The 56643-nt window shown below is 71.5% G+C and carries 55 protein-coding genes (2 of these 55 only partly in view); 23 read left to right on the plus strand and 32 right to left on the minus strand.

Annotation, left to right across the window (positions count from 1 at the left end):
• The 3 genes from OG322_RS11285 to OG322_RS11295 all read left to right on the plus strand — a co-directional run.
• Nucleotides 1–2655, plus strand: the 3' portion of a protein-coding gene (locus OG322_RS11285; RefSeq protein WP_123461509.1) for a lysylphosphatidylglycerol synthase domain-containing protein. The gene continues 75 nt to the left of window position 1, outside the view; the window shows 2655 of its 2730 coding nt (coding positions 76–2730); the start codon falls outside the window, past its left edge; it ends in the stop codon at nt 2653–2655.
• A gap of 90 nt (nt 2656–2745) precedes the next feature.
• Nucleotides 2746–4350: an alpha/beta hydrolase gene (locus OG322_RS11290; protein ID WP_329306374.1), complete on the plus strand. Its 1605-nt coding sequence runs from the start codon at nt 2746–2748 to the stop codon at nt 4348–4350.
• Nucleotides 4351–4677: 327 nt separating this feature from the next.
• A complete protein-coding gene (locus OG322_RS11295; RefSeq protein WP_124284983.1) occupies nt 4678–6261 on the plus strand; it encodes an alpha/beta hydrolase in 1584 nt (527 codons plus the stop codon).
• Nucleotides 6262–6336: 75 nt separating this feature from the next.
• On the opposite strand, the gene moeZ is transcribed toward OG322_RS11295, so the two are convergent.
• The 12 genes from moeZ to OG322_RS11355 form a co-directional block, all read right to left on the minus strand.
• Nucleotides 6337–7515, minus strand: a complete 1179-nt coding sequence (gene moeZ / locus OG322_RS11300; protein ID WP_123461506.1) for an adenylyltransferase/sulfurtransferase MoeZ — start codon at nt 7513–7515, stop codon at nt 6337–6339.
• An 85-nt stretch (nt 7516–7600) separates the two neighbouring features.
• The gene (locus tag OG322_RS11305) at nt 7601–8443 is read right to left on the minus strand and encodes a spherulation-specific family 4 protein (RefSeq protein WP_123461505.1); all 843 of its coding nucleotides are present in this window, start codon (nt 8441–8443) and stop codon (nt 7601–7603) included.
• The gene (locus OG322_RS11310) at nt 8431–9396 is read right to left on the minus strand and encodes an NAD-dependent epimerase/dehydratase family protein (RefSeq protein WP_123461504.1); all 966 of its coding nucleotides are present in this window, start codon (nt 9394–9396) and stop codon (nt 8431–8433) included. Before OG322_RS11310 ends, OG322_RS11305 begins: the two co-directional genes overlap by 13 nt.
• Before the next feature lie 136 nt (nt 9397–9532).
• A complete protein-coding gene (locus OG322_RS11315) occupies nt 9533–10894 on the minus strand; it encodes a hypothetical protein (RefSeq protein ID WP_260146795.1) in 1362 nt (453 codons plus the stop codon).
• Between the two features lie 82 nt (nt 10895–10976).
• Nucleotides 10977–12824, minus strand: a complete 1848-nt coding sequence (locus OG322_RS11320) for a glycosyltransferase (RefSeq protein WP_329306375.1) — start codon at nt 12822–12824, stop codon at nt 10977–10979.
• 190 nt (nt 12825–13014) lie between these two features.
• Entirely contained in the window at nt 13015–14607 is a 1593-nt protein-coding gene (locus OG322_RS11325; RefSeq protein ID WP_329306376.1) for an ABC transporter ATP-binding protein, read from the minus strand.
• Nucleotides 14604–15593, minus strand: a complete 990-nt coding sequence (locus tag OG322_RS11330; RefSeq protein ID WP_124284980.1) for an ABC transporter permease — start codon at nt 15591–15593, stop codon at nt 14604–14606. Before OG322_RS11330 ends, OG322_RS11325 begins: the two co-directional genes overlap by 4 nt.
• The gene (locus OG322_RS11335; RefSeq protein WP_123461500.1) at nt 15590–16573 is read right to left on the minus strand and encodes an ABC transporter permease; all 984 of its coding nucleotides are present in this window, start codon (nt 16571–16573) and stop codon (nt 15590–15592) included. Before OG322_RS11335 ends, OG322_RS11330 begins: the two co-directional genes overlap by 4 nt.
• Before the next feature lie 2 nt (nt 16574–16575).
• On the minus strand, nt 16576–18303 hold the full coding sequence (locus OG322_RS11340) for an ABC transporter substrate-binding protein (RefSeq protein ID WP_123461499.1): 1728 nt from the start codon (nt 18301–18303) through the stop codon (nt 16576–16578).
• Between the two features lie 222 nt (nt 18304–18525).
• Nucleotides 18526–18621, minus strand: a complete 96-nt coding sequence (locus OG322_RS11345; RefSeq protein WP_311316959.1) for an Ms4533A family Cys-rich leader peptide — start codon at nt 18619–18621, stop codon at nt 18526–18528.
• Between the two features lie 157 nt (nt 18622–18778).
• A complete protein-coding gene (locus OG322_RS11350) occupies nt 18779–20113 on the minus strand; it encodes a DUF3152 domain-containing protein (RefSeq protein WP_266411005.1) in 1335 nt (444 codons plus the stop codon).
• 8 nt (nt 20114–20121) lie between these two features.
• A complete protein-coding gene (locus OG322_RS11355; RefSeq protein ID WP_123461497.1) occupies nt 20122–21087 on the minus strand; it encodes an alpha/beta fold hydrolase in 966 nt (321 codons plus the stop codon).
• Between the two features lie 109 nt (nt 21088–21196).
• Here OG322_RS11355 and OG322_RS11360 point away from each other — a divergent pair, with 109 nt between their 5' ends.
• The 4 genes from OG322_RS11360 to OG322_RS11375 all read left to right on the plus strand — a co-directional run bounded on the left by OG322_RS11360 (nt 21197) and on the right by OG322_RS11375 (nt 23112).
• Complete coding sequence (locus tag OG322_RS11360; RefSeq protein WP_123461496.1) at nt 21197–21412, plus strand: hypothetical protein; 216 nt, start codon at nt 21197–21199, stop codon at nt 21410–21412.
• A gap of 168 nt (nt 21413–21580) precedes the next feature.
• Nucleotides 21581–22222 (plus strand): TetR/AcrR family transcriptional regulator, encoded by a 642-nt coding sequence (locus tag OG322_RS11365; RefSeq protein WP_123461495.1) that lies wholly within the window; start codon nt 21581–21583, stop codon nt 22220–22222.
• Between the two features lie 132 nt (nt 22223–22354).
• Nucleotides 22355–22582, plus strand: coding sequence for a DUF3107 domain-containing protein (locus tag OG322_RS11370; protein WP_024490505.1), 228 nt, complete (start codon nt 22355–22357; stop codon nt 22580–22582).
• Between the two features lie 260 nt (nt 22583–22842).
• On the plus strand, nt 22843–23112 hold the full coding sequence (locus OG322_RS11375; protein WP_123461494.1) for a hypothetical protein: 270 nt from the start codon (nt 22843–22845) through the stop codon (nt 23110–23112).
• A 30-nt stretch (nt 23113–23142) separates the two neighbouring features.
• Here the strand turns inward: OG322_RS11375 and OG322_RS11380 are convergent, their stop codons facing one another.
• Nucleotides 23143–23877: a ferritin-like fold-containing protein gene (locus OG322_RS11380; RefSeq protein ID WP_123461493.1), complete on the minus strand. Its 735-nt coding sequence runs from the start codon at nt 23875–23877 to the stop codon at nt 23143–23145.
• A gap of 475 nt (nt 23878–24352) precedes the next feature.
• On the opposite strand from OG322_RS11380, the gene OG322_RS11385 reads away from it, so the two are divergent.
• Both OG322_RS11385 and OG322_RS11390 read left to right on the plus strand, forming a co-directional pair.
• Complete coding sequence (locus tag OG322_RS11385; RefSeq protein WP_185095391.1) at nt 24353–26260, plus strand: DEAD/DEAH box helicase; 1908 nt, start codon at nt 24353–24355, stop codon at nt 26258–26260.
• Nucleotides 26261–26419: 159 nt separating this feature from the next.
• On the plus strand, nt 26420–27265 hold the full coding sequence (locus tag OG322_RS11390; RefSeq protein WP_123461491.1) for an alpha/beta fold hydrolase: 846 nt from the start codon (nt 26420–26422) through the stop codon (nt 27263–27265).
• A gap of 43 nt (nt 27266–27308) precedes the next feature.
• On the opposite strand, the gene OG322_RS11395 is transcribed toward OG322_RS11390, so the two are convergent.
• On the minus strand, nt 27309–28196 hold the full coding sequence (locus OG322_RS11395) for an NYN domain-containing protein (protein WP_123461490.1): 888 nt from the start codon (nt 28194–28196) through the stop codon (nt 27309–27311).
• A 222-nt stretch (nt 28197–28418) separates the two neighbouring features.
• On the opposite strand from OG322_RS11395, the gene OG322_RS11400 reads away from it, so the two are divergent.
• Entirely contained in the window at nt 28419–28571 is a 153-nt protein-coding gene (locus OG322_RS11400) for a hypothetical protein (protein WP_164494399.1), read from the plus strand.
• 75 nt (nt 28572–28646) lie between these two features.
• Here OG322_RS11400 and OG322_RS11405 read toward each other — a convergent pair whose 3' ends face one another.
• The 3 genes from OG322_RS11405 to OG322_RS11415 all read right to left on the minus strand — a co-directional run bounded on the left by OG322_RS11405 (nt 28647) and on the right by OG322_RS11415 (nt 31014).
• The gene (locus tag OG322_RS11405; RefSeq protein WP_123461489.1) at nt 28647–29252 is read right to left on the minus strand and encodes a MarC family protein; all 606 of its coding nucleotides are present in this window, start codon (nt 29250–29252) and stop codon (nt 28647–28649) included.
• 173 nt (nt 29253–29425) lie between these two features.
• On the minus strand, nt 29426–30292 hold the full coding sequence (locus tag OG322_RS11410; RefSeq protein WP_124284975.1) for a PHP domain-containing protein: 867 nt from the start codon (nt 30290–30292) through the stop codon (nt 29426–29428).
• Nucleotides 30293–30369: 77 nt separating this feature from the next.
• Nucleotides 30370–31014, minus strand: coding sequence for a DUF6758 family protein (locus OG322_RS11415; RefSeq protein ID WP_123461487.1), 645 nt, complete (start codon nt 31012–31014; stop codon nt 30370–30372).
• Nucleotides 31015–31171: 157 nt separating this feature from the next.
• On the opposite strand from OG322_RS11415, the gene OG322_RS11420 reads away from it, so the two are divergent.
• Nucleotides 31172–32404, plus strand: a complete 1233-nt coding sequence (locus OG322_RS11420) for an MFS transporter (RefSeq protein ID WP_123461486.1) — start codon at nt 31172–31174, stop codon at nt 32402–32404.
• A gap of 171 nt (nt 32405–32575) precedes the next feature.
• On the opposite strand, the gene OG322_RS11425 is transcribed toward OG322_RS11420, so the two are convergent.
• Nucleotides 32576–33160 (minus strand): suppressor of fused domain protein, encoded by a 585-nt coding sequence (locus OG322_RS11425; RefSeq protein WP_123461485.1) that lies wholly within the window; start codon nt 33158–33160, stop codon nt 32576–32578.
• 410 nt (nt 33161–33570) lie between these two features.
• Here OG322_RS11425 and OG322_RS11430 point away from each other — a divergent pair, with 410 nt between their 5' ends.
• Both OG322_RS11430 and OG322_RS11435 read left to right on the plus strand, forming a co-directional pair.
• On the plus strand, nt 33571–34692 hold the full coding sequence (locus tag OG322_RS11430) for a magnesium and cobalt transport protein CorA (protein WP_123461484.1): 1122 nt from the start codon (nt 33571–33573) through the stop codon (nt 34690–34692).
• 35 nt (nt 34693–34727) lie between these two features.
• Entirely contained in the window at nt 34728–35246 is a 519-nt protein-coding gene (locus tag OG322_RS11435; RefSeq protein WP_123461483.1) for a hypothetical protein, read from the plus strand.
• A 36-nt stretch (nt 35247–35282) separates the two neighbouring features.
• Here OG322_RS11435 and OG322_RS11440 read toward each other — a convergent pair whose 3' ends face one another.
• Complete coding sequence (locus OG322_RS11440; RefSeq protein WP_123461482.1) at nt 35283–36053, minus strand: hypothetical protein; 771 nt, start codon at nt 36051–36053, stop codon at nt 35283–35285.
• A gap of 204 nt (nt 36054–36257) precedes the next feature.
• Between OG322_RS11440 and OG322_RS11445 the strand changes: the two genes are divergently transcribed.
• Genes OG322_RS11445 through OG322_RS11455 form a run of 3 tightly spaced genes read left to right on the plus strand, consistent with a single transcriptional unit; the run spans nt 36258 to nt 39254 of the window.
• Nucleotides 36258–37532, plus strand: a complete 1275-nt coding sequence (locus OG322_RS11445; protein WP_123461481.1) for a magnesium transporter MgtE N-terminal domain-containing protein — start codon at nt 36258–36260, stop codon at nt 37530–37532.
• Nucleotides 37522–38076 carry a DUF1003 domain-containing protein gene (locus OG322_RS11450; RefSeq protein ID WP_123461480.1) on the plus strand — a complete coding sequence of 185 codons (555 nt, stop codon included), beginning with the start codon at nt 37522–37524 and terminating at the stop codon, nt 38074–38076. The genes OG322_RS11445 and OG322_RS11450 overlap by 11 nt, the downstream gene beginning before the upstream one ends.
• 44 nt (nt 38077–38120) lie before the next feature.
• A complete protein-coding gene (locus OG322_RS11455) occupies nt 38121–39254 on the plus strand; it encodes an Mrp/NBP35 family ATP-binding protein (RefSeq protein ID WP_123461479.1) in 1134 nt (377 codons plus the stop codon).
• An 86-nt stretch (nt 39255–39340) separates the two neighbouring features.
• Here OG322_RS11455 and OG322_RS11460 read toward each other — a convergent pair whose 3' ends face one another.
• The 5 genes from OG322_RS11460 to sigE all read right to left on the minus strand — a co-directional run bounded on the left by OG322_RS11460 (nt 39341) and on the right by sigE (nt 44253).
• Nucleotides 39341–40000 (minus strand): hypothetical protein, encoded by a 660-nt coding sequence (locus OG322_RS11460; RefSeq protein ID WP_123461478.1) that lies wholly within the window; start codon nt 39998–40000, stop codon nt 39341–39343.
• 118 nt (nt 40001–40118) lie between these two features.
• Nucleotides 40119–40595: a sec-independent translocase gene (locus tag OG322_RS11465; protein ID WP_123462452.1), complete on the minus strand. Its 477-nt coding sequence runs from the start codon at nt 40593–40595 to the stop codon at nt 40119–40121.
• Nucleotides 40596–40694: 99 nt separating this feature from the next.
• On the minus strand, nt 40695–42413 hold the full coding sequence (locus tag OG322_RS11470; protein WP_329306377.1) for a S1C family serine protease: 1719 nt from the start codon (nt 42411–42413) through the stop codon (nt 40695–40697).
• A 110-nt stretch (nt 42414–42523) separates the two neighbouring features.
• A complete protein-coding gene (locus tag OG322_RS11475; protein ID WP_329306378.1) occupies nt 42524–43495 on the minus strand; it encodes a zf-HC2 domain-containing protein in 972 nt (323 codons plus the stop codon).
• The gene (sigE, locus tag OG322_RS11480; protein ID WP_185095390.1) at nt 43492–44253 is read right to left on the minus strand and encodes an RNA polymerase sigma factor SigE; all 762 of its coding nucleotides are present in this window, start codon (nt 44251–44253) and stop codon (nt 43492–43494) included. The genes OG322_RS11475 and sigE overlap by 4 nt, the downstream gene beginning before the upstream one ends.
• A gap of 182 nt (nt 44254–44435) precedes the next feature.
• Here sigE and OG322_RS11485 point away from each other — a divergent pair, with 182 nt between their 5' ends.
• Entirely contained in the window at nt 44436–45101 is a 666-nt protein-coding gene (locus OG322_RS11485) for an O-methyltransferase (protein WP_123461474.1), read from the plus strand.
• A 107-nt stretch (nt 45102–45208) separates the two neighbouring features.
• On the opposite strand, the gene OG322_RS11490 is transcribed toward OG322_RS11485, so the two are convergent.
• The gene (locus OG322_RS11490; protein WP_003966491.1) at nt 45209–45376 is read right to left on the minus strand and encodes a DUF3117 domain-containing protein; all 168 of its coding nucleotides are present in this window, start codon (nt 45374–45376) and stop codon (nt 45209–45211) included.
• A gap of 313 nt (nt 45377–45689) precedes the next feature.
• On the opposite strand from OG322_RS11490, the gene OG322_RS11495 reads away from it, so the two are divergent.
• Nucleotides 45690–46493, plus strand: coding sequence for an enoyl-CoA hydratase/isomerase family protein (locus OG322_RS11495; protein WP_123461473.1), 804 nt, complete (start codon nt 45690–45692; stop codon nt 46491–46493).
• A gap of 29 nt (nt 46494–46522) precedes the next feature.
• On the opposite strand, the gene OG322_RS11500 is transcribed toward OG322_RS11495, so the two are convergent.
• Together OG322_RS11500 and OG322_RS11505 are read right to left on the minus strand one after the other, a co-directional pair.
• The gene (locus tag OG322_RS11500) at nt 46523–47110 is read right to left on the minus strand and encodes a DNA-3-methyladenine glycosylase I (protein WP_123461472.1); all 588 of its coding nucleotides are present in this window, start codon (nt 47108–47110) and stop codon (nt 46523–46525) included.
• Nucleotides 47107–47565 (minus strand): hypothetical protein, encoded by a 459-nt coding sequence (locus OG322_RS11505; RefSeq protein WP_241200127.1) that lies wholly within the window; start codon nt 47563–47565, stop codon nt 47107–47109. Before OG322_RS11505 ends, OG322_RS11500 begins: the two co-directional genes overlap by 4 nt.
• 172 nt (nt 47566–47737) lie before the next feature.
• Between OG322_RS11505 and folP the strand changes: the two genes are divergently transcribed.
• Nucleotides 47738–48610, plus strand: coding sequence for a dihydropteroate synthase (folP, locus tag OG322_RS11510; protein WP_123461471.1), 873 nt, complete (start codon nt 47738–47740; stop codon nt 48608–48610).
• Nucleotides 48611–48710: 100 nt separating this feature from the next.
• On the opposite strand, the gene OG322_RS11515 is transcribed toward folP, so the two are convergent.
• Together OG322_RS11515 and dapE are read right to left on the minus strand one after the other, a co-directional pair.
• Complete coding sequence (locus tag OG322_RS11515) at nt 48711–49460, minus strand: TIGR00730 family Rossman fold protein (RefSeq protein ID WP_123461470.1); 750 nt, start codon at nt 49458–49460, stop codon at nt 48711–48713.
• Between the two features lie 96 nt (nt 49461–49556).
• Nucleotides 49557–50636 (minus strand): succinyl-diaminopimelate desuccinylase, encoded by a 1080-nt coding sequence (gene dapE, locus OG322_RS11520; RefSeq protein ID WP_123461469.1) that lies wholly within the window; start codon nt 50634–50636, stop codon nt 49557–49559.
• 35 nt (nt 50637–50671) lie between these two features.
• On the opposite strand from dapE, the gene OG322_RS11525 reads away from it, so the two are divergent.
• Together OG322_RS11525 and OG322_RS11530 are read left to right on the plus strand one after the other, a co-directional pair.
• The gene (locus OG322_RS11525; RefSeq protein ID WP_241200126.1) at nt 50672–51616 is read left to right on the plus strand and encodes a hypothetical protein; all 945 of its coding nucleotides are present in this window, start codon (nt 50672–50674) and stop codon (nt 51614–51616) included.
• A gap of 287 nt (nt 51617–51903) precedes the next feature.
• Entirely contained in the window at nt 51904–52290 is a 387-nt protein-coding gene (locus OG322_RS11530; protein WP_123461468.1) for an ATP-binding protein, read from the plus strand.
• Between the two features lie 115 nt (nt 52291–52405).
• Here the strand turns inward: OG322_RS11530 and dapC are convergent, their stop codons facing one another.
• Together dapC and fdxA are read right to left on the minus strand one after the other, a co-directional pair.
• On the minus strand, nt 52406–53503 hold the full coding sequence (gene dapC, locus OG322_RS11535) for a succinyldiaminopimelate transaminase (protein WP_123461467.1): 1098 nt from the start codon (nt 53501–53503) through the stop codon (nt 52406–52408).
• Between the two features lie 118 nt (nt 53504–53621).
• On the minus strand, nt 53622–53942 hold the full coding sequence (gene fdxA, locus OG322_RS11540; RefSeq protein WP_018956287.1) for a ferredoxin: 321 nt from the start codon (nt 53940–53942) through the stop codon (nt 53622–53624).
• A gap of 117 nt (nt 53943–54059) precedes the next feature.
• Between fdxA and OG322_RS11545 the strand changes: the two genes are divergently transcribed.
• Together OG322_RS11545 and OG322_RS11550 are read left to right on the plus strand one after the other, a co-directional pair.
• Nucleotides 54060–55061, plus strand: coding sequence for a GNAT family N-acetyltransferase (locus OG322_RS11545; RefSeq protein WP_124284971.1), 1002 nt, complete (start codon nt 54060–54062; stop codon nt 55059–55061).
• A 4-nt stretch (nt 55062–55065) separates the two neighbouring features.
• A complete protein-coding gene (locus tag OG322_RS11550; RefSeq protein ID WP_329306379.1) occupies nt 55066–55905 on the plus strand; it encodes a transglutaminase-like domain-containing protein in 840 nt (279 codons plus the stop codon).
• A 24-nt stretch (nt 55906–55929) separates the two neighbouring features.
• On the opposite strand, the gene OG322_RS11555 is transcribed toward OG322_RS11550, so the two are convergent.
• Nucleotides 55930–56643, minus strand: partial view of a translation factor GTPase family protein gene (locus OG322_RS11555; RefSeq protein ID WP_329306380.1) — the end only. 1302 nt of this gene lie beyond the right edge of the window; the window shows 714 of its 2016 coding nt (coding positions 1303–2016); its start codon lies off the right edge, out of view — the gene reads right to left on this strand; it ends in the stop codon at nt 55930–55932.

Consider the following 56643-nt stretch of genomic DNA (forward strand, 5'->3'; position numbering starts at 1 on the left):
GATCCGGAGAAGCCTTCCGGGAGCCCGGCCGGCTCGACGCTCTCGACCGCCGAAGAGGAACTGTCCGAAAGCGTCTCCGGGGACGAACCCCTGCTCCCCGCCCGGGTGCACCGCCCCTCCGACCTGCTGCGGCTCCTCATCGGCGTCCTGGCCATCGTCGTGGTGTTCTCCGTCGCCGCGTTCGCCCACGGCACGACCACCGGTCTCGAAGCGGACATCAACAAGGGCACCGGCCAGGCGCCCGACATGCTCATCAAGATCGCCGGTCTGGTCTCCAGCATCGCCGTACTGCTCGTGCCGGTCGCCTTCGCCATCGAGCGGCTGATCAAACGGGACGGGCTGCGCATCGCGGACGGTGTGCTGGCCGCCGTCCTGGCGCACGGGGTGACACTCGCGGCGGACCTGTGGGTCGCCAAGTCCGCCTCCGGAACCATTCAGGACGCCCTGACCCAGCCGGCGCCCGGTGACGCGCTCACCGATCCCGTACATGGCTATCTCGCCCCCGTGATCGCCTATATGACGGCGGTCGGGATGGCGAGACGGCCGCGCTGGCGGGTCGTGCTGTGGGTGGTGCTGCTGCTCGACGCGTTCGCCATGCTGGTCGGCGGCTACACGACACCGCTCTCGATCATCCTGACGGTACTGATCGGCTGGACGGTGGCGTACGGCACGCTGTACGCGGTCGGCTCGCCGAACGTCCGGCCCACCGGTCAGCATCTGATGGCCGGTCTGCGCCACGTCGGCTTCCGCCCCGTCACCGCGATGCGGGCCGACGACGACCCCGACGCCGGCGACCAGAACGACCGCGGACGCCGCTATCTGGTCTCCCTGGAGGACGGCCCACCGCTCGATGTGACGGTCGTCGACCGGGAACAGCAGGCCCAGGGCTTCTTCTACCGGGTGTGGCGCAGGCTCACCCTGCGCGGGATCACCCAGCGGCGTTCCATCCAGTCGCTGCGCCAGGCGCTGGAGCAGGAGGCGCTGCTCGCGTACGCGGCGATCGCCGCCGGGGCCAACGCCCCCAAGCTGATCGCCACCTCCGAGCTGGGCCCCGACGCCGTGATGCTGGTGTACGAGCACATCGGCGGGCGCTCGCTGGACGCCCTGGAGAACGCCGACATCACCGACGACCTGGTGCGCGGCGCCTGGCGCCAGGTGCAGGCGCTCCAGTCGCGGCGGATCGCGCACCGCAGGCTCACCGGCGACGCCCTGCTGGTGGATCGTTCCGGCAAGGTGTTCGTCACGGATCTGCGGGGCGGCGAGATCGCGGCCGGCGATCTGGTTCTGCGGATGGACGTCGCCCAGCTGCTCACCACGACCGGTCTGCGGGTGGGCGCCGAGCGGGCGGTGGCCGCCGCGCTGGCGGTGGTCGGTCCGGACACCGTCGCGGACTGTCTGCCGCTGCTCCAGCCGATCGCGCTCAGCCGCTCCACCCGGGCGCATCTGCGCAGACTCGCCCGGGAGCGGTCGCAGCGGGAGCGCGAGGCGGTGCTCGACGCGTCGGACGCGGCCAAGCGGGCCCGTACCCATGGCGCGGAGCTCCCCGAGGACGCGGACCGAAAGGCCGTCCGCAAATCGGTACGTACCGAGAAGCAGGCCGAGAAGCGGGCGCTCGACGACGCGCTGGACGAGGCCCGCGAGGAGGACCTGCTCTCCCAGATCCGCCGGGAGGTACTGCTGATCCGGCCGCAGGCGCCGGTCGAGCCGGTCCGTCTGGAGCGCATCAAACCGCGCACCCTGCTCAGCTTCATCGCGGGCGCCATCGCCGCGTACTTCCTGATCTCGCAGTTCACCCAGGCCGACTTCGGTGCGGTGGTCGAGCAGGCGGAGTGGGGCTGGGTGGCGGCCGCGGTCGGCTTCTCCGCCCTCAGCTACGTCGCGGCCGCGATGAGCCTGCTGGGCTTCGTGCCCGAGCGGGTGCCGTTCGGCAAGACGGTGCTGGCGCAGATCGCCGGGTCGTTCGTGAAGATCGTGGCGCCGGCCGCGGTCGGCGGTGTCGCCCTGAACACGCGGTTCCTGCAACGCTCCGGCGTACGCCCGGGGCTCGCGGTCGCGAGTGTCGGCGCCTCGCAGCTGTTCGGCCTCGGCTGCCACATCCTGCTGCTCGGCGCCTTCGGCTATCTGACCGGCACCGAGAAGACCCCGTCCTCGCTCACCCCGTCCAGGACCGTGATCGCGGGGCTGCTGACGGTCGCCGTACTGGTGCTGGTGGTGACGGCGATCCCGTTCCTGCGGAAGTTCGTGGTGACCCGGGTGCGGTCGCTGTTCGCCGGAGTCGTACCGCGCATGCTCGACGTCGTGCAGCGTCCGCAGAAGCTGCTCACCGGCATCGGCGGGATGCTGCTGCTGACCGGCCTGTTCGTGATGTGTCTGGACGCCTCGGTCCGGGCGTTCAGCGGTCCGGACACCCCGCACCTCAGTTACGCGAGCATCGCGGTGGTCTTCCTCGCCGGTAACGCGCTGGGCTCGGCGGCGCCGACCCCCGGCGGTATGGGTGCGGTCGAGACGGCGCTGACGCTGGGTCTGATCGCGGTCGGCCTGCCGAAGGAGGTCGCGGCCCCGGCGGTGCTGCTGTTCCGGCTGATGACGCTGTGGCTGCCGGTGCTTCCCGGCTGGATCTGCTTCAACCACCTGACGCGCAAGGGCGAGCTCTAGAAGCTCCGGGGCGGCGGCGGTCCGGGCGGGGGCCACCCGCTTGGACCGGCGCCCCGTGCACCCGCCCGGCCCCCGCCGCACGATGGAGCGATGAGGACCTCCCCTGCCCTGCGCGCCGCGGCCCTCGCCGCCACCGTGACCGTGCTGCTTCCGCTCACCGGCTGCTCGGACGGCGGTGACAACGACGCACCGGACCGGTCGGAGGACTCTCCGCACGCGGCGGCCGCCGACGGGAGCTCCGGGCCGTCCGCCCTCGCCACCCAGAAGCTGACGTGGAAGCACTGCCCCGCCCCGTCCCAGGCGGAGGGCGGCGGCGCCGCACCGTCCCCGCTGCCCGGCGGGGCCGTCTGGGAGTGCTCCGTGATGAAGGTCCCGCTCGACCACGCCGAGCCCGACGGCGGCACCATCGAACTGGCGCTCGTCCGCGCGAAGGCCGTGGACCGGAAGAAGCGGATCGGTTCGCTCATCTTCAACTTCGGCGGCCCCGGCTCCTCCGGCGTCGCCACCCTGCCCGCCTTCGGCACCGAGTACGACAAGCTGCGCACCCGCTACGACCTGGTGAGCTTCGACCCGCGCGGGGTCGGCCGCAGCGATGGGGTGACGTGCGAGAACGACAAGCAGCTGGACGTGCGCTACCAGGCCGACGGGACGCCGGACGACGCCTCCGAGGAGAAGGCGTTCACCGACGACACGAAGACGTACGCGGCGGCGTGCGAGAAGAACTCGGGCAGGGAGCTTCCCTTCGTCGGGACGACGAACGCCGCCCGCGACATGGACCTGATGCGTCAGGTGCTGGGCGACGACCGGCTGTACTACTTCGGCATCTCGTACGGCACCGAACTGGGCGGTGTCTACGCGCACCTGTTCCCGAAGAGCGTCGGCAGGTCGGTGCTGGACGCGGTGGTGGACCCGACCGAGGACGCCGAGCAGTCCTCCCTGGGCCAGGCCAAGGGGTTCCAGCTCGCGCTGGACAACTTCGCCAAGGACTGCGCGGACCGGGGCGACGCCTGCAAACTGCCGGGTTCCAACGCCGGTGAGGTCGAGCAGGGGGTGTCCGATCTCCTGGGCCGGCTGGAGAAGAAGCCCGTGTCCGGGCTCGGTGCACGGAAGCTGACGCAGACGCAGGCCACCACCGGCATCGCCTCGGCCCTGTACTCCAAGGAGACCTGGCCGCTGCTGGAGCAGGGCCTGGACGAGGCCGACGGCGGCGACGGCGGGCTGCTGCTGGCCCTCGCCGACTCCCTCAACGGCCGCTCGGACAACGGCCACTACGACAATTCCGCCGCGGCCAACACGGCCATCAACTGCGCGGACTCCAAGGAACGGTTCACCCTGGAGCAGACCAGGGCGAAGCTCCCCGAGTTCCGCGCCGCCTCGCCGGTCTTCGGCGACTACCTGGGCTGGGGCCTGATGGCCTGCACCGGCTGGCCGGTGGCGGGCGCCTGGGACCACCCCGACGTCAGCGCCCCGGGCTCGGCCCCCCAGCTGGTCATCGGCAACACCGGCGACCCGGCGACCCCGTACAAGGGCGCGCGGGCGATGGCCGACGAGCTGGGCAAGGGCGTCGGCGTGGAGATGACGTACAAGGGCGAGGGGCACGGTGCGTACAACAGCGGCAACGCCTGTGTGCAGAAGGCGGTGGACGGCTATCTGCTGGACGGCAAGGTGCCGGCCGCCGGGACGGTCTGCGGGTAGGGCCTTTCGTTTGGATCAGGCCGGATCAGGGAGCGGGGTCCGGCGCGTGCAGCTGCAAGGCGGAGGAGGGAGTCAATGCGGAGCATTGGCGACCGACGACAACGCCGCAGATGTGCGCACCGGACCCCGCGAGTCCGGCGCGTGCAGCTGCAAGGCGGAGGAGGGAGTCAATGCGGAGCATTGGCGACCGACGACAACGCCGCAGATGTGCGCACCGGACCCCGCGAGCCCGGCATGATCCAAACGAGAGGCCCCAGGGCTGTCCGGACGCCGTCCTACGATGGGCGGACTGTCGACCGGGCGGGCACAACGGGGAGGGACGCACACGTGGTCTCATACGCACGGGCCGGGGCGCTGGCCGCCGCCGCGCTGCTGCTGACGGGGGTGCTCGCGGGCTGTGAGGACTCCGCGGACGACAAGCCCGGCAAACGGGCTGACGGCAGCACGGCCGCCTCGCCGTCCGCCGCGGCCTCGTCCACCGCGAGCGGGAAGCCGGTGCGGCTCCCGGCACTGCCCGGTTCGCTCACCTCGCAGCGCCTGGACTGGAACCGCTGCGAGGCCCCCGAGGGCGGGACCGCTCCGGGTTCGGACTGGCGGTGTGCGAAGGTCCGCGTTCCGCTGGACTACACCGAGCCGGACGGCGCCACGATCGGGATCGCGCTGATCCGCAAGGCGGCCCGGGACAAGGGCCGGCGCCTGGGCTCGATGCTGTTCGACTTCGGCGGCCCCGGCGGTTCGGGGGTCTCCATCCTGCCGCGCGCCGCCGGTTCGTACGGGAAGCTCAACACCCGTTACGACCTGGTGGGCTTCGATCCGCGAGGGGTGGCCGGGAGCGCCGGGGTGCGGTGCCGCTCCGACCGGGAGCAGGAGACTGCCAACCGCGAGGTGGACATGACTCCGGACACGGCGGCGGAGGAGGCGGCGTTCATGAAGGACGGCGCGGACTTCGGCGCCGGCTGCGAGCGCCGTTCGGGCAAGGTCCTGCCGTTCGTCGGCACGACGAACGCCGCCCGGGACATGGACCTGATCCGCGAAGTCCTCGGCGACCGGAAGCTGACGTACTTCGGCATGTCGTACGGCACCGAGCTGGGCGGCACCTACGCGCACCTCTTCCCGGCGAACGTCGGGCGCACCGTCCTGGACGGCGTCGTCGACCCCACGGCGGACACCGTCGGGCACGCCCGCAACCAGACGACCGGCTTCCAGCGGGCGCTGGACAACTACCTCAAGGACCGTGGCCAGGCCCCGGAGGCGGGCACCCGGCGCATCGCCCGGCTGCTGGCGCGGATCGACAGGAAGCCGCTGCCGACCGGTACGTCCCGTGAGCTCAACGAGTCACTGGCCCTCACGGGCATAGTGATGCCGCTCTACTCCAAGGACAACTGGCCCTTCCTGACCCAGGCGCTGGACGAGGCGGAGGGCGGCCGGGGCAGCATGCTGCTGCAGCTGGCCGACTCGTACAACGGCCGCGACGGGAAGGGCCACTACGACACCGAGAGCCACTCGCAGCGGGCCATCTCCTGCGCGGACAGCAGGGCCCGGCCGACGGCGGCCGAGGCCAAGGCGCTGCTGCCCGAGTTCGAGAAGCTGTCCCCGGTCTTCGGCGCGTTCCTGGCCTGGGACACCGCGGGCTGGTGCTCCGACTGGCCGGTGAAGGGTGAGCACGACACCCCGGAGGCGAGCGCTCCGGGCGCCGGTCCGATCCTGGTCGTGGGGACGACGGGCGACCCCGCGACGCCGTACGAGGGTGCGCGCAAGATGGCGGACGAGCTGGGCAAGGGCGTCGGCGTCCTGCTCACCAACAAGGGCGAGGGGCACGGCGCCTACGGCGGGAACACCTGCGTCACGTCGACGGTCGACACGTACTTCCTGGACGGGAAGGTCCCGGCGGACGGCAAGACCTGCTCGTAGGGCAGCACGGCGGACACGCCGGAGGGGCCGGTCCGCACGACGCGGGCCGGCCCCTCCGGAACAGACGGTCAGGCTCTAGTACACCGGCTTCTCGGGCTCGATCTGGTTGACCCAGCCGATCACGCCGCCGCCGACGTGCACCGCGTCGGCGAAGCCCGCCGACTTGAGGACCGCGAGGACCTCGGCGCTGCGGACACCGGTCTTGCAGTGCAGCACGATGCGCTTGTCCTGGGGGAGGTCCTGGAGGGCGTTGCCCATCAGGAACTCGTTCTTCGGGATCAGCTTCGCGCCGGGGATCGAGACGATCTCGTACTCGTTCGGCTCGCGGACGTCGATGATCTCGATCTTCTCGTCCGCGTCGATCCACTCCTTGAGCTGCTTGGGAGTGATCGTGGAGCCGAGCGCCGCCTCCTGGGCCTCCTCGGACACGACGCCGCAGAAGGCCTCGTAGTCGATGAGCTCGGTGACGGTCGGGTTCTCGCCGCAGACCGCGCAGTCGGGGTCCTTGCGGACCTTGACCTGGCGGTACTGCATCTCCAGGGCGTCGTAGATCATCAGCCGGCCGACGAGCGGGTCGCCGATTCCGGCGAGCAGCTTGATGGCCTCGTTGACCTGGATGGAGCCGATGGACGCGCAGAGCACGCCCAGCACGCCGCCCTCGGCGCAGGACGGAACCATGCCGGGGGGCGGCGGCTCCGGGTAGAGGCAGCGGTAGCAGGGACCGTGCTCGGACCAGAAGACGGAAGCCTGACCGTCGAACCGGTAGATGGAGCCCCAGACGTACGGCTTGTTCAGCAGCACCGCGGCGTCGTTGACGAGATAGCGGGTGGCGAAGTTGTCCGTGCCGTCCACGATCAGGTCGTACTGCGCGAAGATCTCCATCACGTTCTCGGCTTCGAGCCGTTCCTCGTGAAGGACCACGTTCACCAGCGGGTTGATGCCCAGCACCGAGTCCTTGGCGGACTGGGCCTTGGACCGGCCGATGTCGGCCTGGCTGTGGATGATCTGGCGCTGCAGGTTCGACTCGTCGACCTCGTCGAACTCCACGATGCCGAGCGTTCCGACACCGGCGGCGGCCAGGTACATCAGGGCCGGCGAGCCGAGACCGCCGGCGCCCACACAGAGCACCTTCGCGTTCTTCAGCCGCTTCTGCCCGTCCATCCCGACATCCGGGATGATCAGGTGGCGGGAGTACCTGCGGACCTCGTCGACGGTGAGCTCAGCAGCTGGCTCGACCAGGGGTGGCAGCGACACAGGAACCTCAACAATGCAGGTGGTCGGTTTCTACGTACTTCGGCTACGTACGGTTGTTCTTGCCGTAACACTGCCACGCCCCCTCTCATTCCGAGATACCAGGTCCGATCCGCGAGACAATTTCGTCCCAGTACCTGGGCAGCGTCGCGAATGGATCGGTTTGTCCGCGCCTGTTCGCCCGATCCGGCTCTCCGGTGCGGTCCGTGAAGAAGATCGTCCCGGCACCCTGCCAGCGTGCGATGCGCATCGCCTCCTCCAGATGGCTGCGCGGGACGCCGTGCACGAAGTGCGCGAACCGGCCGGGCGGGTAGGCGGCGGTCCACTCCGCCACCTGCGACCAGCGGTAGTCCGTCCACGCGCCGCGGAAGGTGACGAGCTGGTCGGCGGCCTCGGCGTAGCCGGGATACGGGTGGGTGTCGTGCCCGAGCACCAGGTGTCCGCCGTCCCGCGTGCTGTCGCTGTCCGCCAGGAGCGCGGCGAGCGTGCTGGTGAGCCTGCGGACCGCCGGGAGGTCGGGGCGCCCGGCCGGGCACCGGTCGAGGTAGAAGCCGTCGACGCGGTACCAGTCCAGGAACGACCGGGCGTCGGTGATCAGCGCGTCGAAGGGCCGGTCGCCGAAGGCCAGATCGAGCCGGCCGAGCAGCCGGCCGGCCGAGGCCCGTACGGAGTCCGGCGCCTCCTCGCCGTGCACGGCCCGTTCGCGGGCGTTACGGAGCCGGCCCGCGGCCTCCAGGCAGTGCGGGTCGGGACGGGTGCCGGGGCCGTTGTCGATATCGAGGACGGCCCAGTGCAGCGGGGTGCCGGGGCGGCTGAGCTCGGCCCATTCGACGGGCGCGAGCAACGGGTGCGCGTAGCCCGGGACGCCGAAGCCGAGCTGTTCGGCGCCACTGGTCCTGCGGGCCGTGCCGGTACTGGTCAGATACGGCACGCCGCCTCCATCCAGATGTCGGCGAGCGACTCCTCCAGATTGATCCGGGGGCGCCAGCCGAGCCGGTCCCTGGCGGTGCGCACATCGGCCTGCTGCCAGGCGCCGCAGCCGTCCGGGTAGGGCGACGGGGTGGCCGAAAGGTGCTCGATGACCGATTCGGTGGAGGTACGGGGTGCGCCGATGGGCAGCCGGGCGGGGGGTGCGTCCAGCTCGTGGAGCGCGCCGCCGTATCCGGCGACCTTGGCGAGCACGGCGGCGGCGTCGCGGAGCCGTACGGCCCGGCCGGTGCCGATGTTGACGACCCCCTGGGCGGCGGAGAGCGAGGCGGCGTGCACGGCGCGCGCGACATCGCGCACATCGACGAAGTCGCGCTGCACACCGAGGCCGCTGAGCTTCAGCTCGCCGTCACCGGACTGCATGGCGCGGCGCATCGCCTCGGCGAGCCGGCCGAGCGGGGAACCGGCCGGGGTGCCGGGGCCGACCGGCGAGAAGACCCGCAGCACGACCGCGTCGAGGCCGGAGCCGAGGACGAGTTCGGTGGCGGCGAGCTTGCTGACGCCGTACGGGCCGCCGGGGCGGGGGATGGCGTCCTCCGCGGTGGACGAGCCGGGCTGCGAGGGTCCGTACTCCGAGGAGCAGCCGACCTGGACGAGGCGGGCGGTGCAGCCGCTGCGCCGCATCGCCTCGCAGACGGTGGCGACGGCGACGGTGTTGTGGCGGGTCAGGTCGCGAGCCCCGCCGCGGGTGGCGCCCGCGCAGTTGACGACGACTCCGGGGTGGACGGCGTCCAGGAAGCGGGTGAGCGCTCCCGGGCTGCCGCCGGCGAGGTCGAACCGTACGTCGGCGTCGTCGCCTCGGCCGAGCGCCGTGAGGTGTACGGCGGGGTCGGCGAGCAGCCGGTCGGCGACGAACCGGCCGAGGAATCCGTTGGCTCCGAGCAGCAGCACCCTCATCGCGCGCCCCCTGGGTGCCGACGGCGGGCTGCCGGTGCGAGGTATTGGGGGGTCATGTCCGGTGTCTCCTTGAGGCAGTTGCGTACGTGTGGGAAGGGACCCGCGGCGTCGGCTCCGCGGGGGCTGTTGACGTGCGTCAGGCGGCGGTGTGGGCGGATGCTCGGGAGAGAGCGACGGTGGCGGTGGTCAGCAGGCCGAGTGCGGCCGCGCCGCAGGCCATGGCGGGTACGGCGCCGGTGCCCGCCGCCTCCACGAGGGCGTCGACGGGCCGGGCGAGGGCGTGGAGACCGGGCAGCCGCCCGGCCAGGACCAGGGCGGGGGCGGCGGCCTCGACGGCGCAGGCGGCGGCGAGTCCGGTGGCGGCCGGTTCGGGGAAGCCGTGGACGGTGAGGAGCCGGGCCAACAGGAGCAGTACCCCGAGGCCGGCGGCCCCGACGGGGACGCCGCCCCCGGTCCCGAGGCCGGCCAGGCAGAGCAGCCCGGTGACGACGCAGAGGAAGAACGCGACGGCACCGAAGAGCAGGGGGCGCACGCCTGCCGCGAACTCCTCCAGCGCATGGCTGCCGTTGAGTTTGCGGTGTGCGTGCAGCGAGAAGAAGTGTGCGCACCAGGCCGCCGGCGCGACCGCCATCGCGAGCCCGAGCAGCGGCGCCGGGGTGAGCGCCCAGGGGCCTTCGGGGCCGCCGCTGATGACCTGCTGGAGCAGGGCCTCGCCGTACAGGGCGTAGCCGATGAGCCAGCAGCCGTACAGGTTGGCGGCGCCCGCGGAGCGGCCGCCGGTGGAGAGCGGGCCGGTGCGCAGGGCGAGGGCGAGCCCGATGAACGCCAGGAGCGCGCCGCCGCTGCCGATGGCGAGCCGCGCCTCGCCGCCGAGCATCCCGTCGGTGAGCCGCAGTGAGACGAGGGTGGCCAGGCAGGCGGCGCCCGGCAGCAGCGCCCGGAGCGACCATGCGGCGCGCGTGCGGATGTCATGCGCCGGAGCGGAGAGCGCTCCGGCGGGCTCCCCCGCGCGGCCCGGTACCCGTGCGAACAGCTCCTCGGCGAGCGAGAACACATCGCGGTGCCGGTAGCGGGCGGCGGTGCGGTCGGTGACACCGTGGGCTTCGAGCCCGGCGGCGATCTCCAGCGGATCGACGGCCCGCTCGCAGAGTTCGCGGTGCCGGTGCATGAGCGACTTCACGGGGTCGGCCGGACCGCGCCGCCCGGTGCTGAGCTTGCGCGCCGGGGCGGCGTGCGCGATCTCGGGTGCGCGGGCGCAGGGGTGTGTTCCGCGCTCCGGGGAGCCTTGTGGTGCCGTCTCCGCCGGGGGGCTTCCTGCCGCTGCGGCCACCGGACCGGCCACGGTCCCGCCGTCCGCCGACGCGTCCTGGAGGGCAGCCGGCCCCCAGGACGGTTCGGAGACGTCGACGGCCGGCGAATCGGAGACCAGCGCCCGCGAGCGGGGGTCCCAGCCGCTGCCGGTCGTCGGTGTGCCGGGCACCTCGGTCGGGCGGCCCATCGTGGTTCCTCCGTGTTCTTCACCGGGGGCGCCGGGCGGCCCGGACCGGTCGCTACGGCGGCCCGGCCCGGCCGCTTCCTGGTCACGCATCGCGGCCCCCCGCTCCGCGCGCTCCCGCGCAGACTCCGCGCCCGGCCCAGCTGGGCGTGCGCTCGGCCGGCCCCGGGGCGAGTGCCTCGTCGGGCTCCGGCCACAGGCCGAGGACGTGGGCCTCCGGAGGGGTGGCGAAGGGGCGCGGTCCGCCGTCCGCGTTCACCGTCGCCGCCTCCCGGCGCACCGGCGCCCGGGCGATCAGCTCCAGGTAGATGCCGCGAAACGCCGCGAGGTTCTGTTCGACCGTGAAGAGTTCGAGCGCGCGGGCGCGGGCCGCCGCGCCCAGGCGCGCACGGCGCTCCGGGTCGCGCAGCAGTGCCAGACAGGCGTCCGCGAGCGCCCTGGGATTGCGCGGCGGCACCACGAGCCCCGTCCCGCCGATGACCTCGACGACCGCGCCGACGTCCGTCGAGACCGTGGCCCGGCCGCAGAACATCGCCTCGACCAGGCTGATCGGGAAGCCCTCGACCACGCTGGAGAGCACCACGACCCCCCCGGCCGCGTACGCCTGGGCGAGGTCGGGGACCTCGGCCCCGCCGATGTCCTCGAAGGAGACCGGGTTGTCGCCGACGGCGTGCGCGTCGGCGGCCTCGTCCGGGAAGAGCTGGGCGGCGAGTGCCCGGCAGTGCGCGAGATAGGTGGCCCCCTCCGACCCCTGGGCGGCCGCGCCGATGATCCGCAGCCGGGCGTCCGGTTCGGCCCTGCGCACCTCCGCGAAGGCGTGCAGCAGGGCGACCAGATCCTTTGCGGGCTCGATCCGGCCGACCCACACCAGGGTGTCCGGGCCGCCGTCGCCCTCGTTCTCGCCCAGCGCGGCGAACCGGCCGGACTCCATGCCGGGGTAGACCGTGCGCACCTTGGCGGGTTCCGCACCGCAGCGCTCCTGCCAGCGGCGGGCGTGCGTATTGCCGGGGGTGATGAGCGCGGCCTGGCGGTACACCTCGGCGGCGAGCCGGCCGTGGAAGTTCGCAAGCAGGGCGCGCACCGGCGCACTGAGCGGGGTGCCGGCCGCCGCGAGGTAGTGCGACCGCAGTTGCACGGAGTGCTCGGTGACCAGCAGCGGCACGCCGAAGAAGCGTTTGGCCAGCAGACCGGGCAGGGCGGCGGCACCTCCCGAGGTGGCGTGGCAGAGGTCCACGGCACCGAGGCTCTCCTCGTCGTACCAGTCGAGGGAGAGCGGACGGAGCACCCGGTCGAGCTCCGCGGCGAAGGCGAGGAGGTCGGGGACGGTGGCGGCCTGGACGGTGCGGCCGGTGCCGGGCGCACGGCAGGCCGCCTCCAGGATCCGTACCGCGGTCTCGGAGCGGAGCGCCGCGGGAAGTCCGCCGTGTTCGCAGGCCAGTTCGGCGAGACCGTAGAGGCCTTCGGTGAACCGCGCGTCCCCGGCACCGGCGGCGGCGCGTCCCCCGTCGCCGTATCCGCCGGGCTCGGCGGATTCCCCGGGACCGGCGGGCCCACCGGCGTCTCCCCGCTCGCCGCCGGTCGCACCAGCGGCGCAGACCGCGGTCGCGAGCGCGGTGAAGTGGGTGGTGAAGCGCCGTCGTTCACGCCGCCCGTAGGAGCGCGCGCCGCCGCCGGTCAGCAGTCGCGAAAGCAGCCGCCTGGGGGCGTGCAGTCCCAGGGTGTCCTCGTCGGCGATCCACAGCGGCGCCGTCCGTACCCGGCTCACCTGGAAAGGGAGCTGGACCCAGCCACGCGCCTCCTGTTCAGCGGTGCGGCTGAGCGCGAAGAGATCGAACTCGTGTTGCGCGAGTCCGCGCACCAGACGGTCGCACCAGAGTCTGGACTCACCGGTCGCATACGGATAACCACCGTCGGTGAGGAGTCCGATCCGCACGAGTACACCCCCGATCTCCCTTGTGGGCGGCCACCGTTGGAACGGCGACTCACAGCGGGACGACCGTAAGCGGATACGCCGGTGGTGCGACGGACGGTTGTCCGTCGCACCACCGAAAGGGGTGAACCGTCGTAACTTTCCCGCCCCCGCGGCGTTCCGTCGCGCTATAGAGGCGGTCGATTACGTACGGTCAGGCCGCGGTCAGCTCCGCGCGAGCCGCGCGGCGGACCGCCGCGAGTGCCGGATCGAGCGCCGGCACGGCCGCCAGGAGCTGCTTGGTGTACGGGTCGCGGGGCTCTCCGTACACCTGCTCCACCGGGCCCTCCTCGACGATCCGGCCGTGGCGCATGACGGCCACCCGGTCGCTGACCTGGCGTACGACCGCGAGATCGTGCGCGATGAAGACCAGCGCGAGTCCCAGTTCCCGCTGGAGCTCGGCCAGCAGCGCGGTCACCTGGGCCTGGGTCGTCACGTCGAGGGCGGAGACCGCCTCGTCGCAGACGATCAGCCTCGGTTCGGCGGCCAGCGCCCGTGCGATGCCGACGCGTTGGCGCTGTCCGCCGCTGAACTCGTGCGGGTAGCGGTCGTACTGCTCCGGGTCGAGCCCGACGCGCTCCAGCAGTTCCCGGACGCGCGCCCTGATCGCGCCCTCGTCACGCTGCCCGCGCGCCCGTAGCGGGTCGGCGACGGACTCGCCCACGGAGCGGCGCGGGTTGAGCGAGGAGACCGGGTCCTGGAAGACCATCTGGACCCGGTCCACCCGGGTGAGCCGGCCGGAGGTGGGTTCCAGCAGACCGACGAGCATCCGCCCGAGGGTGGTCTTGCCGCTGCCGCTCTCCCCGACGATGCCGAGCGTCTCGCCGTGGCGGACGGTGAGGGAGACGCCGTCGACGGCGGCCAGGGCGGACTTCCCCCGGCCGAACACCTGCCGCACCCCGTCGGCCTCGACGAGCACCTCGGCCCCGTCGGGGACCGCGCGCCCGGTCCCGGCGGCCGGGCCGCCCGGCTCCGGAGCGATGCGTGGCACCGCCGACAGCAACGCCTTCGTGTAGGGCTCGCGCGGGGCACCGAGGACCTGGGCCACCGGCCCCCGCTCCACCGCGAGGCCGGACCGCATGACCAGTACCTCGTCCACCGACTCCGCCGCCACGCCCACGTCATGGGTGACCAGCAGCAGCCCCATGCCCGTCTCCCGGCGCAGGTTGTGCAGCAGGTCGAGGATCTGGGCCTGGACGGTGACGTCGAGCGCGGTGGTGGGCTCGTCGGCGATCAGCAGCTGCGGCTCGCAGGCCAGCGCCATCGCGATCAGCGCCCGTTGCCGCATTCCGCCGGAGAACTCGTGCGGCCGGGACCGGGAGCGGCGTACCGCGTCCGGGATCCCGACCCGGTCCAGCACCTCGACGGCCCTGGTCCGGGCCGCCCGCCGGGAGACCCGGTTGTGGACGCGGTACACCTGGGCGATCTGGTCGCCGACGGCGTAGTACGGGTCCAGCGAGGAGAGCGGGTCCTGGAAGACCATCGCGGCCTTCGCCCCGCGCAGCCCGCGCAGTTCCGTGTCGTCGGCGGTGTGGACGTCCACACCGGCGACCCGGATCGAACCGCCGACCCGGGCGCCCGTCCCCCGGTGCAGCCCGAGCAGGGCGTACGCGGACGCGCTCTTGCCGGAGCCGGACTCGCCGACGACGCCGAGCGCGCCGCCCGCCTCCAGTGAGAACGACAGCCCGCGCACCGCCTGTACGTCGCCGAACGAGATCGAGAGATCGGTGACCTCGACGAGACTCATGACAGCACCACCCGTCGGTCGGCCATCGCCTGCAGGATGTCCGCGACGGCATTGGCAAGGACGACGAAGAACCCGGTGACGAGCACCAGACCGACGACGACCGGGAGGTCCACGTTCCGTACGGCTGCGACGAGTTCGCGGCCGACGCCCGGAATCCCGAAGAGGGACTCGGTGAGCACGGCGCCGCCGAACATCGAGCCGATGTCCAGTGCGCCGAGCGCGATCACCGGGGCGAGCGCGCCGCGCAGGGCGTGCCGTCCGACGATCACGCGCTCGCTGACCCCGTACGCCCTGAAGGTGCGCACATGGTCCTCGGCGAGCGTCTCCAGCATCGAGGACCGGGTCATCCGGGCGTACGGGGCGGCGGAGACGAGAGCCAGGGAGATCCAGGGCAGTACGAGGTTCCAGGCCCACTGCTCCGGGTCCTCGGTGAAGGGGACGTAATCCGGGAACGGCAGGATCTGGAGCGCCGTGACGCAGATGATGATCAGCAGCAGGCCGATCACGAAGACCGGTGTGGCCATGCCGGCCAGGGTGATCCCGGTGAGGATGCGTTCGGTGGCGCGGCCGCGCCGCCACACCGAGAGCAGTCCGGTGCCGACCCCGAGCAGCATCCACAGCACGAAGGCGCCGACCGCGAGCGAGACGGTGGCCGGCAGCTTGGCGACGATCAGCTGGGTGACCTGCTGGCCGCTCTGGTAGGAGAGTCCGAGGCAAGGGGCCTGGCAGTGCACCACACCGGTTCCGGTGGAGTAGTCGCGGCCGGCGACCAGGCTCTGGAGGAAGTGCGCGTACTGCACGTACACCGGGTCGTCGAGGCGCAGTTGTCCGCTGACCTGGGCGACCTGAGCGGGCGAGCAGCGGGGGCCGCAGGCGATCTGTGCGACGTTGCCCGGTGCCACGTAGAAGGCGGCGTAGACGACGAGGCTGAGGGCGAGCAGGACGAAGAGCGCCCCGCCGAGGCGCCGCAGCAGGAACCACGTCATGCTCCGGCCTCCTTCTTCGCGCCGGTGCCGATCCGCAGCCGGGAGGCGGCGCGCGGGTCGAGCGCGGTGCGCACGCCCTCGCCGAGGACGGTGAGCGCCAGCACGGTGACGAAGAGCAGCCCGGCCGGGATCAGCAGATAGGTGGGCGCGGCCTGGTACCAGGTGTCGGCGTCGCTGAGCATCTGCCCCCAGGACGGCGTGGGCGGCTTGATGCCGACGCCGAGGAAGGACAGGGCGGCCTCGACGACGATGTTGGCGGGGAAGAGCAGTACGGCGTAGGTGATGACGGGCGCCGCCAGCGCGGGCAGCAGCTCACGCCGGGCGATCTGCCAGGAACCCCAGCCGCTGAGCCGGGCCGCCGCGACGTGGTCGAGCGATTTCAGGGCGAGGGTCTTGGCGCGCACGATCTTGGAGATGTGGGTCCAGCCGACCAGGCCGACGAGCAGGGCGATCAGCACCGGGCGCGGGAACCCGGCCGGGACGACGGCGAGCGCGCCGAGGGCGGCCACCATGACCGGCAGGGCGACCATGACATCGGTGATCCGGCTGAACACCTGGTCGACGAGGCGGTTGCCGAGACCGGCCGCGAGGCCGACGACGAGGCCGATGGCCACCTGGAGCAGGGTCGCGCCGAGCGCGACGCCGAGCGAGACCCGGGCGCCGTGCACGACGCGGGCGAAGAGGTCGCGCCCGGTGAGCGGTTCGACGCCGAGCCAGTGCTCGGCGCTGATCCCGCCGAAGGAGCCGAGCGGCACCCCGCCGGTGGCGGAGTCGACGAGATCCGGGTGGTACGTGGTGGGGTTCTGGCCCTCGATGCCCGCGAGCAGCGGTGCGGCGAGCGCGGTCAGGACCAGCAGGGCGACGACGGCGGCGGCCACGAGGGCCGAGCGCCGGGTACGCAGCCGTCGCCAGAACGGATGGGCCCCGGAGGCGGGGGCCGCGACGGCCCCCGCCTCCTTGACCAGCAGTGCTTCGGTCATGGCTACTTGACCGCGACCTGCGAGATGTCGAGCACGCCGGTCCAGTCGCTGATCACGACGTTTCTGACGGACTCGCCGTACAGGCGCTTGTAGACCGGGTGGAACAGCGGAACGGTCAGCGCCTGCTCACCGACCTTCTTGTCGAGCGCACCCCAGCGCTTGGCGGCGGCGCTCAGGTCGGTCAGCTTGTTGATCTCGTCGATCTCCTTGTTGACCGCGGGGTCGTTCAGCTGGCCGGAGTTGAAGTTGTACCCGGCCCTGACGATCTGGCGTCCGTCGAAGATCGGGGCGAAGAACGGTCCGCCGGAGGGCCAGTCGGCGCCCCAGCCGCCGAGGAAGAAGCCCGGCTCGGTCTTCACGTTGTAGACGGTGTCCGAGTAGGCGTTGGACTCCAGGCCGCGGAGCTTGACGGTGATCCCGGCCTTCTTCAGCGCCTCCTGGAGCGCGGTGGCGATCTCCGGGCTGGTCGCGAAGTTCTTCTCGTTGTTGTGCGTGAGGGTGACGGTCAGCCCCTTGGGGTAGCCGGCCTCCTTCAGCAGTTCCTTCGCCTTGGCCGCGTTGCCGGTCTTGCCGGCCGGGAAGGCGTCGTACGGCGTGTAGCCGAACGACGCCTGGTCGGGCAGGAAGGTGGTGGCGGGCTCGGCGAGCGAGGAGCCGCCCGCGGCGTTGACGACGGAGCTGCGGTCCACGGCGTACGAGATCGCCTGGCGCACCTTCGGGTTGTCGAACGGCTTCACCTTCGGGTTGAAGGCGATGTAGTTGGTGTAGCCGAAGTGGCCGGTGCCGACCCGGGCCGCAAGCTTCTTGTCACCGCTGACCTTGGCGAGCTCGGCCGGGCCGAGGTTGGTGTCGGTGGTGACGGCCGCGGCGTCGGCGCCCTGCGAGGCGGACAGCCGCTGGTTGATGACGGCGGAGTCGAGCCCGGAGCGGACGTCGATCCGGTCGGGGTAGGCCTTGCGCTCCTCGTCGGTGCCGGCCGACCAGTAGGTGTTGCGTTCCAGGGTGAGGCGCTCGCCGTCGCCCTCGTTCTTGACGACCTTGTACGGGCCGGAGGACAGCGGGTGCTCCTCGTACTTCGTGCCGGTGTCCTTGGCCTTCGGCACGGGAGTGGTCTGGGTCTGGGTGGCCAGGAAGGGGAACTCGCCCTCGGGCTTGTTGAGGTGGAAGACGATCGTCTTCGCGTCGGGCGTCAGAATCGAGTCGAGGCCCTTCTTGTCCTTGTACGGGCCCTGGTAGCCGGCCCCGCCGATCAGCCAGTCGCGCAGGTAGGGCGCGCCGCCGGAGAGCTCGGCCGCGAAGGAGCGCTCGATGCCGTACTTGATGTCGGCACTCGTGATCGCGGTGCCGTCCTCGTACTTGAGGTTGTCCTTGAGCGTGTACGTCCAGACGGTGGCGTTCTTGCTGGGCGTGCCCAGGTCGGTCGCGAGGTCGGGGACGACCTTCGAGCCGGCCGCGCCGTCCTCACGGTTGCGGGTGGTGAGCGTGCGGAAGACGAGCGAGGGGACGTTGCCGCCGCCGGAGGTGTAGAGCCGGGCGGGGTCGAAGTCCTCCTGGGGGGCGCTGTTGAGGACGGTGAGCGTGCCGCCCTTCTTGGGCGCGCCCGCCGCGCCGGAGCTGCCGTCGCCGCCCTTGCTGCTGCCCTCGGGCCCGCAGGCCGCGGCGCCCGCGGCCACGGCGAGTACTGCGGCGGCCGCTGCTACGCGGCGCGATATGACGGACGGTTGACGCATCGGAAGGTGACCTCTCGGAGAACTGCCTGAATGAAGGAAACAGAAACGAATCCGTGCAGGCGGCGACGAGAGACATGTGCACACGACCGGTCGGTACAGGGACCGGAACACTGGAAACTGCCGCGCCTGCGGACGGAATACGCCCGGTGCGGCAGTCGGAAAGTCATCCGGCCGGCCCATCAGGGCTCGGGCGGGAGGGGCCGACGCGCACTCGGGCAGGCGTCAGCAACAGTCGACGTCGGCGACACTGTGCCCGGTCACACCGATGAGCGCCAGCTCAATGGCGGCGCGATCGAAGGTGACGAGGCTGCGTGACATGCCGAGAAATATGAGCGACGGCCCTCACGATGTCAACGCGATACGAGACGACGGTCTCACTATTCGGACAGGTGTCCCGGGGGGAGCATCCCCACCGGTCCGGACACCGGCCCCCGGCCACCGGACCCGCGACCGCTCGCGCGGACGCGGTCCGGGCTCAACCGACCGGATGCACCCAGGCGTTGGCGCGGCACTTGATACCGTCGATATTCAGCGATTTGGTCTGCTGCTGCATCACCGGAGCGAGCGCGCCCGGCGTGCCGCAGCTCACATGGTTGTGCCCCAGCCGGTGGCCCACCTCGTGGTTGATCAGCATCTGGCGGTAGGAGTAGAGCTTGTCAGGGCCGAAGGTGGAGGACCCCTGGGCCCAGCGATAGGCGTTGATCATCACGCGCTCGGTGGCGGCGGAGTCGCACGAGACGTTGTCCTGCGTCGTGTCCAGCCCGGATTTCTCGCACCAGACTCCGGTGGTTCCCGGACTGGCCAGCGTGATCACGAAATCCGGCTCGCCGGTGGAAATCCTTTCGAAGGTCATCTCCCCGTCGTGTGCCCAACTCCGTTCATCATTAAGAGTTTTCTGGACCGCCTCGGCAAAGAGCGCGGAGTCGAGCCCGAGCCCCTTCTCGACGTCGATCCGGTAGCGGTACTTGCGCCCCTTGCCCGGAGCCTTCGCCTCACCGGGTACGGCTTCGAATTTCCCCGAACCCTTGAGCTTCGGTGCCAGCGGATAGGCCTTGGCCATTTTCTGCTCGTACGAAAGGGGCTTGAGCACCACCTTGGGCGCGGGGGTATTCCTGTTGTCCGAACGGGAGGTGTCGTCGGTGCCGTCGCGGTCGACGCCCGCGGGCTGCGCGGCACTGGTCCGGCCGCCGCTGTCGTGGGTGACCTGGCCCGCCACGACCACCGCGAGCACCGTGGTCACCGCGGCGGCCGCGATACCGGTGAAGGTGCGGCCCCTGCCGCCCCTGGAGTCCTTGGGGTCCTTGGAGTCCTTGGGGGCGTCCTCGCCGCCCGGCGGCCGCTCGTCCCGGTCGCTGACGGAGCTGCACGGATCGGCGGGGGCGGCCGGTTCAGGTGCCGGGCCGCGGGATGCGGACGGGGCGTCGAAGGCCTCGACGAACTCCCGTCGCGGTCCCGGTATCAGCGGCTTGGTGCCGGCCCCCTGCGCGTTCCGCGGTACCTGCGGACGCGCCTGTGCCGGTGCCTGGACACCGGTGCGGCCGGGGACGCCGCCCGGCGTGCCCGGCCGCTCGATCGGCCCGGTGCCCCAGCCACCGCCGGGTTCATGTTGTTCGGGGTGACCGCCGCGCACCTGGGGAACGCCCTGGAACGGGGTGTGGCCACCGGTGCCCGATGGCACCTCGCCCGGCCGCCTGCGCCGGCCGCTGCCGGGTGCGGGCCGAGTGCCCTCGCGCCCGGCGCCCGCGTCCACCGGGGCGGGCCCGGCCTCGGGCCCCTTGGCCTCAGGGCCCTTTCGACTGTGTCGTCCCACGCCCCGGATCAGCTCCCGCCGTCTTCGTCGAGCAGTTCCCGGAACGCCTGGGCGACCGCCTCCGGGTACTCCATCATCGCCACGTGCCCGGCGTCGGGCAGTGTCAGCAGCCGCGAATCGCGGAAGGCCGCGGACGCCCTGCGTGCCATCCGGTACGAGACGAGCCGGTCCCGTCCGCCGTACACGAGCTGGGTCGGCGCGAGCACACGCTCGGCCTGACGCCACAGCCCGTGCTGACCGCCCAGCGTGTACGCATCGACGATGCCACGCGCCGAGCGCGCCATGGCGTCCCAGAAGTACGGCAGTTCCAGCCGTCGCTCCATTTCGGCCACCGCCGCGCGGAAGCCCGTCTCGGAGACCCGTGCCGGATCGCCGTAACAGAGTGCCATGACTCCGCGGGTGCGTTCTTCCGCGCTCCAGTCCCGGGTCATCCGGGAGACCAGGGACACGAGCCCCGGAACGGCGAGCAGTGCGGTCGGCGCGGCCGACCACTGCACCCGGATCTCGGGGAGCGCGGGCGAGATCAGGGTGAGCGTGCGCACCAGGTCGGGGCGGACCGCCGCGACCCGGGTCGCCACCGCGCCGCCGAGGGAGTTGCCGAACAGATGGACGGGCCCGCGCTCCCCCGCGTCCAGGAAGCGGATCACCGCGCGGGCGTGACCGGTGACCGAGTAGTTGCCGTCGTCCGGCGGCGGAGAGTCCCCGAAGCCCGGCAGATCGACCGCCTCGCCGTCCAGCACGTCCTGGAGGAGCGGCATCAGCGCCGACCAGTTCTGCGAGGAGCCGCCGAGCCCGTGCACGTAGAGGGCGGGCGCCAGGCCCGTCCGCTCCGGCGGCCGCGAACGGACGGTCAGCGTGAGTCCGGCCAGCGTCACGGAGCGGAGTCTCTCGCCCTCCGCGACCCTGACCGCGCTCACCGTGGGGGCCACCGCTGCGGCGGCGGCGCGGACTCCCGGCAGCTCGGTCGAAGACATGCGGCAATGTTACGAGACGATCACACCGGGATTCATGTGTTCGCCGTCACACATCGCGTAGCGGCTTCGGGGCGTTGCTTCTAGGCTCGTGGCAAGGAAGGGAGTCCCCATGACGGTCGACCCCAGTGACCCGGAGACCTTCGAGGACGTCCAGCCGGACGAACCCGGACAGGAGACGCCCGAGGCGGATGCCGCCGAGCAGCAGGCGGAGCTGCGCCCCGAGAGCGACGAACCACTGACGGATCTCGACCGGAACCGCGCGAACGAGGCGGACGCGGCGGAACAGGCCCGCATCGTCACCGACGACGAGGACGATTACCGCTGATACGTCCTGCTATACGGCACAGGTCAAGAGAATCTGTGGCTACCGCAGTCGTCCGGTCCGTGAAATTCTGCGTCCGCGCCGCGCATACCCGGGTTACCCGAAAGTACGATGGAGGTACGGCGCAGCGAGCACGGAACGGTGTGTCGGATCACAAATTTGGGAGGCGGCGTGACAGCCATCGAGCAGACCGAGGCGGCGCGCCCGCGGGGCACTCGCCTGCCGCGTCGCGCCCGACGCAATCAGCTCCTGGGCGCCGCCCAGGAGGTCTTCGTCGCGCAGGGCTACCACTCCGCCGCGATGGACGACATCGCGGAACGGGCCGGGGTCAGCAAACCGGTGCTCTATCAGCACTTCCCGGGCAAGCTGGAGCTGTACCTGGCCCTGCTGGACCAGCACTGCGAGTCGCTGCTCCAGTCGGTGCGCACGGCGCTCGCGTCGACGAGCGACAACAAGCTGCGCGTGGCCGCGACGATGGACGCCTACTTCGCGTACGTCGAGGACGAGGGCGGCGCCTTCCGGCTGGTCTTCGAGTCGGACCTGACCAACGAGCCCGCCGTGCGCGAGCGGGTCGACCGGGTCTCGCTGCAGTGCGCCGAGGCGATCTCCGACGTGATCGCCGGTGACACCGGCCTGTCCAAGGACGAGTCGATGCTGCTCGCCGTGGGCCTGGGCGGGGTGTCCCAGGTGGTCGCCCGCTACTGGCTCTCCAGCCGGTCCGCCATCCCGCGTGACACTGCGGTGCAGCTGCTCACGTCGCTGGCCTGGCGGGGCATCGCGGGCTTCCCGCTGCACGGCATCGATCAGCACTGAGCGCAGCGGCCGGCGTCCGTGTTCGCTGCGGGCGTTGCCCGCGGACCCCTGGCCAGTCCCTTCAGCGGGCTAATGTGTGCTGCGTACGGCGCGGTTCACCGCGCAGGGACTGACCGTCGGAGGGACATAGCCGTGGAGGTCAAGATCGGGGTGCAGCACACGCCCCGGGAGATCGTTCTGGAGAGCGGGCTTTCCGCCGAAGAGGTCGAGAGCGCGGTTTCCGAGGCTCTCGCCGGCAAGGCGCAGCTGCTCAGCCTCACGGACGAGAAGGGCCGCAAGGTCCTGGTGCCGGCCGACCGGATCGCCTACGTGGAGATCGGCGAGCCCAGCACACGACGGGTGGGGTTCGGCGCGCTGTAGCGGCGCGCACGGACACAGCGACCGCGGAAGCGGCCCGGCGGGAGTTCCCCGCCGGGCCGCTTTCCGTCGTGCCCGGGTACGAGCCGCGCGACGGCGGTCCCGCACGCCGGTCGTTCTGCTGTGGCAGCCGTTCCGGTGCGCGGGCCGTTGCTGTGCGACAGCTGAGCGAAGCCTGTCCGCGGGAGGGTTGCGTTCCGCGGCCCTGGGGTAGTACCGCCTACGACCGAATTGCCCGCCCCGTACCTGCGAGGTGATCATCTGTGATCTTGGAAATCCTGGGCTCCGTCGTGCTGGGACTCGCCCTCTCCTGGGCGGCGCTCCGCTCCCTGTCGCCCCGTCTCCCGTCCCCTCGGGCCGTCTTCGGCACCGGAGCGCTGGGAGCCCTGTTCGGCCTGTATCTGATGCACTCGGTGCTGGGCTCCGGCCACGCGGCGGCGACGCTGATCGGCGCGGTGCTCATCTCCGCGGTGACGGTGTCCCTGCTGATCCGGCCGCGCAGCCGCCGGATCAGCCGGTCGGCGGCGGCCTGACGCCGCCGCCGCGGCCCCCGCGAGGCGGTCCTAGGCCGCAAGCCCCAGAGTGGCCATGCGCTTGGTGTGCGCCTCGGTGATCCGCGAGAACATCCGGCCGACCTCGGCCAGGTCGAATCCGTCGGCGACCCCGCCCACCAGCATGGTCGACAGCGCGTCGCGGTCGGCCACCACCCGCTGCGCCTGCGAGAGCGCCTCGCCCATCAGCCGGCGTGCCCACAGCGCGAGCCGGCCGCCGAGCCTCGGGTCCGCCTCGATCGCGGCGCGCACCTTCTCGACGGCGAAGTTGCCGTGGCCCGTGTCGTCGAGCACGGCGAGCACGAGGGAGCGGGTGTCGGAGTCGAGCCGGGCCGCGACCTCGCGGTAGAAGTCACTGGCGATCGAGTCACCGACATAGGCCTTGACCAGGCCTTCCAGCCAGTCCGACGGCGCGGTCTGGCGGTGGAAGTCGTCGAGCGCCTTGGCGAACGGCTCCATGGCGCCGGTCGGCTCCACCTCGATCGCCGTCAGCCGGTCGGTCAGCCGCTCGAAGTGATGGAATTCCGCGGACGCCATCTTCGCCAGCGCCGCCTTGTCACCCAGCGTCGGCGCGAGTTTCGCGTCCTCGGCGAGCCTCTCGAAGGCCGCCAGCTCCCCGTAGGCAAGTGCCCCCAGCAGGTCCACGACGGCGGCCCGGTACTGCGGCTCCGTGGACGCGGTGGCCCAGTCCTGGTCGGCGATTTTGGTGGATGCGGGGGTTTGCGTGGCGTTGTCAGGCGTCTCCATGGAGCGCAGAATAGCCCGCCCGCCGAGCGGCGGAGGGGTCCGGCCGCCGACTGACGTCACACCGTTCCGATGAATTCGCCCAACACAGATGCGCGAATCCGGGGTACAGTGGTATTGCGCTTACTGAGCATTTTGCAACTGCTCGTGGCGCGAAATTGAATGAGGATGCCCGGTCGGTGGCCCGATCGGCTCCGACCCGACAGCCCTCCACGCGATGCGTACGCCACGTGCGACCGCAGATGAGGGGCCCCCTCAGCGGCACGAGCGCTCGAGCGACGGCAGTGGTCCCGCGCCACCCGGCCCATCCACGGCCGGATGACCAACCCCGGCACGGTACGACCCCCTTCGTTCGCCTCGGACCGCGTTTCACAGAAGAGGCAATACCCTGACTACGTTCCGAGACCTCGGGATTCTTCCCGAGACGGCCGAGGCCCTTGAGTCCGTCGGCATCACGTCCCCCTTCCCCATCCAGGAGATGACGCTCCCCGTAGCGCTCTCCGGCTCCGATGTCATCGGGCAGGCCAAGACCGGCACCGGCAAGACCCTCGGTTTCGGTCTGCCGCTGCTGGAGCGCGTCACCGTCCTCGCGGACGTCGAGGCGGGCCGGGCCGCGCCCGAGAAGCTGACCGACGCGCCGCAGGCACTGATCGTCGTCCCCACCCGCGAGCTCTGCCAGCAGGTCACCAACGACCTGCTGACCGCCGGCAAGGTCCGTAACGTCCGCGTCCTCGCGATCTACGGCGGCCGGGCGTACGAGCCCCAGGTGGAGGCCCTCAAGAAGGGCATCGACGTCGTCGTCGGCACCCCGGGCCGACTGCTCGACCTGGCGGGCCAGCGCAAGCTCGACCTCTCGCACGTCCGCGTCCTCGTCCTGGACGAGGCCGACGAGATGCTCGACCTGGGCTTCCTGCCCGACGTCGAGCGCATCATCACGATGCTGCCGGCCAAGCGGCAGACCATGCTGTTCTCGGCGACCATGCCGGGTGCGGTCATCAGTCTGGCGCGTCGCTACATGTCGCAGCCGACCCACATCAACGCCACCTCGCCCGACGACGAGGGCACCACCGTCAAGAACACGGCGCAGCACGTCTACCGCGCCCACTCGATGGACAAGCCCGAGATGGTCTCGCGCATCCTGCAGGCCAACGGCCGCGGACTCGCGATGATCTTCTGCCGCACCAAGCGCACCGCGGCCGACATCGCCGAGCAGCTGGAGAAGCGCGGATTCGCCTCCGGCGCGGTCCACGGCGACCTCGGCCAGGGCGCCCGCGAGCAGGCGCTGCGCGCCTTCCGCAACGGCAAGGTGGACGTGCTCGTCTGCACGGACGTCGCGGCCCGCGGTATCGATGTCGAGGGTGTCACCCACGTCATCAACTACCAGTCGCCCGAGGACGAGAAGACCTACCTGCACCGGATCGGCCGGACCGGCCGCGCCGGCGCCAAGGGCATCGCGATCACGCTGGTCGACTGGGACGACATCCCGCGCTGGCAGCTGATCAACAAGGCGCTGGACCTGAAGTTCCCGGACCCGCCCGAGACGTACTCCACCTCCCCGCACCTGTACGAGGAGCTGGACATCCCGGCCGGCACCAAGGGTGTCCTGCCGCGCACCGAGCGGACCCGTGCCGGCCTGCGGGCCGAGGAGATCGAGGACCTCGGCGAGACGGGCGGCCGCGGCCGCAAGTCCGCCCCCGCCGCGGCGCCCGCCGTCCGCGAGGAGCGTCCCCCGCGCACCCCGCGTCAGCGTCGTCGCACCCGGGGCGGATCGGCCGCCGAAGAGGGCGCCGTCACGGTGCCCGCACCGGCCGCGGAGGCCGTCGAGGTATCCGGGCCCGCCGAGAGCGCCTCGGAGCCGCGTACGCCGCGCCGTCGCCGGCGCAGCCGCGTCGGTGCCCCGGACATCGCGGCCGAGGCCGCGGTGGACGTGGCCGAGGCCCCGGTCGTCGTCATCGACACCGAGCCCGCCGCGAAGACCAGGACCAGGGCCGCCAGGGCGACCAAGGCCAAGGCCGATGTCACGGTCGAGGTGGAGGCCGAGGCCGTGGCCGCGACGAAGCCGCGCCGCAGCCGCGCCCGGGTCGTGAAGCCGGTGACGGACGAGGTCGACTTCCAGATCGCCCCCGTGGCCGAGCCCGCTCCCGAGGCGAAGACGGTGACCAAGCCGCGCCGCCGTGCCCGGGTGATCAAGCCGGCCGAGGACGAGGTCGACTTCCAGATCGCACCGATCGCCGAGCCCGAGACGGACGCCAGGCCGCGTCGTCGCACCCGTGCGGCCGCGAAGCCGAAGACGGAGGCCGTGGCGGACGCCGCGGTCGCCGAGGGCGAGGCCAAGCCGCGCAGGCGGCGGGCGCCGCGAGCGGCTGCCGCCAAGACCGAGAGCTGAGCCCGGCGCCGGGCTCCGGCGGGGCCACGCCCCGCCCGGCCGGCGTCGAGTGTGCCCGACGGGCCCGAGGGATTTCCTCGGGCCCGTCGGGCGTTTCACGGCACGGGCCGGCCCCGTGCCGCCGGACGTGATCCGCCGGACAGGCCCTAACCTCGTCCCATGAGCCGGCCACCCACCTTCACTCCGCCCCCTTGCGCCCGTGCCCGTACGCTGCACACCTCGCGCGGGGACTTCGCCGTGCTGGACGCCTCACCGCGTACCGCCCGACGCGGCACCGCTCTCCTGCTGCCCGGCTTCACCGGCAGCAAGGAGGACTTCATCGCCCTGCTGGAACCGCTCGCCGACGCCGGTTACCGTGCCGTCGCCGTCGACGGCCGCGGGCAGTACGAGACCGACGGAACGGACCGTCAGGAAGCTTACGAAAATGAGGAGTTGGCGCTTGACGCACTCGCGCAGACGGCCGCACTCGGCCTGGGGGACAGCGCGGTCCACCTGCTCGGGCACTCGCTCGGCGGGCTGATCGCACGCGCTGCGGCGATCCTCGACCCGGCGCCGTTCCGGTCGCTGACCCTGATGTCCTCCGGGCCCGCCCAGGTCGTCGAGTCCCAGCAGGTCAGGCTGAAGATCCTCGGTGACGCCCTCGCGACCATGAGCATGGAGCGGGTCTGGGAGGCGATGCGCGCCTCCGACCCGCCCGCGGAGGCCGAGACGGACGGCGAGGACCTGCGGCGGCGCTGGATGCGCCACACGCCCGCCCAGCTGATCGCCACCGGCCGCACGCTGGCCACCGAGCCCGACCGGGTGGCCGAGGTCGCCGCCACCGGGCTGCCGGTCCATGTGATCTCCGGCGAGCGCGACGACGTCTGGCCGGTTCCCCTGCTCGACGCGATGGCGCACCGGCTGGGCGCCCACCGGACCCGGATCGAGGGCGCCGAGCACTCCCCCAACACGGACCGGCCGGATCCGACGGCGGCCGCGCTGATCTCCTTCTGGGACAGCCTGTAGCACCCTCCTGGGCGGCGTCGGCGATCCGCGGACGGCGGCAGGGTCAGTACTGCGACTGAAGGTGCTGCCAGAAGCCGTCGCGCAGCGCCCGCCGCAGATGGGCGTGGCCGCGCAGCGAGTGCTGGAGCAGGCGTTCGGCCTCGACCAGCAGGTCCTGGTCGACGGAGCCCGGCAGATACGGGCGCCCGGGGAGGAGGTCGGCCAGGGCGTCGCGGCCGCGGGCGGAGAGCCAGGTCGCGGCGATCTGCGCACCGACGAAGCGGACGTCCTCGCGCGAGGGCGCCGGGGAGTCGTCCTCGTAGGTGGTGACGGGGCGTCTGGTCACATAGGGGCGGCAGAAGTCGAGGTCGAAGGTGCGCTGGCTGTCGACCTCCCAGAGCAGCGGTTCGGCCTGGTTGCGGCCTTCCCCGGCCTCGATGCCCCACAGGTGGACGCGGGCCCCGTACCCCTGCGCGGCCTCGACGGCCGACACCAGGTCCTCGTCGCCGCCGACGAGTGCGGCGTCACTGATGGCGCGGTGGCGGGCGAGCGATTCGAGGTCGGTGCGGATGAGTGAATCGACGCCCTTCTGCTGGTTGTTGGCGTTGAGGTTGCCGAGTCTGACCTTGACGTCGGGGAGTTCCGCGATGGACTGCTGCTCGACGGTGTGGATCCGGCGCCTGGCTCCGTCGTACCAGTACACGCGCAGGAGTCTGCTGTCCGCGAAGATCGTGCGGGCCTTGTCGATGAAGGCCTCGATCAGCCCCTCCGAGTCGAGGTCGAAGGAGCGCCGGTCCTCGGTGCCGGTGACGAGCAGCCCGGCCGCGGCGTACACATAGCCGGCGTCCACGAAGATCGCGTGGGTCGAGGGGGTCTTCGACACCTCGGCGAGCACGCGCTGGAGCAGCTCGTTGGTGCGGTCCAGGCGCTCGCCGATCTCTGCCTCGTTCATACCGGCCTCGTCGCGGATGCCGTCGTCCGCGCATGTTCTGTTACCTGCTGGTCCTTAGACATCCAAAAAATTTCCTTAGCGTAGGGAATCATTGCAGAGGGCAAGTCGTTGTACACCCCGTGGGGCGCGAGACGAACCAGCCTGGCGCTCCTCATCCTTGCGGACGGGGCACCCGTCCTCCCAGTAGTTCTCCAGCAGGAGGATCAGACGAAGGGAAGCCATATGCGCTTCGAGATCATGCGACTCGACGATGTCGACGGTACCGCCGTGGACAGCACCGTCGTGGACGCCGCCTCCGTCAACCGGATCGTGCAGCAGGCCGCAGCAGTGGGCCAGCGCATCTATATCCGCCCGGCCGACACCTCGGCTTCGTAACGCGTCACGGACATAAAGACGAAGCGCCCCCGCACGGATGGACTGTGCGGGGGCGCTGTGGTGTGCGGGGCCGGGTCAGGCGTTCTGGATGACCTGGGTGACACCGTTGATGATCTGCTGCACGGCGATGGCGGACAGCATCATCCCGGCCAGCCTGGTGACCAGCACGACGCCGCCGTCCTTGATGACCCGGATGATCAGCAGCGAGTACCGCATGGTCAGCCAGAGCACGATGTGCATGGCGACGATCGCCGTCCAGACCGAGACCTGGCTCCCCACGCTGTCGGCGTGCTGCACGGCGAGGATCACCGAGACGATCGCGCCGGGACCGGCGAGCAGCGGCATACCCAGGGGTACGAGCGCCACGTTGACGTCCTTCGTCTGCGTCGGCTCGTCGGTCTTGCCGGTCAGCAGATCCAGTGCGATCAGCAGCAGGAGCAGCCCGCCCGCGATCATCAGCGCGGGTACGGAGACATGCAGGTAGTCCAGGATCTGCTGGCCGAGCACGCCGAAGACGGCGATCACGCCGAAGGCGACGGAGACCGCCTGCAGCGCCATTCTGCGCTGCATCTTGGCGGGGCGGCCGGCGGTGAGGGCCAGGAAGATCGGGGTGATTCCGGGCGGATCCATAATCACAAAAAGCGTGAGAAAAAGGGATCCGAAGACAGCGACGTCGAACACAGTGAGCCTTGCGGGGAGAGAGCGGGAATTCGGCTGGGGCAGCGCACCGGACAGGTGCCGGACCGGCGTCCGTCGGAAGGTCCTGACGGCAGCCGCGGCAGGCTGGTGCGCGGGGGTGGAACGAGCGGCGTCGCGCTGCGGCGCCGGGCGGTGAAGGTGTCGCGCGCGGGCCGTTACGGGGCGAGCGGTCCGCCGGCTCCCGGCACCGGGAAGGCCCCTGTGGCGCGCCGGGTGATCTCGCCGTAGATCTCGGGGTCGGTGGCGTTCTCGCCGAGCCGTACGGTCTTGCGGCTGCCGTGGTAGTCGCTCGACCCGGTGGTGAGCAGCCCCAGCTCGCGGGCGAGCCCGCGCAGCCTGGCCCGGGTCGGTCCGTCGTGGTCCATGTGGTCGACCTCGACACCGCCGAGCCCGGCCGCGGCCAGCTCGGCGATCGCGGACTCGGGGACCACATTGCCGCGTTTGACGGCGGCGGGGTGGGCGAGGACGGTGACGCCGCCGGCGGCCTTGACCAGCCGGATCGCGTCGAACGGATCGAGTTCGTGCTTCTGCGCGTGGGCGCGGCCGCCGTCGGCGAGCCACTGCGGGACGAAGGCGTCGGACACGGTCTCGACGACGCCGAGCTCGACCAGTGCGGTGGCGATGTGCGGCCGCCCGACCGATCCGTCCCCGGCGATCCGCGCGACCTGCTCCCACTCCACCGGCACGCCCAGCTCCTGGAGCTTGCGCACCATGGTCCTGGCGCGCGGCACCCGGTCGTCGCGCACCAGCTCGCGCTCGCGCGCCAGCTCGGGCTCGTCCGGGTCGAAGAGGTACGCCAGCATGTGCAGGCCCACACCGTCGAGCCGGCAGGACAGCTCCGCGCCGGTGACCAGGGTGAGCCCCTCGGGCAGGGCGGCGAGCGCCTCGGCGTGCCCGCGGACCGTGTCGTGGTCGGTGAGGGCGACGACGTCCAGACCCGCGGCGGCGGCGTTCCGCACCAGCTCGGCGGGGGTGTCCGTACCGTCCGACGCGGTGGAGTGGGTGTGCAGGTCGATGCGCACGACTCGGACTCCAGTGCTCGCGGCCGGATGGGGGGACGCCCAAGGATAACCGGCGGACGCGCGGATTCCGGACCCGCTCAGGGCCCGCCCAGCAGCCGGGGCGTGAGCGCACCGCAGGGCACGAGGTCGACCTCTCCCCCGGCGTCACGCAGATCGGTCAGCACCAGCTCGTCGTACATCAGGAGTCCCGACTGCTCGGGCCAGACGACCGCCCAGAGCCACAGGCCGCACGCCTCGCCCGCGAAGACCGCCCGGTCGTCGGGGGCGTCCTTCACGTGCCAGAGCGGGGTCGGGCGTCCGGCGGCGAGCACCTTGACGTCCGGCGGCCCGTCCACCCGGAGGTACGGGCCCGGGTCGGGGCCCTCGATCCCGGCGTACCGCGCACCGAGTCCGACACCGAGCTCCTCGGCGACGAGCAGCAGCTCACCGATGCCGCCGAGCGGCCCCGGTCCGGAACAGGCGACGGCGGTGGCCCGGCCACCTCCGCGGTCGTCCCCCGCGCACGCCACACCGGTGAAGAGCCAGCCCACCGGCAGCGGCCAGGGCATCCACACCGGCACCCGGGCGCGGTGCACCACCACACCGAGCGCCTCGACGCCGGGCGGGATGACCGGCTGCAGCGGGTGCACGCTGCCGTGCACATCGCACTGCCAGGTGTCGTCGAAGAAACCGGGCGCCTTGACCCGGCCTCCGCACTTCGGGCAACTGGGTTCGCCCCTCATAGCAACCAACCGTCCTCCCCGCCCGTCGCCGCGTCAAGGACGATCCCCCTTCCGCAGCGTGGCTCCCATCAGGGGATTTAGATGTAACTTGCATTCATTAGCCCCTCTAACTTATTCTGTGCATAACGCACCGACCCAGTGGAGAGTGAGTAGACCCATGCAGGGAGAGGATCCGTTCGATCAAGGAACGGTCAGCATCCTGCGCCAGCCGAAGGCCGTCTGGGCCACAGCGGGCGCCTCTGTTGTCGCGTTCATGGGGATCGGCCTGGTGGACCCGATCCTGCCGTCCATCGCCAAGGGCCTGGAGGCGACGCCGAGCCAGGTGTCCCTGCTCTTCACCTCGTACTTCCTGATCACCGCCGTCGCGATGCTGGTCACCGGTTTCGTCTCCAGCCGCATCGGCGGACGCAAGACCCTGCTGGCCGGACTGGCGCTCGTCGTGGTCTTCGCCGCGCTCTCCGGCACCTCGTCCTCCGTCGCGGAACTCGTCGGCTTCCGGGCCGGCTGGGGCCTGGGCAACGCCCTGTTCGTGTCGACCGCGCTCGCCGTGATCGTCGGTGCGGCGGCGGGCGGCAGCTCGGCGGCGATCCTGCTGTACGAGTCGGCGCTCGGCCTCGGCATGGCCTGCGGGCCGCTGCTCGGCGCACTGCTCGGTGACGCCAGCTGGCGCTACCCGTTCTTCGGCACGGCCGCGCTGATGGCCATCGGCTTCGTCTGCATCACGGCGTTCCTCAAGGAACAGCCCAGGCCGGCCCGCAAGACCTCGCTGCTCGACCCGGTCAAGGCGCTCGGCCACGGCGGGCTCGCCTCCGTCGCCACCTCGGCGTTCTTCTACAACTACGCGTTCTTCACGATCCTGGCGTTCACGCCGTTCGTACTGAACATGTCGCCGTACAAGTCCGGCGCCGTCTTCTTCGCCTGGGGCCTGCTGCTCGCGGTCTTCTCGGTGCTTGTCGCACCGAGGCTGCAGAAGCACTTCGGCTCGCTCAAGGTGGTCGGTGCCTCGCTGGTGCTGCTCGCCGCCGACCTGGTGATCCTCGGCTACGGCAACCACACCACGGCCATCGTCTGCACGATCGTCTCCGGCGCCTTCATCGGCATGAACAACACCGTCTACACGGAGCTGGCACTCGGGGTGTCCGACGCACCGCGCCCGGTGGCCAGCGCCGGTTACAACTTCGTCCGCTGGTTCGCCGCGGCCGCCGCGCCCTTCCTGGCCCCGAAGATCGAGGAGTGGAGCAACATCCACATCCCGTTCGTGATCGCCGCGGTCGCCGCGGTCATCGGCGCGATCGTCATCTGGGTACGACGCTCGGCGCTGACCCACGATGCGGCGGAGCTGGAGCCGAAGCACGCCACCGAGGACGGCGTCACGGTCTTCGCCAACTGAGGCGACCGGACCCCGTCACCCCGTACCGCCCCGCCCGCGGCTCCCTTCCCCGCCGCGCGGCGGGGCTTCGCGTTCCATGTGTCCCAGCGCTGCCGGCCTGGGCCGGCGCCGGGAAACACTCGTCCAGCGGAACCGGTCCGGTGCCACCGGAAAACGCTCGCCCCCGCGCTGTCAGTCCAGGGCCACCGAGGCGCGCAGCGGATCGCGCAGGTCCGTCCCCAGGGACAGCCACCGCTCCTGGAGCTCCTGTGCGCCCCGGACCCGCTTCCAGGCCGCCTCGTTGTGCGTCATCGGCAGCAGCGGCAGGAACCGTACCGCCTCCATGGGCGCGTCCAGCTCCAGATCCTCGACCAGCCCACCGGACTCGGCGACGAGCACCGAGCCGAACGGCGCTCCCGGCCACAGCGGTTCACCGAGGTCCAACGAGGCGCCGGGAGCCACGATCACCCCCTCCACCTGCGGCGACGCCGCCAGCACCGCGAGCTTGCGCAGCACCTGGTCGGTGTCGGCGAGGCCGGCCCGCACCGAGAGGACCAGCTCGGCGCGCGGCCCCTTCACGGGGTCGGCGAGCGAGTCGGCCGGGTCGGCCATCGGCTGCGCGGACATGCCGAGCGTGGCGTACCTCACCACGTCGCCGTCGATGAACCTGAGCACCTCGATCCGGTCCGTACCGAGGAACGTCACTGCCGCGCGTGCGTCCGGTTCACCCAGGGCCGTCCGCAGACGGGCCTCGACCAGAGCAAGAATTTCTGCCATGCGGCGAGCATAAGACGCGTATGGAACGGGCAAAGTAAGAGATTGGCCCTGTGCCTGCTGATAGCCTGGGCCCGCCGGTCGGGACAGCACGCAGAAGCGTTGCTCTCAAGTCCCGACGAAACGTCATCCCCCACGGGGGACCGACCGGAGGAGGTGGGGCTGCGGTGGATCCAAGTCGACCGTGCAGTACCAACCGCTCTTCCGCTCGACGCCTTCCCTCTGTGATCTGACGCCTTCCCGGTCAAGGCCCATGGCATTTCGCACGACGGAAGAGCCCTCCTTTTTTGCCTGTCTGTAGCGAACGCCGTCATCGCGCCGCCGCGGTGCCGCCCGCTTTGCGGACGTGAGCCACGTCCCCATTCCGGGCTGTTCCACGCCCTCGCCGACGGCCCTCCGTGAAGGAGCCAGCCATGTCGATGATCCGTGACCTGCGCGCTGTCGTGCGCCCGTCCCTGCGCAAGACCAACACCCTGCACAGCAGTTACGACACCACCCGTGACCCGTCCGCCTCCAGCGCGGTCGTCGACTGCGCGGTCTACCGCGACGGACGCCGCCTTGCGGAAGTGGACGGCACCTGCCGTACCCCGCACGAGGCGATGCTCCGGGTGCGGGAGGAGGGCGGCTTCGCCTGGATCGGCCTCCACGAGCCGACCGAGGAGGAGTTCGCCGGTATCGCCCGGGAGTTCGGGCTGCACCCGCTGGCCGTGGAGGACGCCGTGCACGCCCACCAGCGGCCGAAGCTGGAGCGGTACGACGACACCCTTTTCACCGTCTTCAAGACCATCCACTACGTCGAGCACGCCGAGCTGACCGCGACCAGCGAGGTCGTGGAGACCGGCGAGGTGATGTGCTTCACCGGCCGGGACTTCGTCATCACCGTGCGGCACGGCGGCCACGGCTCGCTGCGCGCGCTGCGCCACCGGCTCCAGGACGACCCCGAGCTGCTGGCCAAAGGGCCCTCGGCGGTCCTGCACTCCATCGCCGACCATGTCGTCGACGGGTACATCGCGGTGGCCGGCGCGGTCCAGGAGGACATCGACGAGGTGGAGATCGAGGTCTTCTCCACTCCGGACAAGGGCGGCCCGCGCGGTTCGGACGCGGGCCGCATCTACCAGCTGAAGCGCGAGGTGCTGGAGTTCAAGCGGGCCGTTTCGCCGCTGCTGCGCCCGATGCAGCTGCTCAGCGAGCGGCCGATGCGGCTGATCGACCCGGACATCCAGAAGTACTTCCGGGACGTCGCGGACCACCTCGTCCGGGTGCAGGAAGAGGTCATCGGCTTCGACGAGCTCCTGAACTCCATCCTCCAGGCCAATCTGGCGCAGGCGACCGTCGCGCAGAACGAGGACATGCGCAAGATCACGTCCTGGGCGGCCATCATCGCCGTGCCGACGATGATCTGCGGGGTCTACGGCATGAACTTCAAACACATGCCGGAGCTGCGCTGGACGTACGGATATCCGATGGTGCTGGGCTTCATCGGAGTGGTCTGCTTCTCCATCCACCGCATGCTCAAGCGCAACGGCTGGCTCTGACCGCCGGGACACCGGGCCGGTCTAAGCTCTGCTGCATGACTGCTGCTGACACGCTGCTCGGACCGGCCCTCGTCGAGGAGGCCACCAAGAAGTCGGGCCTGGTCTGGGTGCGCGGCACCGGGCCCGCGCGGGCGCTGTGGCACGTGTGGCACCAGGGTGCGGCGCACTTCGTCGGGGACGGTCCCGGCGAGCAGCCGCTCCCCGCCGGTCTCACGGACGGTGCCAACGCCGAGGTGACCGTCCGCAGCAAGGACAAGGGCGGCCGGCTCGTCGTCTGGACGGCCTCGGTGGCCCAGCTCGCGCCGCACTCCGAGGAGTGGGAGGCCGCGGTCGCCGAGCTCAGGGGCAAGCGGCTGAACGCACCGGACGCCGAGCTGATGACCGGGCGCTGGGCGCGCGAGTGCCGGATCGTACGGCTCACGCCGCTCGACTCCCGTACGGATCTGCCGGCGACCTCGGGGGCAGCGGCGCCGCTGCCCACCACCGCGACCACCCGGCTGCCGGTGCCGGCGGGGCTGCCGCGCCTGCTGAAGCGCTCGCTCAGGAAGCCGTAGCGGGCCTCGGCCTCCCCCGTGGGACCGGTCCCGGACCTACGACGAGGACTTGGGCAGCTGCTGCCCGTAGTCGACCGTGTCGCCCTCGGCCGGGGCCTTCAGCGCGAAGTCCTTGCCCCAGTCCGCGAGCGTGATGACGCCCCCGCCGCCGCCCCGCGCGAAGCGCAGCGGATACGGCTTGCCCTCCAGGGACACGTCGAGCGCGCCGCCCTCGCCCTTGCCGCCCCTGATCCCTATGGTGCGCACCCCGCCGACCGTGTCGCGGTCGCCCTTGCCGACCTCGCCGTGCAGCGTGAGCAGCCCGTCGAGCAGCACCTTCTTGTCGGTGAATCCGCGCAGCTGCTTGTACGTGGGATCGTCCTCGGGGACCTTCACGTACTTGTCGTGCAGCTTGTCCGCCGCCGCCCCGTCGGCGTCGCTCGTCTTGCCGGCGCCCGTCGTGCCGTGGGTCCAGAAGCCCGCGTCCGCCTTGAGGTAGAGCACGTCGCCGATCCGGAGCAGCTCGAACGTGCTGTTCCTGGACATCACGGAGCCCGCACCGCCCTTGTCCTTGAGCCGCATGTTGAGTTTGTACGTGCCGCCCTTGCTGACCAGGGTGCCGGCCAGCCGGACCGTGTCGGAGGAGTCCGCCGCGGCCTGTGCCTTCTTCTCGATCTCCGGTGCGTCCAGTCTGCCGATGCCGTTGGTCCCCTTGTCCGGATCCTCGCCCGCGCACGCGGTCAGCGCCGCGGTCAGCCCCGCGCAGAGCACAACGGCGAGGGCGGCGGTCCGGCGGCGGGCCCGGACGGGCGGGACAAAAGAGGTCACAGGCGCACTGCCTCTCATCTGCATGGCGGGGGGTGGCAGACGGCAGCGTACCCGTGCGGCCTACGCCATCCGGCAGAGAGTCGTGCCGACAGCTCTCCGGGGCGACCCGGAGCGGTACGGGCTAGCCTGATCCCGTCATAACGGTGCAATAAATGTCAGAAATGACCGGATGCGCAAGCCGGCGACGGAGGAGGAGGCGCAGTCATGGCAGCAGGAACGCCCCGGGTCTTCGTCTCGCACCTCTCCGGTGTGCCGGTCTTCGACCCGAACGGCGACCAGGTGGGCCGCGTCCGCGACCTGGTCGCGATGCTCCGGATCGGCGGCCGGCCGCCCCGGCTGCTCGGCATCGTCGTCGAGGTGGTGAGCCGGCGCCGGATCTTCCTCCCGATGACGCGGGTGACGGGCATCGAGTCGGGACAGGTCATCACCACAGGCGTGGTCAACATGCGGCGCTTCGAACAGCGGCCCACCGAACGCCTGGTCCTCGGCGAGTTCCTCGACCGGCGGGTCAGCCTGGTGGAGACCGGCGAGGAGGTCACCATCCTCGACGTCGCGATCCAGCAGCTGCCGGCCCGCCGCGACTGGGAGATCGACAAGTACTTCGTACGCAAGGGCAGGGGCGGCGCGCTGCGCCGCAAGGGCGAGACCCTGACGGTCGAGTGGTCGGCGGTCAGCGGCTTCTCGCTGGAGGAGCACGGGCAGGGCGCGGAGTCGCTGGTCGCCACGTTCGAGAAGCTGCGCCCGACCGATGTGGCCAACGCCCTGCACCACCTCTCCCCGAAGCGGCGGGCGGAGGTCGCCGCCGCACTCGACGACGACCGGCTCGCCGACGTCCTGGAGGAGCTCCCCGAGGACGACCAGGTGGAGATCATCGGCAAGCTCCAGGAGGATCGCGCGGCGGACGTCCTGGAGGCGATGGACCCCGACGACGCGGCCGACCTGCTGTCGGAGCTGCCCGAGGAGGACAAGGAGCGGCTGCTGACGCTGATGCGCCCGGACGACGCGGCGGATGTGCGGCGCCTCATGTCGTACGAGGAGCGGACCGCGGGCGGCCTCATGACGACCGAGCCGATCATCCTGCGCCCGGACGCGACGGTCGCCGACGCGCTCGCCCGGGTCCGCCGGTCGGACCTGTCCCCGGCGCTCGCCGCCCAGGTGTACGTATGCCGGTCGCCGGACGAGACGCCTACGGGTAAGTACCTGGGCACGGTGCATTTCCAGCGGCTGCTGCGGGACCCGCCGTTCACCCTGGTCAGCTCGATCGTCGACAGCGATCTGGTGGCACTCACGCCGGACACCCCGCTGTCGGTGGTGACCAGCTACCTGGCGGCGTACAACCTGGTCTCGGTGCCCGTGGTGGACGAGAGCGGCTCGCTGCTGGGCGCGGTGACCGTCGACGACGTACTCGACCACCTGCTGCCCGACGACTGGCGGGAGACCGACTTCCACGGCCGCGAGGGGGTGCTCCGTGGCCGGTGAGGACCGCTCCAGGGCGTCGAACGGCTCGACGGCCCTGACCCGTACCCACCGGAACCGGCTCGACCAGCCGAAGGACCCGCGGCGGCGGCTGCTGCCGGAGTACGACCCCGAGGCGTTCGGCCGGTTCTCGGAGCGGATCGCGCGGTTCCTGGGGACCGGGCGGTTCATCGTCTGGATGACGCTGATCATCATCGTCTGGGTGGTCTGGAACATCTTCGCGCCGGGGGACCTGCGGTTCGACGAGTACCCGTTCATCTTCCTGACCCTGATGCTCTCCCTCCAGGCCTCGTACGCGGCCCCGCTGATCCTGCTCGCGCAGAACCGGCAGGACGACCGCGACCGGGTCACCCACGAGCAGGACCGCGCCCAGAACGAGCGCTCCATCGCCGACACCGAGTACCTGACCAGGGAGATCGCGGCGCTGCGGATGGGCCTCGGGGAGGTCGCCACCCGCGACTGGATCCGCTCCGAACTGGAGGACCTGGTGAGGGACCTGGACGACCGCCGGGTGCTGTCCTCTCCCGAGAGTGACGAAGACCGCTGACGGTGCTACCCGCGCGTAGCGAAGGTCGCCGTACCATCGTCGGTATGGCTACGGAAGACGCGGTGCTTGAGGCACTGGCGACAGTGAACGACCCGGAGATCCACCGCCCGATCACCGAGCTGGGCATGGTGAAATCGGTCGAGATCGATCCTGACGGTGTAGTCGCTGTCACGGTGTATCTCACCGTCTCCGGCTGTCCGATGCGCGAGACGATCACCAAGAACGTGACCGACGCGGTGGCCCGCGTCGAAGGAGTGTCACGGGTGGAGGTCACGCTCGACGTGATGAGCGACGAACAGCGCAAGGAGCTGGCGACCTCGCTGCGCGGCGGTACGGCGGAACGCGAGGTGCCGTTCGCCCAGCCCGGCTCGCTGACCCGGGTGTACGCGGTCGCCTCCGGCAAGGGCGGCGTCGGCAAGTCGTCGGTGACCGTGAACCTGGCGGCCGCGATGGCCGCCGACGGCCTCAAGGTCGGCGTCGTGGACGCGGACATCTACGGGCACAGCGTGCCCCGGATGCTCGGCGCGGACGGCAAGCCGACCCAGGTCGAGAACATGATCATGCCGCCGTCCGCGCACGGCGTGAAGGTCATCTCCATCGGCATGTTCACCCCGGGCAACGCCCCGGTGGTGTGGCGCGGGCCGATGCTGCACCGCGCGCTTCAGCAGTTCCTCGCCGATGTGTACTGGGGCGACCTGGACGTCCTGCTGCTCGACCTGCCGCCGGGCACCGGCGACATCGCGATCTCCGTGGCCCAGCTGGTGCCGAACGCGGAGATCCTGGTCGTCACGACCCCGCAGCAGGCGGCGGCCGAGGTGGCCGAGCGGGCCGGCTCGATCGCCGTACAGACCCATCAGAAGATCGTCGGCGTCGTCGAGAACATGTCGGGCATGCCGTGCCCGCACTGCGACGAGATGGTCGACGTGTTCGGCTCGGGCGGCGGCGCCCGGGTCGCCGAGGGGCTGACGAGGACGGTCGGCGCGGAGGTGCCGGTGCTCGGCTCCATCCCGATCGACGTACGGCTGCGCGAGGGCGGCGACGAGGGCAAGCCCGTCGTCCTGTCCGACCCCGACTCCCCGGCGGGCAAGGCCCTGCGTTCCATCGCGGACAAGCTGAGCGGCCGTCAGCGCGGCCTGTCCGGCATGTCCCTGGGAATCACCCCGCGCAACAAGTTCTGACCGCGGACGGAACGTGGCGTGCCGGGGGTCGCTGACCCCCGCACGCCACGCCGTCCGGCGCTTGCGTCCGCCCGGCCCGCCTGCGGCTACGCGTACGACGTGATGTCCCCGACCGCCGAGAACCCCAGGCCGTACGCGCTCATCCCCCGCCCGTACGCCCCGATGTGCACCCCGCTGTGCGCCGACCCGGCCAGCACCCAGCCGAACTCGGACTCGCGGTAGTGGAAGGCCACCGGCACGCCGTCGACCGGCAGCGACAGCGCCGACCACGCGGGGCCGTCCAGATCGTCGGCCAGCTCGAAAGCCGTCTCCGTCTGCTGGTCCAGCCAGTCGTCCCGCAGCGTGTGGTCCATCTGGGCGGGCCAGGTGTAGGCCAGCAGACCGGAGCCGGCCAGCCAGGCCGCGGAGGAGACCGTCGTCGCGTCCAGGACGCCCGTGCCGTCGCCGCTGCGCCGCACCGGGCTGCTGGCCACGGTCACGACGACCGCGAATCTCTGTCTGTCCTCGCCCGCGTCACTTCGTACGGAGGGCTCGTCGCCGTGGCCGGTGGAGCCGTGCTGCACCGTGCCGTCCGCGGCGGTGCCCACCTGCATCAGCCAGCGCGGCCCGGTGAAGGCCTCGTCAAGTCCGTACCAGGGGAACGGCGCCTGCAGATAGCCGTCGACCGTGAGCCGGGCCGCGGGCGCCCCCTCTGCCGTGCCTGTGTCCGGCGCACCATCCGCGCCCACCCGACTCGTTGTCTCCATCTGTCCGGCCGCCTCCTCGATCCGTAGGGTCCGGAGCGGCCCGCCCCCCTCGGGCGTCCTCACAACCGGACAGATGGAGAATAGCCATACCGTCCGGACGAGTCGGGATTGACGGGTGTCAGGTGGCGTCAGCGTCGAAGGGCGGGTGATCGTCCTTCGCGGGCTGTTCACGCTTCTTGAGCAGGTCGGGAACGCCCGCCGAGCCGTTCGCCGCGGTGATCGCGGAACCGCCCGACACGCTGCTCTTCGCCTCCACCGACGAGGTCTCGCGGCCGTTGACCGCATCGGTGACCTCGGAGACCTCCTTGCGCAGGTCGAAGCTCTCCCGGATCTCCTTCAGCCCCAGATCGTCGTTGCCGTCCATGAGCTGCTTGCGGACGAACGTCTTGGGGTTGAGGTCCTCGAAATCGAAGTCCTTGAACTCCGGGCCGAGCTCCGTGCGGATGTCCTCCTTGGCGCTCTCCGAGAACTCACGGATCTTGCGGATGAAACGCGAGGCGTCCTGGATGACCTTGGGCAGCTTCTCCGGACCGAAGACGAGCACACCGATGATCACGAGCGTCACCAGCTCGAGTGGGCCTATGTCATTGAACACCTTGCGGCTCCTCGTGTTCTCCGCGACCAGGTCGGATGAGGTCCGGACCCGGCCCACGGTACCCGGCGAAACTGTCCGCGCGGTAGCTTCCCGTGGCCGTCACGTGCCTGTTGCCGAGCCGAGTGTCAAAGTCATGGTCAGGTCTTTACCACCACGGGTCAGTCTGAGGTCCAGCCGGTCGCCCGGCCGGTGCGAGCGGATCTTCACGATCAGCTCCTCACCGCTGTGCACCCGTGCGCCGTCCACCTCGGTGATGATGTCGCCGGGCTCGATCCCGGCCTTGGCGCCGGGACCGTCCGGAGTGACGGAGGACTTGCCGTCGGCGCCCTTCTCTCCGACCTTGGCGCCGTCACCGGTGTACTTCATGTCGAGCGTGACGCCGATCACCGGGTGCGTGGCCTTCCCGGTGTTGATCAGCTCCTCGGCAACGCGCTTGCCCTGGTTGATCGGGATGGCGAAGCCGAGGCCTATGGAACCGGCCTGGCCGCCCTCGGTGGTCGAGCCGCTGTCCGCGGCACGGATGGCGCTGTTGATCCCGATGACATGCGCGTCGGTGTCGACCAGCGGGCCGCCGGAGTTGCCCGGGTTGATCGGGGCGTCGGTCTGCAGCGCGTCGACGTAGCTGATGTCGCTGCCGTCGCCCTTCTCGCCGCCTGCCGTGATCGGCCGGTCCTTGGCGCTGATGATGCCGGAGGTGACCGTGTTGGACAGATCGAACGGGGCCCCGATGGCCACCACCGGATCACCGACCTGCACGTTGTCGGAGTTGCCCAGGGGCAGCGGCTTGAGTCCCGAGACGCCGCTGACCTTGACCACGGCCAGGTCGTATCCGCTGTCTTTGCCGACGACCTCGGCGTTCGCCGTCTCGCCGCCGCTGAACGTCACGGTGATCTCGCCGGACGAACCGGCCGGGGCGACGACGTGGTTGTTGGTGAGGATGTGCCCCTTGTTGTCGAGGACGAAGCCGGTGCCGGTGCCGGATTCGGTGCTGCCGCTGACATGCAGGGTGACCACGCTGGGCAGCGCGCTGGCCGCGATACCGGCGACGCTGTCGGGGGCGCGGCCGCCGCCGTTGCGTTCGTCCTGGGGCAGTTCGACCTGGGTGAGGCCGCCGTTGCGCTCTATGTACGCGCCCATCCCGCCGCCGATGCCGCCCGCCACCAGGGCGAGGAGCAGTGCGCCGACGAGGACGGATCCGCGCCGGTTCTTCCGCCGGCCGCCGTCGGTGCCGAGCGGGGGGCCGGGGTGGGTGATCAGGGGCTGCCGGGGTGCGCCCCAGGGGTCGTACTGAAGCCACTGCGGCGACGGGGGCTGGGGGTGTGGCTGGGAGTGCTGCGGCTGTTGGGGCTGGGCGGCCTGTTGGGGCTGGTGCTGGGGCCGGCCCTGCGGCTGCTGTGGCAGCGGGGGCGGGAACGCGGCCGGCGGGGCGGGGGCCGGCGCGGGGGCCGTCGTGATGCCTGCGCCGTTCGTCCCCGCGTAGGGCGGCGGTACGGGGGTGCCGTGCGCCGGTGTCGGGACCGGCCGCTGCACGGGGGGTGCGGGTGCCCAGGGACCGGGGCCGCCGTAGGGCGGGGTGCTGTACTGGTCGGGCTCGTGGAGCGGCCGCGCGGCCTGCGGCACGGTCTCGGCCGTCAGGGTCTCGGCCGTCACGGGCCCCTCCGGCTCCGCTTCCGCCCCGTCACCCGCTCCGGTCGCGTCCACCGGGGGCACCGCGTCCTCGACGGGCGACGGCTCCTGAGGCGCTGTGCTCGTGCTGCGCCCCGCCGTGGGCCGGCTCCACCACTTCGCCTTCGGCTCGGTGGGCTTCCCGTCGTCCATGCTCTCCCCGCAACTGCCGCAACTGGCTCTGCACGCCCCGCAGGGGGCGTCCCTCCCGGAAATCCTGCCGGAATTCAACCAGGTTTACGTAGGCCCTGCGCGGACCCGTGTCAGCGACGAGGGAGAAGCGGCAGTCCCTGATTGGCGCGAACCGGCAGTCCGGCGGCCGACGTGGGGGTCCGGGACGGCTCCGGGGAGGCCGTGGAAAGTCCGCTGCCGAGGGCCTTGGCGAACAGCGGGCTGGTGCCGTCGGGACGTATCAGCGAAGGCGCGGACACATTGGTCTGGACGGGAAGCGCGTACCGGCTGCCGGTGAGGCTGCCGGTGCCGAGCAGGGGGGATGCCGAGGAGAACGCCAACGGCGCGGCGTTCGTCGCGAGGGACACCGGGCGGTCGCCGGCGCCGGCCGCTGCGAGCGCGCCGCGGCGGCTGACGGTGACCCCGCTCTCCGCACGCGCGTCGGCGTCCAGCGGTGTCACGCTGCCCGAGCCGTCGGCCCGGGTCGGGGAATCGGGCCCCGCGTCCGTCGGGAGGGCGCCGCCCAGGGCGATGGCGGCCAGGGAGACGGCGCTGGCAGCGGCGAACGCGAACCTGCGGCCCCGCCAGGGCGATCGGTCGGCCTCACGGCTGACCTCGTGAATCCGGAACGCGGGCCGGGCCGGGCCGGTCGGAAGGACGGCGGCCGAACCGTGCGCGGTCGGGAGGTAACCGAATCCGCCCGGCGCAGAGCCGCCCGCGGGCGAATCCACCCGGCTGCCGGGAGGCTGCATCACGGGGAAGATCCCGTCACCGAAACGGCCTGAGCCGCCCATCGGTCTTCCCGGCCTGCCGTCGTCACCACCCGGTCCACCGGGAAGGCCCTGCAACCGGGCAAGGAAGCCCTCGGAGGGAGAGGGTGGGGCCGACTGGGCGAAGACACTCTTCAGGCGCCGCTGGGCGGCAGCCTCGGCCTTGCACTTGGCGCAGGTCGCGAGGTGGGCGAGCACCCGGTCACGGACGTCGTGTTTGAGCTCCCCGTCGACAAGCGCGGCGAGCCGGTCCCCCAGGTGTTGTTCCGCGGAGGTCGGACCTGTGCCACTCACGCCGCTCCGCCCTCCCCTGCCGCAAGGACACCCGTCAGCGAGCGCTGCTCGGCACGGGCCTCGGGCGAACGGTGCTGCAGCGCCTTGCGCAGGTGCGAGCGCCCGCGGTGGATACGGCTGCGTACGGTGCCGAGCTTCACGCCGAGTGTCGCGGCGATCTCCTCGTACGAAAGGCCCTCGATGTCACAGAGCACGACCGCGGCGCGGAACTCGGGCGCAAGGGTGTCCAGCGCCTGCTGGACGTCCGCGTCGAAGTGGGTGTCGTTGAAAACCTGCTGCGGCGACGGCTCACGGCTGGGCAGCCGCTCGGCCGCGTCGTCGCCGAGGGAGTCGAAGCGGATGCGCTGCTTACGACGCACCATGTCCAGGAACAGGTTGGTCGTGATGCGGTGCAGCCAGCCCTCGAAGGTGCCGGGCGTATAGGTCGACAGCGAACGGAAGACCCGGACGAAGACCTCCTGAGTGAGGTCCTCGGCGTCGTGCTGGTTTCCCGTCAGTCGGTAGGCAAGGCGGTAGACACGACCGCTGTGCGTGCTGACGATCTCTTCCCATGAGGGCGGCGTCCACGCCTGGGAATGCACATCCGAGGCGAAGGTCGCAGTCGTTGCGGAGTCGTTGGAAGAACGGTCAGCAGTGTTGGTCACGGATTTCGGCTCACCCGCCGACCTGAGGAAGCGCCACAGCACTCCTCCCCGATCCACAGGCGCAGCCGCACCTCCCCTGTCGGCTCTGGTGGTGTCCAGTGGAGCCCCTACCATAGCCACCTCGCCCGTTAGCTCCGGATAAGCCTTTTTCCTGCTGGGGCCGGGGACAGCCCCGGGAACCGCCTGCCCATGATCTCCGGGCCCGATCCGCGGGCCCGATCCACGCGCTTTCCCCTGCCCTTCCATAACGCCTGGTCCCATCTGCGGGTTCCCGGGTGCAGCGGATACAGTCACCGTTGCGCCAACTACGGGGACAGGAGAGGGCCATCACAGCCAACCGGCAGACGAGCTGGGCGTTCGCCGACGCCTTTGTCGCCGAGGACGAAGCACTGCGCTGGGCCCGGGACCGGGCCCGGGACGCGGGGCTCCGCTCGGTGTCACCGGGCACCGGCGCAGCGCTGCGCCTGCTCGCTGCCACGACGGACGCCAAAGCGGTCGCCGAAATCGGCACGGGTACGGGCGTGTCCGGCATCTTTCTGCTGCACGGCATGAGGCCCGACGGGGTGCTGACCACGGTCGACCCGGAACCCGAGCGCCAGCAGTTCGCCCGTGAGGCCTTCCGGGCGGCGGGCTTCGCCGCCAACCGGGCCCGCTTCATCCCCGGCCGCGCCCTGGACGTACTCCCCCGGCTGGCGGACGGCGGATACGACCTCGTCTTCTGCGACGGCGACCGGATGGAGAGCCTGGACTGCCTCGCTGAATCGTTGCGCCTGCTGCGACCCGGCGGTCTGGTGTGCTTCGAGGGCGTCTTCGCGGACGGCCGCACGGTCGACTCCGCGCCCCAGCCCGCGGAGGTGCTGCGCCTGCGCGAGCTGCTGCGCGCGGTCCGCGAGAGCCAGGAACTGATGTCGACGCTGCTGCCGGTGGGCGACGGACTGCTCTGCGCGGTACGGCGGGGCTAGCCCCGCCTCTCCCGGTCACCACCGGCGCTTCGTCACAGGTCACCGAACGCACTGCTGCCCGGCACGGAATCCGTGCCGGGCAGCAGTGAAGTGTGGGCGCCTCTGCGTCAGCCGACGACCTTCTTGAGGGCATCGCCCAGCGCATCGGCCTCGTCCGGAGTCAGCTCCACGACAAGCCGACCGCCGCCTTCGAGCGGAACGCGCATGACGATGCCCCGCCCCTCCTTTGTCACCTCGAGCGGGCCGTCGCCCGTCCGCGGCTTCATGGCCGCCATGCTCGTTCCCCTTCCTGAAACCAGCTCATCGCAACCGGCGGCCCCATGACAGGCGCTGCCTCACCGGCATCGAACACATTGCTTCCAGGCCATTATCCCGCATCAGAGACCCTGATGACCAACATCGCTCTGCATCGCTTGCGCAACGCGCTCACTCAAAACCACCCAATTCGGCGAACCGACTGCGATACTCCGTCCCCCTTACCCCTCCATCGGGGCGGAATTGTTAGACGCAGGTCACATGTTCCCCTTCGCCGAAGTCGGCCATGCTTGCCTCGACAGACTTTGGACGAGGCGCAAAAGGGGACCCCACATGGCCGACGCCGTGCTCTGCGAAGTGAACGACGGGCTCGCGACGATCACGATCAACCGCCCCGACGCGATGAACGCGATGAACACCGCGACCAAGGTGGCGTTGCGTGACGCCCTGATGTCGGCCGCCGCCGATCCCGCCGTGCGGGCGGTGCTGCTCACCGCGGCCGGCGGACGCGCGTTCTGTGTCGGCCAGGACCTCAAGGAGCACGTCGCCAAGCTGGCGGAAGCCCGTGAGGCGGGCGGCGGCAACGCGCTCAGCACCGTGCGGGAGCACTACAACCCCATCGTCCGGGCCATCACCGGGATGCCGAAGCCCGTTGTGGCCGGGATCAACGGGGTAGCGGCCGGCGCGGGGTTCGGTTTCGCCCTCGCCTGCGACTACCGGGTGGCCGCCGACACCGCGTCGTTCAACACCTCGTTCGCCGGGGTCGCGCTCACGGCCGACTCGGGCGTCTCCTGGACGCTGCCCCGGCTGATCGGCCAGAGCCGCGCCGCCGACCTGCTGCTCTTCCCGCGCTCGATCTCCGCGAGTGACGCCCATGACCTGGGCATCGTGAACAAACTGGTACCTTCCGCCGACCTCGCCACCGAGGCCGCCGCGGTGGCCCGCGCGCTGGCGGACGGCCCGACGGTGGCCTACGCGGCGCTCAAGGAGTCCCTCGCGTACGGGGCCGGTCACACCCTCGGCGAGGCGCTGGAGAAGGAGGACGAACTCCAGACGCGGGCGGGCGCGTCGCAGGACCACGCGATCGCGGTGCAGGCCTTCCTCGACAAGGAGCGGCCCAAGTACCTGGGGCAGTAGCCGCTCCCCGGCCCTGAGCCGCCCCGGCCCTACGCCTCGGTGCCGCGTGCCACGCAGTCGGCGAGATGGTCGTCGACCAGCCCGCACGCCTGCATCAGGGCGTAGGCGGTGGTCGGACCGATGAAGCGCAGTCCGCGCTTCTTGAGGTCCTTGGACAGCGCCGTGGACTCCGCGGTGACCGCCGGGACGTCCCCGAGTGTGCGCGGGACGGGCCGGGTGGCCGGGTCCGGGGCGTACGACCAGATCAGCTCGTCCAGCTCACCGCTGTGCCAGTCGGCCAGCACCCTGGCGTTGGCCAGGGTGGCGTCGATCTTCGCGCGGTTGCGGATGATGCCCGCGTCGGCGAGCAGCCGCTCCCGGTCCGCATCGGTGAACTTCGCCACGGCGGGGATGCTGAACCCGGCGAACGCGCCGCGGAAGCCTTCCCGGCGGCGCAGGATCGTCAGCCAGGACAGCCCGGACTGGAAGGCCTCCAGGCACAGCCGCTCGAAGAGGGCGTCGTCGCCGTGGACCGGGCGGCCCCATTCCGTGTCGTGATAGATGAGGTAGTCCTCGGTGGACAGGCCCCACGGGCAGCGCAGCCCGCCGTCCGCCGCCGCTTCGGCCCCGCCGCTCATCGCCCGTCCTCCCCGTCCGGCCGCGGTGTGCTCTGCGCTGACTCCGCTGACTGCGCTGAAGGCTCCTGCGCCTGCCAGGGCGCCTCCCAGGGTCCCTGCCAAGGCGCCTGAGGCCGGTCCTGCGGCTCCTTGAGGAGGTCGGGGCGGCCCGCCCTGGTGGCCTGTGCGCCCGCGAGCGCCGACTCCAGCTCCGCGATCCGCGCGTCCCGCTCGGCGAGCTCGGCTCCGAGCCGGCCCAGCGCCTCGTCGACATCCGTCATCCGGTAGCCGCGGGCGGTGACCGGCAGCCGGAGCGCCTCGACATCCGCGCGGCCGACCGGGCGCGTCGCGGGCAGCGGATCCGTCAGCTGCTCGGGCGCCACGTCCTGAAGGATGGCGCTCCTCCCTCCGCCGACCACCGCGAGAGTGACCGCGGCAACCACCACCACCATCGCGAGCAGCAAGAACCAGAACACGCGTATCTCCCCGGGAGCGGAATTTCGTCCGGGTCCGATCGTGCCATGCGGCACTGACGGCCAGTGCCTCGCCCGGCGCTCCTGACGGGCAATCCGTGCCGGGCGAGGCACTAGGGTCGCAGTCGGACTCGGCAGGTGATCTGCCGAGGGGATGCACAGGGAGAGACACGGGATGCGAAGCGGTGCGCTCAGGCTGGGGCGGCGCGAGTTCGGTGCGCACGAGCCGGTGATCATGGCGATCGTGAACCGCACCCCGGACTCCTTCTACGACCAGGGCGCGACCTTCCGTGACGAGCCGGCGCTCTCCCGCGTCGAGCAGGCGGTGGCGGACGGTGCCGCGATCATCGACATCGGCGGGGTGAAGGCGGGGCCCGGCGAAGAGGTCACCGCCGAGGAGGAGGCCCGCCGGACCGTCGGCTTCGTCGCCGAGGTGCGCCGGCGCCACCCGGACGTGGTGATCAGCGTCGACACTTGGCGCCACGACGTCGGCGAGGCGGTCTGCGAGGCCGGAGCCGACCTGCTGAACGACGCGTGGGGCGGCGTCGACCCGAAGCTCGCGGAGGTCGCCGCGCGGTACGGGGCAGGGCTGGTGTGCACGCACGCGGGCGGCGCCGAGCCGCGGACCCGGCCGCACCGGATCGGCTACGAGGACGTGCTGGCCGACATCCTGCGGGTGACCGTGGGGCTGGCCGAGCGGGCCGTGGACCTGGGGGTCCGGCCGGACGGGATCATGATCGACCCGGGTCACGACTTCGGGAAGAACACCCGCCACTCGCTGGAGGCGACGCGTCGTCTCGGCGAGATGACGGAGACGGGCTGGCCGGTGCTGGTCTCGCTGTCCAACAAGGACTTCGTGGGCGAGACACTCGACCGCCCGGTGAAGGAGCGCCTGATCGGCACGTTGGCGACGACCGCGGTGTCCGCGTGGCTGGGGGCGCGGGTGTACCGGGTGCACGAGGTGGCGGAGACGCGGGACGTCCTGGACATGGTGGCGACCATCGCCGGGCACCGGGCGCCCGCCGTGGCGCGGCGCGGGCTGGCGTAGCGGCGAGCGGTGGGGGGTGCGCGCCTGCGGCGGGCCCTGCCCCTGCCCGCCCCTGCCCGTGACCGGGGCCCCGCGCCTCAAACGCCGGCGAGGCCGGTACTCAGCGGCCGACCTCCTTGGTCACCAGGGCGACCGCCTCGTCCACGTCGTCCGTGACGTGGAACAGCAGCAGGTCCTTCGCGGACGCCTTGCCCTGCGCGATCACCGTGTCCCGCAGCCAGTCGACCAGCCCGCCCCAGTACGCCGTGCCGAACAGCACGATCGGGAAGCGGGTGACCTTTCCCGTCTGGACGAGGGTCAGCGCCTCGAAGAGCTCGTCCAGCGTGCCGAGCCCGCCGGGCAGGACGACGAAGCCCTGCGCGTACTTCACGAACATCGTCTTGCGGACGAAGAAGTAGCGGAAGTTGACGCCGATGTCGACGTGCGGGTTGAGGCCGGACTCGAAGGGCAGCTCGATGCCCAGACCGACCGAGACCCCCTTCGCCTCCCGCGCCCCCTTGTTCGCCGCCTCCATCGCTCCGGGTCCGCCCCCGGTGATCACCGCGAAGCCCGCCTCGACCAGCGCCTTGCCGATCCGTACGCCCGCCTCGTACTCCGGCGCGTCGGCCGGTGTGCGGGCCGAGCCGAAGACGCTGATGGCGCTCGGCAGCTCGGCCAGAGCGCCGAACCCCTCGACGAACTCCGACTGGATGCGCATGACCCGCCACGGGTCGGTGTGCACCCACTCCGAGTCACCCTCGGAATCCAGCAGCCGCTGATCGGTGGTGCCGGGCTGTACCTGTTCCCTGCGGCGCAGCACCGGGCCGAGTCGCTGTTCCTCGGGAATCCGTGCTCCCTCGGGGTTGCCCATGACCTGCTCCCTCCGACGACGTCAGAGCCGCCCTGCGGCGCCCTGTCTCAGGCCAGCGTAGATCGCCCGAGGTTACGGGCAGGGGAATGCCGGAGGTCAGATCGTGAGCCAGGTGCGGAGCCGCTCCTCGCAGTGGGTGATCCGCTCGACCGCCACGTGCTCGTTGCGCTTGTGCGCGAGGATCGGATCGCCGGGGCCGTAGTTCACCGCGGGGACTCCGAGCGAGCCGAAGCGCGACACGTCCGTCCAGCCGAACTTGGGCCGGGCGGTGCCGCCGACCGCGTCCATGAACGCCTTGGCCGCCGGGTGGGAGAGGCCGGGCATGGCCGCGCCAGAGTGGTCGTCGACGGTGAATTCGGCGACGCCGCAGCCGGCGAAGACCTCGTGGACGTGGGCCAGGGCCTCGTCGGGGCCCAGGTCGGGGGCGTAGCGGTAGTTGACGACGACGGTGCAGGCGTCGGGGATGACGTTGTTGGCGACGCCCGCCTCGATCCGTACGGCGTTGAGGCCCTCGTGGAACTCCAGACCGTCGATCACCGGCTTGCGCGGCTCGTACGCGGCGAGCCTGGCGAGGATCGGGGCGGCCCCGTGGATGGCGTTGGACCCCATCCAGCTGCGCGCCGAGTGCGCCCGTTCCCCCTCCGTACGCAGGAGGACCCGCAGCGTGCCCTGGCAGCCGCCCTCGACCTCGCCGTTGGAGCCCTCCAGGAGGACGGCGAAGTCGGCCGCCAGCCAGTCGGGGTGGGCCTCGGCGATGTGTCCGAGGCCGTTGAGGTGTGCGGCGACCTCTTCGTTGTCGTAGAAGACGAAGGTGAGGTCGCGGTTGGGCTCGGGCACCGTCGCGGCGATCCTCAGCTGGACGGCGACGCCCGACTTCATGTCGGAGGTCCCGCAGCCCCACAGCAGGCCGTCCGCGTCGAGCCGGGACGGCACGTTGTCGGCGATCGGCACGGTGTCGATGTGCCCGGCGAGTACGACGCGCTCGGCGCGGCCGAGGTTCGTCCTGGCGACGACGTTGTTGCCGTACCGGTCGACGGTCAGGTGCGGGAGGGTCCGCAGCGCCGTTTCGATGGCGTCCGCGAGGTCCTTCTCCTCCCCGCTGACCGAGGGGAAGTCGACGAGCCGGGCGGTGAGCGCGGGTCCGTCCAGTGTGAGGTCAAGGGTGCTTTCGGCCATGGCTACGACCCTAGTGCCTCGCGTACGGTGGCCCCGTGCCCCGGACCGATTCCTCTGCCCGCCGACACACCGGCCGCAGCCGCCGCCTGCGCGTCGCGGCCGCCTTCGCCGTGCTCGTGGCCCTGGGCGGATATCTGACCGTCCAGTACCTGTCGGGCGGCCGCAGCTCCCAGCAGTGCACCGTGCGGTCGGCCGACGGCTCCTCCGGTGAGGGGCGTACGTACCGGCTGAGTCCGGAGCAGGCCGCGAACGCCGCGACGATCTCGGCCGTCGGCACGACGCGCGGGATGCCGGAGCGCGCGGTGACCATCGCGCTGGCGACGGCGCTCCAGGAGTCCGGGCTGCGCAATATCGACCACGGCGACCGGGACTCCCTGGGACTGTTCCAGCAGCGCCCCTCGCAGGGCTGGGGCACCGGGAAGCAGATCCTGGACCCGGTGTACTCGGCCGGGATGTTCTACCAGCACCTGGCCGACGTTCCCGGCTACTCGCGGCTGCCGCTGACCGTGGCCGCCCAGCGCGTGCAGCGCAGCGGTTTCCCGCAGGCGTACGCGAAGCACGAGCCGGACGCCGCACTCCTGGCGGCCGTGCTGACCGGCCGGACGCCGGCCGCGCTGAACTGCTCACCGCCGCGGACCACGGCCGGCACGGGCGATGTCTCCAAGGTCCGGGCCGCGCTGAGCCGTTCCTTCGGCAAGGACGCGCTGCCGGCCGTGGACGCGGCGGACAGCCGGCCCCCGACGGCGGGCGCGACGGCTCAGGGCTCGCTCTCGGTGCCGGTGCGGTCGGGCGGCGCGTCAGAGGAGGGCGGTGCTCCGCAGCACGGCTGGGAGCTCGCGCACTGGGCGGTCGCGCAGTCCGAGGTGCTGGGCATCGACGAGGTCGCGTACGCGGGCCGGGTGTGGGACGCCGCATCGGGCTGGCGGACGGAAAGCAGGAAACCGGGCAGCACGGAGGTCCGTATGCGCTTCGTGCATTAGTGCGGCCGATCCCCCGCACAGAGGGTTCGGGCATTCTCCCGGCGGCCTGCGCACAGGGGGTTCGCCCGACACCATCGAAATGACCCAATTCCCTTGCGGACGAAGGGATGTGACGGTACATCGACCCGTCGGTGACTGCATTGTCCGCCCGGGTCCCTCCGTTGCGGATTATGTGACGCATTACCGACTCTTTACGTTGGTTCACCGCAACCTCCCCCGCCCCCACGACGGTTGTCATGGCGTCCGATCACGGACAGACAGATTCCACACCCCGTCGAAGGAGCATCATGTCCCTCCCCCTGACCCGTCGGATCGTCCGTACCGCGCTGCTGATCGCGGCGGGTGCGGCCCCCGTGGTCGGTGCGGCCGGTGCCGCGGGTGCCGCGGAGCTCCCGCAGGCTCCGGAGCTCGGCGGTCTCACCAGCGTCGACGGCGCCGGTCTCGGCAAGACGGTCGACGGCGTGTCCAAGCAGGGCACCCGGACCGGCGGCAAGGTCGTCGGGACCACGCTGCCGGTGGCGAGCAAGACCCTCGGCGAGACGACCGGCAAGGCCGCCCCCGCCGCCGCCCGGACCGTCGGCAAGGCGACGACCGGCGGTGCGACCGGCGCCCTCGGGGACGCCACCGAGGGCGGCCTGCCCACCGACAGCCTGGGCGGCCTGCCGATCGGCTGACCCGCACCACGGCCGTAGGGACGCGCGAGGGCCTCGGGAGTGCGCACTCCCGAGGCCCTCGGCGGTTTCCGTCCGGGCTCAGAGGCTGTCGGGCGGCCTCGGACCGGGCGGCCTCTCAGCCCAGCCGCTTGACCGCCGCCGCAACCCGCTCGTCCGTGGCCGTGAACGCCACGCGCACGAAGCGGTCGCCCGCCGGCCCGTAGAAGTCCCCCGGCGCCACCAGGATGCCCAGCTCCGCCAGGTACGCCACGGTGTCCCAGCACGGCTCGTCGCGGGTCGCCCACAGGTAGAGGCTCGCCTCGCTGTGCTCGATGCGGAAGCCGTGGGACTCCAGGGCCGTCCGCAGGGCCGCGCGCCGGGCCGCGTACCGGGTGCGCTGCTCGGCCACGTGCGCGTCGTCGCCGAGCGCCGCGACGGCCGCCGCCTGGACCGGTGCGGGCGTCATCATCCCGCCGTGCTTGCGGATCAGCAGCAGCTCACCCAGGACGGCCGCGTCGCCCGCGATGAAGGCGGCCCGGTACCCGGCGAGGTTGGAGCGCTTGGAGAGCGAGTGGACGGCGACGACGCCCTCGTACGTACCGCCGCAGACGTCCGGGTGGAGCACCGAGACCGGTTCGGCCTCCCAGCCCAGCTCCAGGTAGCACTCGTCGCTGAGGACCAGCACGTCGTGCTCGCGCGCCCAGGCGACGATCCGGGTCAGCTCGTCCTTGGCCAGCACCTTGCCGGTCGGGTTGGACGGCGAGTTGAGCCAGAGCAGCTTGAGCCCGGCCGGATCCAGCTCGGTCGGGTCGTCGTACGCGACCGGCTCGGCGCCGCAGAGCCGGGCGCCGACCTCGTACGTCGGGTAGGCGAGCCGCGGGTAGGCGACCTTGTCGCCCGCACCGAGGCCGAGCTGGGTCGGCAGCCAGGCCACCAGCTCCTTGGAGCCGACGACGGGCAGCACGTTCTCGTGCGCCACCGAGACCGCGCCGAGCCGCCGCTCCACCCAGCCGGTGAGCGCGTCGCGCAGCGCGGCGGTCCCCCACACCGTCGGATAGCCGGGGCTGTCCGAGGCGGCGACGAGCGCCTGCTGGATCAGCTCGGGCACCGGGTCGACGGGCGTGCCGACGGACAGGTCCACGATGCCGTCCGGGTGGCTCTCGGCCGTCGACTTGTAGGGCGCGAGCCTGTCCCAGGGAAAGACCGGGAGGCGGGAGGAGACTGCTGCGGACACGGATCTCTGCTTTCTCGTACGGGGTTCGGGCGCAGGACACGGCGGCAGCGCGGAAACACCTCGGTCCCGCACGGTGACGAGCCGTACGGGACCGGGGTGACGCACGTGCCGGACGCTGCTACTGGTTCTGCGGCGGCAGCGCTGCGATGAACGCGTGGTCGCGCTCGATCAGACCCAGCTTGGAAGCACCACCCGGCGAACCGAGGTCGTCGAAGAACTCGACGTTCGCCTTGTAGTAGTCCTTCCACTCCTCCGGGGTGTCGTCCTCGTAGAAGATCGCCTCGACCGGGCACACCGGCTCGCAGGCTCCACAGTCGACGCACTCGTCCGGGTGGATGTACAAGGACCGCTGGCCCTCATAGATACAGTCGACGGGGCACTCTTCGATGCAGGCCTTGTCCTTTACGTCGACACAAGGCTGCGCGATGACGTAGGTCACGCTGTCGTTCCTCCTCGGTAGGGCGTTGGCTCTCGCGCGGGAGCGCGGCGTCGTCGATGCCCGCATCTAGTATCTCCGTTCCCGGGCACGATCCGAACAGGAGGGGCGGACAGAGCTGTGGAATTCACCATCGGCGGACGGCTGGAGATCCGGATCACACCGGCTGACGTGGGCAAACGGGTCTCGGTCCGGCGCCTGCTCCAGGACGGTCCGCAGGGCCCGAAATTCACTGACACGGTTGGTGTTCTCACATCGTGGGACAACGGTGTGGTGTCCGTCACACCAAAGAGCGGTGAATCCGTCCGCATCCTGGAATCGTCCCTGGTGGCGGGCAAGACCGTACCGTCCGCGCCTCCCCGCCGGCGCGGCCCGGCGGCCTCCTTCGGTGAACTCGCCGCGGTGTGCGCGCGGGCCTGGCAGCCGGTGGAGAGCGAGCCGCTCGGCGACTGGCTGCTGCGCGCCGCCGGAGGGTTCACCCGGCGCGCCAACTCCGTACTGCCGCTCGGCGATCCGGGCGTTCCGCTCGACGCCGCGCTCGCACGGGTGCGGCAGTGGTACGCGGAGCGGGAGCTGCCCGCCCGCATCCAGACCGCGACCGGCGCCGAGGGCACCCAGGAGGAGCTGTGCGCGGCGCTGGAGGAGCGCGGGTGGCGGCGCGAGGTGACGGCGCAGGTGCGGATCGCGGCGCTGGCCCCGATCGGCGATCTGGCGGCCGAGGTGTCGCGGGTGCGGCTGAGCCGTACGGCGGAACCGGCGTGGCTCGCCCGCTACCAGCGCTTCGAGACCCCGGGCCCCGAGGTGCCGGCGGTGCTGGGCAGCGGTCCATCGGTGTGGTTCGCGACCGTGCCGGGTGACGCCGGGGACGCCGCGCCCGCCGCGATCGGGCGGTGCGTGGTCGACGGGCGGTGGGCCGGGTTCATGGCCGTCGAGGTGGCTCCGGAGCACCGGCGCCGGGGCCTTGCCACCGCCGTGATGACCGCGCTGGCCCGGCAGGCGATGGACGAGGGCGCGTCGGCGTCCTGGCTCCAGGTGGAGGCGGAGAACGAGGGCGCCCGTGCGCTGTACGACGGGATGGGGTTCTCGACCCATCACCGCTACCACCACTTCCGGCCGGCGTAGCCCGGTGGCTCCCGAGAGGCACGACAGGGAAGAGATCCGCCGCCGGTTCGCCGCTCAGGCGCGGGCCGAGCGGCCGGACCTGGCGCTGCTCTGCCTGCTGCTGGGCGCGGAGGCGGATCCCGCGCTGGACGCGAACGGTACGGACGCGGCGCAGATCGAGCTGGACCGGCTCGCCGGCCTGCTCCCGTACGGGCTGCGCGGCGGCCGCGCCTGGGCGTCCGCGCTGGCCGAACTGCTCGGTGAGCGGTGCGGGTTCGAGGGCTCGTCGGCGGACTACCAGCGCCTTGAGGCCTCGCTGCTGCACGAGGTGCTGCGGCGCCGTCGCGGGCTGCCGATCCTGCTGTCGGTGGTGTGGATCGAGGTGGCCCGGCGGGCGGGCGCTCCGGTGTACGGGGTGGCGCTGCCGGGCCATTTCGTGGTCGGTTTCGGCGATCCGGAGGAGCGGGTGCTGGCCGATCCGTTCGCCGGTGGCCGTCCGCTGTCGGGCCAGGACGCGGAACTGCTGGTGGCGGGCGCGACCGGGGAACCGCTCGATGCGTCGATGCTGGTGCCCGCGCAGCCGCTGGAGACGGTGCTGCGCATCCTGAACAACATCCGGGCCTGGGCGGCGGTCCGCCCGGAGCGGACGGACGTGGCGCTGTGGGCGGTGGAACTGTCCCTCCTGCTGCCGTCGCACCCGGCCCGGCTGCGGTACGAACGGGCCCAGCTGCTGGTCCGAAGCGGGGAGTTCCTGCGCGGGGCGGCGGAGATGGAGGAGTACGCGGACGTGGTCGCGGACGTCGAGCCGTCGGCCGCGGAGGCGGTCCGGCGCAGCGCACGGGCGGCCCGGGCCCGGCTGAACTGAGCCGGACCCGGGGCCGCCCCGCCCTCACTCGCCGGACGGGCCCGGCCCCCTCAGCGCCGTACGCAGCAGGTACTCCTTCCGGTTGAGCGGATCGCGGTCGGTGCGGGACCGCCGCGGGAGGCTGCCGATGACCGGCCGGTGGGATGCGAACGCGGACTCCAGCACTCCTTCGCCCCGGGTCAGCGACGGGAGCCGTTGCTGTAGTTCGTGCACCCTGGCCACCGGGATCTCGCCCTCCAGCACGCAGAGCGCGCCGTCCACGGACGGGGGCCCCGGGACGGCCGTCAGGTGGGCGAGGACCGGCAGGAGCGGGCCGAGCGCGTCCGCGGGGAGTTCCAGCCGGAACCGGTGCATCGGCTCGTACACCGTGGTGCCGGCCTGCTGGAGCGCGGCCATCAGGACCAGCGGGGTCAGATTGCGGAAGTCCCCGGCGGTGCTCGACATGGTCTTGTCGAAGGTGGCGTGCGAGTGGCTCTGGCGCGGCCAGTACCCGGAGTGCGTCATGGTGACCGTGCAGTCGGTCACCCGCCATCCGTACAGGCCCTGTCCGAGCGTTTCGAGGACGGTCTCCTCGACCGCTCTCATCAGGGAGTACGGCATGGAGCCGAGCTCCACCTCCAGCCGGTAGTCCACCCCGCTGCCGATCGGGGCGGGGTCGACGCGCAGGCCGACCGTCGCCAGAAAGGGATTGTCGTCCTTGTCGATGATCTCGAATGCGGCGCCGGTGCCCGACGGCCG

The organism is Streptomyces sp. NBC_01260 (assembly GCF_036226405.1).
Classification (GTDB): Bacteria; Actinomycetota; Actinomycetes; order Streptomycetales; family Streptomycetaceae; genus Streptomyces; species Streptomyces laculatispora.

Coding starts and splice junctions, on each gene's coding strand:
- OG322_RS11290 (WP_329306374.1), top strand. CDS start 2,746: ATGAGGACCTCCCCTGCCCTGCGCGCCGCGGCCCTCGCCGCCACCGTG.
- OG322_RS11310 (WP_123461504.1), bottom strand. CDS start 9,396: ATGAGGGTGCTGCTGCTCGGAGCCAACGGATTCCTCGGCCGGTTCGTC.
- OG322_RS11315 (WP_260146795.1), bottom strand. CDS start 10,894: ATGGGCCGCCCGACCGAGGTGCCCGGCACACCGACGACCGGCAGCGGC.
- OG322_RS11325 (WP_329306376.1), bottom strand. CDS start 14,607: ATGAGTCTCGTCGAGGTCACCGATCTCTCGATCTCGTTCGGCGACGTA.
- OG322_RS11330 (WP_124284980.1), bottom strand. CDS start 15,593: ATGACGTGGTTCCTGCTGCGGCGCCTCGGCGGGGCGCTCTTCGTCCTG.
- OG322_RS11335 (WP_123461500.1), bottom strand. CDS start 16,573: ATGACCGAAGCACTGCTGGTCAAGGAGGCGGGGGCCGTCGCGGCCCCC.
- OG322_RS11340 (WP_123461499.1), bottom strand. CDS start 18,303: ATGCGTCAACCGTCCGTCATATCGCGCCGCGTAGCAGCGGCCGCCGCA.
- OG322_RS11345 (WP_311316959.1), bottom strand. CDS start 18,621: ATGTCACGCAGCCTCGTCACCTTCGATCGCGCCGCCATTGAGCTGGCG.
- OG322_RS11355 (WP_123461497.1), bottom strand. CDS start 21,087: ATGTCTTCGACCGAGCTGCCGGGAGTCCGCGCCGCCGCCGCAGCGGTG.
- OG322_RS11360 (WP_123461496.1), top strand. CDS start 21,197: ATGACGGTCGACCCCAGTGACCCGGAGACCTTCGAGGACGTCCAGCCG.
- OG322_RS11380 (WP_123461493.1), bottom strand. CDS start 23,877: ATGGAGACGCCTGACAACGCCACGCAAACCCCCGCATCCACCAAAATC.
- OG322_RS11385 (WP_185095391.1), top strand. CDS start 24,353: ATGACGCTCCCCGTAGCGCTCTCCGGCTCCGATGTCATCGGGCAGGCC.
- OG322_RS11390 (WP_123461491.1), top strand. CDS start 26,420: ATGAGCCGGCCACCCACCTTCACTCCGCCCCCTTGCGCCCGTGCCCGT.
- OG322_RS11395 (WP_123461490.1), bottom strand. CDS start 28,196: ATGAACGAGGCAGAGATCGGCGAGCGCCTGGACCGCACCAACGAGCTG.
- OG322_RS11400 (WP_164494399.1), top strand. CDS start 28,419: ATGCGCTTCGAGATCATGCGACTCGACGATGTCGACGGTACCGCCGTG.
- OG322_RS11415 (WP_123461487.1), bottom strand. CDS start 31,014: ATGAGGGGCGAACCCAGTTGCCCGAAGTGCGGAGGCCGGGTCAAGGCG.
- OG322_RS11420 (WP_123461486.1), top strand. CDS start 31,172: ATGCAGGGAGAGGATCCGTTCGATCAAGGAACGGTCAGCATCCTGCGC.
- OG322_RS11425 (WP_123461485.1), bottom strand. CDS start 33,160: ATGGCAGAAATTCTTGCTCTGGTCGAGGCCCGTCTGCGGACGGCCCTG.
- OG322_RS11430 (WP_123461484.1), top strand. CDS start 33,571: ATGTCGATGATCCGTGACCTGCGCGCTGTCGTGCGCCCGTCCCTGCGC.
- OG322_RS11435 (WP_123461483.1), top strand. CDS start 34,728: ATGACTGCTGCTGACACGCTGCTCGGACCGGCCCTCGTCGAGGAGGCC.
- OG322_RS11445 (WP_123461481.1), top strand. CDS start 36,258: ATGGCAGCAGGAACGCCCCGGGTCTTCGTCTCGCACCTCTCCGGTGTG.
- OG322_RS11455 (WP_123461479.1), top strand. CDS start 38,121: ATGGCTACGGAAGACGCGGTGCTTGAGGCACTGGCGACAGTGAACGAC.
- OG322_RS11460 (WP_123461478.1), bottom strand. CDS start 40,000: ATGGAGACAACGAGTCGGGTGGGCGCGGATGGTGCGCCGGACACAGGC.
- OG322_RS11470 (WP_329306377.1), bottom strand. CDS start 42,413: ATGGACGACGGGAAGCCCACCGAGCCGAAGGCGAAGTGGTGGAGCCGG.
- sigE (WP_185095390.1), bottom strand. CDS start 44,253: ATGGTAGGGGCTCCACTGGACACCACCAGAGCCGACAGGGGAGGTGCG.
- OG322_RS11490 (WP_003966491.1), bottom strand. CDS start 45,376: ATGGCGGCCATGAAGCCGCGGACGGGCGACGGCCCGCTCGAGGTGACA.
- OG322_RS11495 (WP_123461473.1), top strand. CDS start 45,690: ATGGCCGACGCCGTGCTCTGCGAAGTGAACGACGGGCTCGCGACGATC.
- OG322_RS11500 (WP_123461472.1), bottom strand. CDS start 47,110: ATGAGCGGCGGGGCCGAAGCGGCGGCGGACGGCGGGCTGCGCTGCCCG.
- folP (WP_123461471.1), top strand. CDS start 47,738: ATGCGAAGCGGTGCGCTCAGGCTGGGGCGGCGCGAGTTCGGTGCGCAC.
- OG322_RS11515 (WP_123461470.1), bottom strand. CDS start 49,460: ATGGGCAACCCCGAGGGAGCACGGATTCCCGAGGAACAGCGACTCGGC.
- dapE (WP_123461469.1), bottom strand. CDS start 50,636: ATGGCCGAAAGCACCCTTGACCTCACACTGGACGGACCCGCGCTCACC.
- OG322_RS11530 (WP_123461468.1), top strand. CDS start 51,904: ATGTCCCTCCCCCTGACCCGTCGGATCGTCCGTACCGCGCTGCTGATC.